Source organism: Chachezhania sediminis (assembly GCF_009765275.1).
Taxonomy (GTDB): domain Bacteria; phylum Pseudomonadota; class Alphaproteobacteria; order Rhodobacterales; family Rhodobacteraceae; genus Chachezhania; species Chachezhania sediminis.
This window is the reverse complement of the sequence record NZ_VOPH01000003.1, coordinates 164,107-220,326: the sequence shown is the minus strand read 5'-3', so window position 1 is coordinate 220,326 and position 56,220 is coordinate 164,107. Positions and strand designations below refer to the sequence as shown.

Below are 56,220 nucleotides of genomic sequence, written 5' to 3'. Positions count from 1 at the left end.
CAGGTTTCGGGTCGTGCGCTGGAACAGGCGCACGCCCAGATACGACTCAAGCTGCGATATCCGGGCCGACGTGACCGCTGGCGAAATGCGCAGATCACGACCGGCAGCGGACATGCTGCCCAATTCGTAGACACGAACGAAGGTGCGGATGTTGTCTAGGTAAGACATTCTTCTGTGTTTTTTGAGGGTGATTGCCCTGCCCAAGCAATAGCCAGTTATTCTGCACTTGCATAGGCTCGCGTCAGCAGCCGTTATCGGAGACCCCTAAATGATCGATTATGCCACTTTCTCGGTCATCGCCTGGGACTGGCTGGCCTTCGCCTTGCGCTGGCTGCATGTCATCACGGCGATCGCCTGGATCGGTTCCTCGTTCTACTTCATCGCTTTGGATCTGGGTCTGAAGTCGGCACCGGACATGCCCAAGGGCGCATATGGCGAGGAGTGGCAGGTCCACGGCGGCGGCTTCTATCACATCACAAAGTACCTGGTGGCCCCCGAACGGATGCCGGACCACTTGGTCTGGTTCAAATGGGAAAGCTACGCCACCTGGCTGTCGGGCTTCGCCCTTCTGACGGTCGTCTATTGGGCCAATGCCGACATCTTCCTGGTGGACACGTCGCGGGTCGATATCGCGCCCTGGCGCGGGATCATCGTATCGGCGGGGTCGCTGGTGCTGGGCTGGGTGATCTACGACACCCTGTGCAAGTCGAAGCTGGGGCATCACCCGACCGAACTGATGCTGATCCTGTTCGCCATGCTGGTGCTGCTGGGCTGGGCCTATACCCATATCTTCACCGGCCGGGCGACCTTCCTGCACCTGGGCGCCTTCACGGCCACGATCATGACCGCCAACGTGTTCTTCGTGATCATCCCGAACCAGACCATCGTGGTGAAGGACCTGAAGGCGGGCCGCATGCCCGACCCGGAATACGGGCGCATCGCCAAGCTGCGGTCGACGCACAACAACTATCTGACCCTGCCGGTCATCTTCATGATGCTGTCGAACCACTATCCCATGGCCTTCGCCACGCCCTTCAACTGGGTGATCGCGGGGCTGGTGTTCCTGATGGGCGTGTCGATCCGGCACTTCCACAACACCGTCAACGCCGGCAAGGGCTATCCCTGGTGGACCTGGGGCGTAACCGCGTTCCTGTTCGTCGTGATCGTCGTGCTGTCCCTGACCGGCATCGCCTGGATGCCAAAGGCCGCCCCCACCACGGCCGAGGCGCGCAACCCCGCCCATACCCGCCTGGCCGAGGCCGCGGGGTTCGAGGACGTGCACAACATGGTCAAGGAACGCTGCAGCATGTGCCATTCCCGCAATCCCACCTACAAGGGCATGGGGATGGCCCCCAAGGGCGTCTATCTGGAAACCGAGGACGACCTTCTGACCAATGCCCGCGAGGTGTTCCTGCAGGCCGGAGCCACGACGGCGATGCCGCCGGCCAACCTCACCTTCCTGGAGCCGTCGGACCGGCAGGCCATCGTTCACTGGTACGTCGCCGGCAAATCCTGACCACCCCCGGCGGCGCTTGAGTAATAAGGGGCGCCCTGTGACGTCCCGTCGCTTACCATTGCAATGATACATCATTTTGCACTGGGTCCCCGGCAGGGTTGTGTTTAATCTGGCGCGACCCGGACCCAGCCGATACCAAGATTTCATTACTGAGTGGAAAGACCAAGCTGCCATGACACGTCACGATCGAGGACGCGGTGCAAGAAGCGCCCTGACGATCATTGCCATGAATACGATGGCGGTCCTGGCCGCCACACCGGCCGTTCCGCAGACCGGAACGGCGGGCAACGCCGATGCCATGGCGACACAGACCCAGGCCGCGGCCCCGCCGCAGACCCGGGCGGAACGGCGGGCCGCACGTAAGGCCCAGAAGCAGCAGCAACAACAGAAACACGACACGCCGACCGTGACGGTCAACGTGCCCGGCGCACCGGAAGAGATCGTCCAGCGCATCCGCGCATCGTCGGCCGTCGTGACCTTCGACAAGACCGGCCGCACCAATGGCCAGGAACTGTCGGCGGCGGCGCTGTCGGATTACCGCACCTTCGTCCAGGTCATGTACGATGCCGGCTATTTCGGCCCGGTCATCCACATCCGGCTGGACGGGCGCGAGGCGGCCAACATCCCGCCGCTGGACCTGCCGGCCACGGTCAAGACGATCGATATCGAGATCATTACCGGAACCCGCTTCACGATGGGCAAGGCCGAGGTCAGCCCCCTGGCCGACGGCACCGAACTGCCCGAAGGCTTTGTCACCGGTCAGCCCGCCTCGACCGGGGTGGTGCGCGATGCGGCGGCGGCCGGCGTTTCGGGATGGCGCGATCTGGGCTACGCCAAGGCCAAGATCACGGACGAAAAGATCGTGGCCAACCACCGCGACGCGCGGCTGGACGCCGAGATCGACCTGGCGACGGGTCCGAAACTGCGCTTCGGCCGGCTGGCTGTCACCGGCCAGACCCAGGTGAACGAAAGCGCGATCCGCAAGATCGCAGGCTTCCCGTCCGGCCAGACCTTCAGCCCCGAGGCCGTGCGCACCGTCTCCGGCCGGCTGCGGCGCACGGGCACCTTCGACTCGGTGACGTTGACCGAGGCAAAGACCCCCAATCCGGACGGCACGCTGGATTTCACGCTGGACGTGGATGACCGCAAGAAGCGCCGCATCAGCTTCGGTGCCGAGATCGCCTCGCGCACGGGGCTGGACCTGACGGCGGGCTGGACCCACCGCAACCTCTTCGGCAATGCCGAGAGGCTGACCATCCAGGGCCGGATCAGCAATATCGGCGGCACCGAGGATATCGAGGGCACGCTGGCAACCCGCCTGGAAGAACCGGCGCGGCTGGGGCCCGACGACAGCGTGTTCTACACCGGCGTTCTGGATCGCCAGAACAAGACCTATTACAGCCTGTCCAAGGCGGCTGTGGGCGCCGGCGTGCAGCGCCGGTGGAGCAAGACGCTGACCACCGAGGTCGGCCTGGAATTCGGCGTGAACCGCGCCAGCGACGTCTTCGGCAAGCGCACCTTCCAACTGGTCTCGGCGCCGATGCGCGCCACATCCGACCGGCGCAACGACCCGATCAACCCGACCAACGGCATGTTCCTGGATGCCACGGTCCTGCCCTTCTATGACATGAAGGGCAGCGGGGCCGGGATCCGCAACTATGTCGACTTCCGCGGCTATACCGGGCCGTATTTCAACGACCGGATCGTCTTTGCGGCGCGGATGCAGATCGGTTCGATCATGGGCGCAAGCCTGGACAACATCACGCCCGACTACCTGTTCTTCTCGGGCGGGGCCGACACCGTGCGGGGCCAGCCCTACCAGTCGCTGGGCGTGCCGGTGAATGGCGGCGTCTCGGGCGGCAAGTCGTTCTATGGCGGTTCGCTGGAACTGCGGACGCGGGTCACGACCTCTCTCTGGCTGGTGGGCTTCTACGACGTGGGCGTCGTGGGGTCGGATTCCTTCATCAAGACAGACTCTCCGCTGCAATCGGGCGCCGGCATGGGCGTGCGCTATGACATCGGCGGCTTCGGGCCGCTCAGGCTCGATATCGCCGGGCCCGTCGATGGCGATACCGGCAACGGCATCCAGTTCTACATCGGTATCGGGCAGGCATTCTGATGCGGCAGGTTTCTCGTGTCATTCTCGTCTGCAGCGTCGTTTCGCTGACCTGGGTCGGCGCCGGTCCCATCGGCGCGCAATCGGACGGCACCGCCGGCTCTGACGACGATGCCGGCGGCTTCCTGGTGCGGATGCTGGAAAACCTGGCCTCGGGCGAGAACCGCAGCGTCCGGGTGATCGGGCTTTCCGGCGCGCTGAGTTCCCACGCCACGATCCAGCGGATCACGGTGGCCGACGACGACGGCGTCTGGCTGACGCTGGAAAACGTCGTGCTGGACTGGAACCGGCTGGCGCTGGTCCGGCGTCGCTTTTCCGTCAACGAACTGTCGGCCGAAAGCATCAACGTGGCCCGCCTGCCCGGGGAGGTGGAATCCGAGACCGAGATTCCAACCGCCGAGGCGCAGCCCTTCACCATCCCGGAACTGCCGGTCGCGGTGAACATCGCCAAGATCGCCACGCAGAAGCTGACCCTGGCCCAACCGGTCGCGGGCGTCGCCGCGACGCTGGACCTGGACGGCAGCTTTGCCCTGGCCGATGGCGGGCTAAGCTTGCAGATGAAGGCCGACCGGCTGGACCGGCAGGGCGACAAGGCCAAGCTGATCGCGGCCTATGTGCCGCAGGGCCAGCAGATCACGCTCGACATCTCCCTGGACGAAGCACCGGGCGGCCTGATCTCGACCGCGATGAGCATTCCCGGCGCACCCTCGGTCACGCTGACCGCCAAGGGCGAAGGCCCGGTCGAGGATTTCAAGGCCGACATCTCGCTGGCGACCGACGGCGAACAGCGGCTGGGCGGCACCGTGCTGCTTTCGCGGGAATCGGCCACCGAACAGACCGGCAGCACCCAGCGCGGCATCGGCTTCGTCGCGGATCTGGGCGGCGACCTGACCGCGCTGCTGGCTGAGCCCTACCAGCCCTTCTTCGGCACCGACACCGCGCTGCACGTCACCGGCGTGAACCAGCCCGGCGGCAACCTGAAGATCAGCGAAGCAGAGATCACATCGCAGTCGCTGAACCTGCAGGCGCAGCTGGCCACCACCGATGGCCGGCTCAGCCAGTTGCAGGCCAAGGGCCGGATCGCGCCGCAGGATGGCTCCAGCGTGGTGCTGCCCGCGGGCTCGCCGCCCCTGTCGATCGCCGGGGCCGACCTGACGGTGGCGCTGGGCGACGACGAGAAATGGACCGCCCAGATCACCGCCACGGGGATCGCGCGCGAAGATATCAAGCTGGCCCAGATCGAGGTCAGCGCCAACGGCACGCTGGGCGCCCCTGCCCCGGCCGCCGGCGTGGCGCCGGATCCCGATGCAGAGCCGCTGCGCGGATCGATCGAGGCATCGCTGACCGGGCTGGACCTGAACGACGAGGCGCTGGACATCGCCATAGGCGACACCGTCCAGCTGACCGGCGATTTCGAGGTCGGCGGCCAGAAGACGGTGCAGCTGCAGAACCTGAACCTGAAGATCGACGATTACGGCCTGACGGGCAATGTCGGGATCTCCAGCGAGAACGGCGGCATGGTGCTGGACGGGACGGCGGATGTCGACGTGCCGGACCTGTCGCGTTTTGCCAAGCTGGCCGGACAGCCGCTGGACGGCGCCGCGACCCTGACCGTGACCGGCAGCGCCGCCCCCATGGCCGCCTCGTACAGCGGGACCGTCAAGGCCACGACCACCGACCTGGACGTGGGCATTGCCGAGCTGAAGGAACTGATGAAGGGCCGCGCCGCGCTGGACGCCACCGTCGAACGCGACACGACCGGCACGCGGCTTCGCAACTTCAGCTTCGACGGCACGGGCTTTTCGACATCCGCCAGCGGCGTCATCCAGACCGGCGCGACCCAGCTGAAGATCGACGCGTCGCTGGATGACCTGGGCCGCGTCCTGCCGGCCGCCCCGGGCCCCGTCAGCCTGTCGGGCAATGTCCAGCAGGAGCGCGAGGCCTGGACCGGCGACCTGACCCTGACCGCACCGAACGACAGCACCCTGAAGGTGACCGCGCAGGTCCCGCCCACGGGCGCGGCCCAGATCGCGGCCGATGGCCGGATCGGCGCGCTGCCGGGCCTGCTGCCCGAGGACCTGACCCCGATCCTGATCGATGGCCAGGCCGCGCGCCCCGCGGCGAACGCAGCCGACTGGAACGGCGATCTGTCCATAACCGCCGGCGACGGCGTGACGGCGCGGCTGAACGGCACCGTCGATACCCTGGGCAATGCCGACCTGACGCTCGACAGCCGTGTCGACGCCTCGGCCGGGCTGCTGCCCGACGACTTCGCGCCCACCACGCTGGCCGGCACGATGAAGCGCGACCCGCAAGGTGTGTGGCAGACCGATCTGGCCGTGGCCGCCGCCAGGGCCGTGGTGGCCACGCTGACCGGCCAGGTGACCGAAACCGGCACCGCCGCGCTGAAGCTGAGCGGCGAACTGCCCTATCTGGACGACAAGCTGCCGGCCGCGCTGACGCCGGTGACCCTGTCGGGCACCGCGAACCGGGCCGAAGACGGCAGCATGGACGCCCAGGTCACCCTGGATGCCGATGCCGGCGGCGTCGCCGACCTGACCGCGACGATGGATGCCGACGGCCTGCTGCAGGCACAGTTGAACGGCCAGGTGGCCAGCGGCAGCGGCCTCGTCCCGCCCGAGCTGGAGCCGGTGACGCTGTCCGCCAATGCCCGCCGCCGCGACGGCGTGGCCACCGCGCAGGGCGAATTGCAGGGCGGCAAGGCCGGGCGCTTGTCGTTCGTGGCGAACCATTCCGCCGACAACGGCGCCAGCGTGTCGCTGACCGGGGCCGTGCAGCCGATCGACGGCATGATCCCCAGCGACTTTGCCCCCGTGGCGATCAAGGCCGATGCCGCGACCAAGCCGGACGGCGGCTGGGCGGCCGAAGCGCACCTGTCGGGCGCCGAACGGGCCGTGCTGCACGTGAACGGCAAGTCCGGCACCGACGGCCTGGTCCAGGCCGAGGTCAAGGGCAACGTGTCGCTGAAGGGCGAAATGCTGCCCCCGAGCATGAGCCCGATCAACCTGGACGGGACGCTGCAACAGACCCGCGCCGGCGGCTGGACCACCCGGCTTTCGGCGACCAGCCCCTTCGATTCCTATCTGCGCGTCGACGGGTCGCTGAACCAGGACATGTCTGCCGACATCAGCTATGATGCGCGGCTGAACCGCTTCGAACGGCTGATCCAGGACTTCACCGGCACCGTCGCCTCGAAGGGGACGGCCAGCATGAAGAACAATGTCTGGCAGATCAACGCCGACACGACCGGGCCGGGCGGCATCACCTCGGACCTGCGGGGCAGCTATGACGTCGGCCGGAACGTGGCCGACATCACCACGCAAGGTGAACTGCCGCTGGCCATCGCCAATATCTTCGTCAGCCCGAACTCGGTCGCCGGCCGTGCCAGCTATCGGCTTCGCCTGGCCGGCAAACCGGCGATCGAATCGCTGGCAGGCACCATCACCACCTCCGGCGCCAGCGCCGCCGCCCCCGAGGCAGGCCAGCTGGTCGAGGACATCAGCGCCACGATCACCATCGCCAACGGCTCTGCCGTTCTGGCCAGCTCGGCCTCGCTGGGCGCGGGCGGGTCGGTGTCGGTGCGCGGGCCGGTCTCGCTGACTGCGCCCTACAATGCGCAGATCGTGGTCTTGCTGAACGAACTGGGCCTGACCAATCAGCTGAACGTCGAAAGTTCTGCCAGCGGGCAGATCAGCGTGAACGGCCCGCTTCTGGGCGGGGCGCAGATCGTCGGCACCGTGAATTTCGGCGAGACGAATATCGACCTGGGCGCCACGACGGGCGGCCTGTCGCTGGCGCCGATCCCGGACATCATCCATGTCGGGCAAAGCGCCGCCGTCCAGCAGACCCTGGTCCGCGCCAATCTGGTGCGCGATCCCAATGCGCCGGAAGGGCCGCCTGTGGTCTACGGGCTGAACGTGACCCTGAATGCGCCGAACCGCGTCTTCGTGCGGGGCCGGGGCGTCGATGCCGAACTGGGCGGGTCCCTGCACGTGGGCGGGACCACAGCGAACATGGTGCCGTCGGGCCAGATCGGCCTGATCCGCGGCGTGGTCGACGTGCTGGGCCGGCCGCTGCGCCTGACGCGGGGCAATGTCTCGCTGCGGGGCAGCTTCGATCCCTATATCGAGTTCGCAGCGACCACGAACACCTCCGAAGGTTCGGCCACGCTGACCATCGAAGGCTCGCTCGACTCGCCCGAGATCACGGTGACCTCGGTCCCCGAACGTCCGCGGGACGAGGCGCTGGCGATGCTGGTCTTCGGCAGCGAATTCTCGGACATCTCGCCCCTGCGGCTGGCACAGATGGCGGCCTCGCTGGCGCGGGCCGGCGGGATCACCGGCGGCGGCGTGACGGAAAAGGTGCGCGAAGAAACCGGCGTCGACACGCTCCGGACCGGCAATTCCGGCGGGATCGGGTCGCTGACCACGGGCGGCTATATCGCCAACAACGTCTATACGGACGTGACCGTGAACGCCGAGGGCAATACCGAACTGGACCTGAACCTGGACCTGACCAACAGCGTCACGCTGCGCGGACGGGCGGACAATACCGGCAATACCGCGCTGGGGATTTTCTACGAACGGGACTACTAGGTCACGGTTCGGCCCGGATCGGGCCCCGGCACGGGCCTTCGGTCAATTCACAGGTGAAGGGTGCGGTCCGCGGCGTTACAAACGTCGGAACGCCAGCCCGACGCCCGTCCAGCCGACCGGAAATGCCCATGACCGCCAAAGTCCCGCCCCGTTTTGCCCCATGCGCGCTCGGCCGCGCCGGTGCCACGGGATGACCGGCCCGCGGCCGGTCCGGGCCGGCATCCTCTGCGCCCTGGGACTGGGACTGGGATTGGGGCTGGGAGCGGCCCCGTTTCCGGGCACCGCCGCCAGCGCCGAAGGCGGGCGCCCGCAGGCGCCGCCACCCCTGCCCATGCCCCCAGCCCCGGATCTTGAGATGGACCCGGCCGCCAAGGGTCCCGGTCCGATGGCGATCAACCTGATGGGCATCGCCGACTGGTCGACCGAGGCTCCGTTCCTGGATCTGATGAAGACCGCCCGCCCCTGGATCGGACATCGCCCGCGGGAATGGGGCGGGGCCGACTATGCCGACCTGGCCGTGAACGGCTATCTCGACGCCGAAGGCTGGCCCGTTTCGATCCCGCCCGGCCTGTCCTCGATCGGCACGGCGATCCTGACCGACATGCCCGCGACCGCGACCGGCCTGGCCGGCCGCTACCGGCTGACCTACGCGGGCGACGGCATCGTCGAGGTCGGGGGCCGGGCCACCGACATCCGCTATGGCCCCCAAAGCGTCACCTTCAGCTATGCTCCCGGCCCCGGTTTCGTCGACATTCGCATCCAGCGCACCGACCGGCGCGGCCGCGGCGATCCGGTCCGCAACATCCGCGTGGTGCGCGAGGACCGGGCACCGCTGCTGGACGAGGGCCGCATCTTCAACCCCGACTGGCTGGACCGGCTGGACCGCTTTTCCGTTCTGCGCTTCGCCGACTGGATGGCCACCGACGATTCCGTGCAGGCCACGTGGGACGACAGGCCCCGTCTCGGCGATTTCAGCTATGTCCTGCGGGGCGTCCCGGCCGAACTGCTGGTGGCCCTGGCGGACAAACTCGGCGCCGATGCCTGGTTCACCATGCCCCACGCAGCCGACGATACCTATATCCGCCGCTTCGCCGCGCTGGTCCATGACCTGAGCCCCACTGACATGACCGTCTGGGTCGAATTCTCGAACGAGGTCTGGAACCCCGCCTATGCCCAGTCCGCCTGGGCGGAGGCCGAGGGTCAGCGCCGCTGGGGCGAGGCCGGACTGGGTCTGCAGGCCTATGCCGTCCGCGCCGCCGAAATGGCCGAGATCTGGGCCGGGGTCTTCGACGGCCCCGACCGCGCCCGGCTGAAGACCGTCATCTCCACCCGGACCGACAGCCCGGGGATCGAGGTGCTGGTCATGGATCCGCCCTACTGGCGTGCCGATCACCCCGGCGAAACGCCGCTGGGCGCCCGCTTCGATGCCTATGCGATCAACGGCTTCTTCGGGCAGGCCCTTGGCCGGCCCGAGGCGGAACCTGGTCTGTCCCGCTGGCTGGACGACAGCCGCCGAAAGGCGACCGAGGCCGCATGGGACAAGGGCCTGATCGCAAAGGGCGAAGACGAATACGTGGCCAGACACCGTTTCGACCATGCCATTGGCGTGGCCGCACAGGACATCCTGGACGGATCCGTCCGCGGCGATGCTCAGGGCACGCTGGCGTTGCTTCTGGGCCAGACCCTGCCCTATCACGTTCAGGTGGCCCGCAGCTTCGACCTGGTGCCGGTGATGTACGCCGCCGGCACCGCCACGGTCGCCACCGGCGATCTGGCCCGGAACACAGAGATTACGGCCTTCCTGGAAGCCCTGAACTATTCCCCGCAGATGGGCGCGCTCTACCGGCAACTGATCGACGGCTGGATCAGCCTGGGCGGGACGCTCTTCAACCCCTATGGCGACGTGGCGCGGCCCGGGCCATGGGGCAGCTGGGGCCATCTGCGCACGCTGGACGACGACAACCCCCGCTGGCAGGCGCTGCAGGTGCGCTGACGCCCGCCCGTCCAGTCAGTGGTCGTGGTGCTTCCGCTTGCGAAACTGACCCGGCGTGTGGCCGGTCCAGCGCTTGAAGGCGTCATTGAAACTCGACATGCCGGAATAGCCCAGCAGGTACGCGATCTCGGCCAGGACCAGGTCGCTGTCCTTCAGGTAGTTGACCGCCAGCGTGTGGCGCAGCTCCTCCACCGTCTTGAAGAAGGTGGTGCCTTCCTCGGACAGGCGCCGGGCCAGGGTACGGGCGCTCATGCCCAATGCACGGCCGACCTCTTCCTGCGTGGCCTCGCCCGAGGCCAGCCTGTCGACGATGGCCTTTTCCACGTCGATGATGATCGGCGGGACATTGCGGCTTTTGCGGCCCAGCACGTCCTCGCAGTAATCTTTCAGGACCGCATGCAGGTCGTCATCTGCCGCCGGCAGCGACAGCTCCAGGTCCGCCATCCTGAACTTGACCTGGTTCTGCGGCTTTGCAAAGGCCACCGGGCAGCCGAAAAAATCCTGCATCACGTCGATATTGGTGTTCCGCGCATGGCTGAAGTGGACATATTCCGGCACGATGTGCCGGCCCGTCGCCAACCGCAGCACCGTCAGCATGCCCGAGGCGCTGAATTCCACGTATTGCCGCCGCTGGACCCGGGTTTCGACCCTGAACTGCCAGTTGACCAGACCCTTGGTCTGCAACTCGCTGGTGTCGAAATCCACCGCGTCGGAATAGACTCGCTGAAAGCGCGCGACGTTCTTCAGCGCGTCCATCAGGTTCGGGCTGGAGGTCCCGACATAGCAGATCAGCCCGGCGCGGCGCACCGTGCGTTCCGTCCCGCGTTCGAACCCCACCAGGTCGTTGCCCGTCAGTTCAGCCGCATGTTCGAAGAACGACGCGATCTGTTCGAAGGGCAGCGACGGCTTTTCCTCGACCATGATCCGGGGCGAGACGCCCGAGCCGTGAAAGACCTGTCGTTCCGTGTAGCCTTGCTCGATCAGGTCCTTGGTGAACCCCTGGATCAGCATGGCGCCGTGCTGTGGCGTGTTGCCGGGCATCCCGCCCCTCTCCCCAACTTTCAATATGGCGACAGACGCGTCGGGCGGCATCCCGTGCCTGCCTGGCGCGGTCGGGAAAGAATGCTCGTCCTCAAATCGTCGGGTCGGATCGCCGTTATTCCGATCATTGTGATGGATGCAAGGTTCGAACACAAACGAAAGCTTGGGTGACGCAGGAGAAGCGCATCGGGCGGTGTGGACGGGCCGCAACTTGCGGATGAAAGCGACCCGACGGAAATTCGCACCGCGCTAGATCGGTGACGGCCCCGATCCTAGACTGCCCGGCGGGAGGACCTTTTCATGAGCAAGATTTCAGGACGTACCGCGGTTGTCACCGGCGCCGGGTCGGGGATCGGCCGCGCCATCGCCAAAAGCCTGGCCGAACGCGGCGCGGCCGTGATGCTGGCCGATATCGACCCGGCCCGCCTGGCAGAGGTGCAGGCCGAGCTGCGGCAGGTCCACGACCGGATCGCGACCTGCCCCTGCGATGTCGCCGATCCGGCCGCGGTCAGGACACTGGCCGACACCACGCTGGACCGGTTCGGTTCCGCCCATATCGTCGTCAACAATGCCGGCGTGGCACTTGGCGGCCGGCCCGGCGCCATCGCGCTGGAAGACTGGCGCTGGATCGTCGGCATCAACCTGATGGGCGTGGTCCACGGCGTGGAAACCTTCCTGCCGATCCTGCGCAGCCAGGGTCAGGGCGGGCATTTCGTCAACACCGCCTCGATTGCCGGGCACATCGCCATGCCGGGGCTTGGCCCCTACAACGCCACCAAATACGCGGTCGTGGGATATTCCGAGACGCTGCAGAAGGAACTGGAGCCCGACGGCATCGGCGTGTCCGTCCTGTGCCCCGGCTGGGTCCGGACCGACATCCACAATACCGGCCTGAAGCGACCGTCTCTGGGGGGAGCGGTGCCGCCTGCCCAGGCCAACGCCATGAGCGATGCCGTGGAAACCGGGATCGACCCGGCCGATGTCGGCGACTGGACGGCCGAGGCTGTGGAAAGCGGACGGTTGTACCTCTTCACCCACCCGTCCATGGCCCCTTGGGTCGAAGCCCGCGCCGCCGCGGTGGCCCAGGACTATGCCGCCTGCGCCGCCGATCCGCGCTTCGCCAAGGCGTGATCCGATGGAAACGCTCCACACACTGGTCATCGGCGCGGGCTTTGCCGGTATCTGCGCCGCCGTGAAGCTGGATCAGGCCGGGATCGCCGATTTCGCCGTGATCGACAAGAACGGCGGCATCGGTGGCACCTGGTATGCCAACATCTATCCCGGAGCGACCTGCGACGTCGCCTCGCACTTCTATTCCTTCTCCTTCGCGCCGAACCCGGACTGGTCTCAGCTCTATTCCCCGCAGCCCGAGATCCGGGCCTACATGGAGGATGTCGTCGACCGCTTCGGGGTCCGCGACCGGTTCCGCCTTGGACAGGAGGTGGCCGGCGCGACGTGGGACACAGACCGCCGCGGCTGGGTCGTGGACATTTCGGGGCGGGACCCGGTCTTCGCCCGCTTCCTTGTGAACGCGATGGGGCTGCTGCACCGCCCTGCCTGGCCCGATATCCCCGGCCGCGACAGCTTTCGGGGCAAGGCCATGCACACCGCGCTCTGGGATGCGGCCTATGACCCGGCAGGCCGGCGCATCGCCGTGATCGGCAGTGCGGCCAGCGCCATCCAGGTGATCCCGCAGGTGGCGAAGACGGCCGCCCATGTCGACGTCTACCAGCGCACGGCCAACTATATCGCACCGCGCATGGACCAGTCCTATTCCGACGAGGCGAGAGCGTTGTTCGCCAAACACCCTGAAACGCGCGAAGCGCATCGGCAGGAGATCATGGAGCGGATGGATACCGAGGTCTATCCCACACTGATGGACCCCGCCCGCCGCCATCTCCGCGCGGCCGAGGTCAACGCCGCGATGCGGGAGGCGGTGACCGACCCGTCGCTCCACGCCAAGCTTACGCCCGACTATGAATTCGGCTGCAAGCGCGTCCTGATCTCGGACGATTTCTATGACGCGCTGAACCGGGACAACGTCGACCTGGTCACCGACCCCATTGCCCGGATCACGCCCGAAGGCGTGGAAATGGCTGACGGCACCCTGCGCGCCGCCGACACGCTGGTCTTTGCCACCGGCTTCGACATCCGGTCCCAATACACGGCGCTGGATCTGGCAGGTCCCGGCGGCCAGCGGCTGGGCGTACACTGGTCCGACCGGGTCGAGGCCTACAAGGGCGTCATGGTCGCGGGCTTCCCCAACTACTTCATGTCGACGGGACCCAATACCGGGGTCGGCACCACCTCGATCGTACACATGATCGAACAGGCGACCGGGTGGATCCTGATGGCCATGGAGGCCGCGGGCCCCACGGGAACCGTCGATGTCCTGCCCACGGCCCAGAGCGCCTATAACGACCGGATCCACCACGACCTGTCGGGCACCGTCTGGGCCACCGGCTGCCACAGCTGGTATCGCCGCCCCGACGGAAGGATCGAGACGCTCTATCCCGGGAATGCCGCTGATTTCACGCGGGAAATGGAGACGCTGGACCGGGCAGACCTGCATCTGGGCTGAGCCTTTCGGCAAATCCATCCACAGGCACGTCCCCGGCATCGGATGGCCCGCCCGCGCCTCCTGAAATGCCTTGCTGCACGATCCCGGGCGGTTGCCCGTCCCCGTGGGCATCCACGTTGCGCCCTCCTGCGATCCCCACCTTTCCCACCGATTTATCCACAGGCCTGTCCCACCCCGCGAGAGACGCGCAGTCGCCCTTCCGATAGACCGTCAATCGGGCTATCACGCAGGGCGAGAGGCCCGGACCGGGGCCCGCAGCACCGAGGAGAGAACGTCATGGCCAACCCGCTTTACGACCGGCTGATCGCCCCCCATGCGGGCACCGAAACGCCTTTCCTCCATCTGCCCGACAGCCGGACGATCAGCTATGCCGCCTTCGCCGGCCGCACGGCACAATTCGCCCACGCGCTGGCCGCCATGGGCCTGAACGCAGGCGACCGCGTCGCGATCCAGGCGGAAAAATCCCCCGACACGCTGGCCCTGATCTTCGCCTGTGCCCGCGCCGGCCTGATATTCCTGCCGCTGAACACCGGCTACACACCGGCCGAAATCGGGTATTTCGTGGAAAACAGTGGCGCCGCCGCCTTCGTCTGCGATGCCACTCGCGCGGACCAGATGCGCCCTGTGGTCGAAGGCTTTGGCGCACAGCTCGCCACGCTTGACCCGGACGGCAGCGGCAGCCTGCAGGCCGCCGCCGACGGCCACGGCACCGATTTCCCCCCGGTCGACCGCAATCCCGACGACGTCGCGGCCTTCCTTTATACCTCGGGCACCACGGGCCGGTCCAAGGGCGCGATGCTGACCCATGAAAACCTGCTGTCGAACGCCGAAACACTGGTAGACCACTGGGGCTTCACCGCCGACGACGTGCTGCTCCACGCCCTGCCGATCTTCCACACCCACGGCCTCTTCGTGGCCACGAACGTGATGCTTCTGGCCGGCGGGTCGATGATCTTTCTGCCGAAGTTCGACCTCGACACCGTGCTGCGCGACCTGCCGAAGGCCACGTCGATGATGGGCGTGCCCACCTTCTACACCCGCCTTCTCGACACACCCGCGTTCACGAAGGACCTTGCCGGCCACATGCGCCTCTTCATCTCGGGCAGCGCGCCGCTTCTGGCCGACACGCACAGGCAGTTCGAGGCCCGCACCGGTCACAGGATTCTCGAACGCTATGGCATGACCGAAACGAACATGAACACCTCGAACCCCTATGACGGCGACCGCCGCCCGGGGACCGTGGGCTTCCCCCTGCCGGGTGTCGACCTGAAGGTCTGCGATCCCGAAACCGGCGAGACCCTCCCCCGGGGGGAGATCGGCATGATCGAGGTCCGCGGCCCGAATGTCTTCAAGGGCTATTGGCAGATGCCGGAAAAGACGGCCGCCGAACTGCGCGCCGACGGCTTCTTCATCACAGGCGATCTGGGTCTTCAGGACGCCGACGGCTATGTCCACATCGTCGGCCGCGGCAAAGACCTGATCATTTCGGGCGGCTACAACATTTACCCGAAAGAACTGGAGCTGCTGCTCGACGACCAGCCGGGCGTGGCCGAAAGCGCCGTGATCGGCGTGCCCCACCCGGATTTCGGCGAAGGCGTGGTCGCAGTCCTTGTCCCCGAAGCCGGCGCCAGCCCGGACCTCGACGCCATCCGCGCGCACCTCGCAGAAAGCCTTGCCGCCTTCAAGCGCCCCAAGCGGATCGAGCTGATCGACGCCCTGCCCCGCAACACGATGGGCAAGGTCCAGAAGAACATCCTGCGCGACGCCTACGCCGACAGCTTCACGAAGTAGGCGCCCTGGCCCAAGGCGCCTCGACACGCGCTCCTGCCGCACCCTAAATCCGAACCGTGCGCGCGCCCCCGACGTCTTCAGTCACGTCTTCTGTCTCCGAACCTCTCGGGGGAAGCCGCCCGGTAAGGGCGGCTGGGGCCGCGCACCCACCTGCCGACGGTCCGGGGCATGGGGCTTCACAGCACCTGCGCCCCGCTTCTTCTCTTTCCAAATACCTCCGGGGGAGCCGCCCGTCCCGGGCGGCCGGGGGCAGAGCCCCCGCCCCCATTCGCCTCGCTAGCAACGGTCGGCAATTACCGGCCCGTGGGGGGCGTGATCCCCACGCACCGCTCCCCGTCCGAAACTGCCCGGCCGAAACTACCCGGCCAGGGCCGGCAGGTAGAGCACGATGGCCGGAAACGCGACCAGCAGCGCAATCGTCACCGCGTCCGCGATGAAGAACGGCGTCACGCCGCGGAACACGTCCTGCACCGACAGGTCCGGCCGGACGCCCGCCACGACGAAGCAGTTTAGCCCAATGGGCGGCGTGATCAGGCAGAACTCGGCCATCTTCACCACCAGGATCCCGAACCAGATCGCGCACATGGTGCCGTTCATGCCGAAGGTGCTCTCGGCCGCCGTCACGCTCTCTCCGCCGTTCAGCGCCATCACCGCCGGGTAGACCACCGGCAAAGTCAGGACCAGCATGCCGATCGCGTCCATGAACATGCCCAGCACCGCATAGGCCAGCAGGATGCAGATCAGGATCAGCATCGGCGACATGGTCAGCCCGGTGATCCAGTCCGCGAAGGCCCCCGGCAGGTCGGCAAAGCCCAGGAAGCGGACATAGATCAGGACGCCCCAGATGATGGTGAAGATCATCCCCGTCAGCTTTGCCGTCTCGATCAGGGCGGCCCTCATTTCGGACCAGCGCATGCCGCGGCTCACCGCCATCAGGAAGACGATGAAGGCGCCCAGCGCACCGCCCTCCGTCGGCGTGCCCCAGGGATCGCCGAAGGGGTTGTAGACGAAGAAGATGATGATCACGACCACCGCCACGATCGGCAGCGCCGGCGGCAGCGCCGCGAACCGGTCGCGCCAGGTGAAGCCCTTCACCGCCGGCCCCACGTTCTTGAACACCACCGCGATACCGATGATCAGCGCGGCATAGACGACCGCCGAAAACGCCCCCGGAATGAACCCCGCCAGCAACAGCTTGCCCACGTCCTGTTCCACGATGATCGCATAGATCACCAGGATCGCCGATGGCGGGATCAGGGATGCCAGAGTGCCCCCCGCCGCCACCACTCCGGCCGCGAAACGCTTGTTGTAGCCGATGGCCTGCATCTCCGGGATCGCGATCCGGGCAAAGACGGCGGCCGTCGCGACCGAGGCGCCCGACACCGCGGCAAAGCCCGCTGTGGCAAAGACGGTCGACACCGCCAGCCCGCCCGGCACCCAGGCGAACCAGCGCTTGGCGGCCTCGAACATGGCCTTGGTCAGACCGGCATAATAGGCCAGATATCCGATCAGGATGAAGGTCGGGATCAGGCTCAGCGCCTGGCTCGACACCTTGGAATGGGGCACCTGGCCTGCAGTCTTGACCGCGACCGTCAGGGCCCAGACGAACTGGTCGCCGGCGAAATGCTTCTTGCCCCAGAAGACCAGGATCAGGCCGACAAGCCCGGCCAGGCCCGCGGCAAAGGCCACCCGCATGCCCAGAAGCACCAGCAGCAGCATGCCCGCCGTGACCCAGAGGCCGATGGTAATCGTGTCCATGGCGCTACTCCTGCCCTTCCAGCTGCCGGGCCTCGGCCGCTGCCTGTTCCGCCACATCCTGGATCAGGGGCACAGCAACCGGCTGGTCCAGCCCCAGAACGAAGGCGCGGCCATAGCCCCACAACTGCAGCACCAGCCGCAGGCACAGGACCCCGAAGGACACCGGCGCCAACAGCTTCGATGGCCAGATCGGCAGGGCGATGTCGATGGAACTGTCCCGGCTCCACATCGGCGCGGCCCAGTCGAAACTGCGCTGGAAATGCGCCCAGGTGCCCCAGACCAGCAGCACCATCAGCACCAGGATCAGGAACACGCCCACGAATTCCACGGCCCACAGCGCCCGGCCCTTGAAGTGGCCGACCAGGATGTCCATCCGGATATGACCGCCTTCGCGCTGAACGTAGGAAATGCCCAGGAAGGCGATCAGCGGCATCGCCTGCTCGATCCAGTCGACATAGCCCGGCAGGGGCGCATTGAAGAGGTTCCGCCCCCCCACCGACACGGCCGCCATGGCGATCAGCGCGAAGACGGCGATCCCGGCCAGAAGCGCCATGAACTCTTCCAGCCGCAACAGCAGCCGGTCGATCTTGCTCAGGGTACTGCCATCTTCCAGGACAGAAGCTGCACTGGCCATCGTCACCTCGCCCGTTCAGGGAATGTCATGAAGAAACAGGGCCGCGCATCGGCGGCCCTGCCCGGCCTGTTCCCGGCCTTTTGCACATCGTCCGGCTCAGTTCCCGGCCCGGGCCTGTGCCAGCGCGCCTTCCAGCGTGTCGTAAAGCTCCTGCCCCGGCAGGCCCTTGGCGTTCATGTCCTCGACCCACTGCGCACGGATCGGATCCGCGGCCTTGGCCCGGAACGCCGCGAGCTGGTCGTCCGAGATCACGACCTTGGTCACGCCCTTTTCGGCCAGCACGCTTTCCCACTTGGTCATCAGCTTGCCATAGGTCTCGAGGTAATAGGCGATTGCCTCGTCGACGGAACTGTCGAGCGCCTCCTTCTCCTCGGGGCTCAGCGCGTCATAGGCGTCGATGTTCACCACCACGGGGCAGTTCACGGTGCCGGGGTTCAGGTTGGCAGTCCACCAGTCGGCACGATTGATCGTGCCGAAGCTCAGATGCGCGTGCGGGGCAAAGGCCACCGTGTCGACGACACCGGCCTCCATCGCGCTGTAGGCCTCGTTCGACGGGACCGAGGTCGGAACGCCCCCCACGGCCCGGAACGCCTCGCCCAGGCCGCCGGTCGCGCGGACCCGCATGCCGTCGAAATCTTCCAGCGTGTCCCGCGGCTCGCCGGTGCCGACCAGGTTGTACTGCGGCATGGGCGAGGACATGATCAGCTTGGCGTTCCAGCGCGCCATGTCGTCCTGGACCGCCGGGTGGGCATAGACGGCATTGCTGACCGCCACTTCCTCTTCCAGCGTGTTCACGCCCAGGAAGGGCAGTTCCAGCACCGTCAGGGTCGGGTTCTTGTCCTCGTGATAGCCGGCGCAGAACTGCGCCATCTCGAAGGCTCCGATCTCGATCCCGTCCAGGTTCTCCTTCGGCTGCGACAGCCCGCCATATGAGACATTGATGGTGAATTCGCCCCCGGTCTTCTCGGACACCAGCTCGGCCAGCTTCTCGATATGCTCGGTGAAGGCCCGACGCTTGCCCCAGACAGAGGCATTCCATTCGGTGGCCGAGGCCTCGGCGGCAAAGGCCACGCTCAGCGCCGCCACGGCAGCTCCGGTCAGAAACTTGGTCATGCGGTCTTATCTCCCTATCTGCGACATCTCCCGTGCCGCCTCTGCCACAAGGCTAACCTGCCCTGCCCACCGCTGCCAAGCCCGCGGGGCCTCCGGATGAACAGCGCGTGCCTGGGCCGTCTTTCCTTTTTGGTCCACTGCCCTGTCGCCGCCCGGGTTTCCCGGGGCACGCGCAGAACGGACAGGGACCGTCTCACGCGATTGTTGCGCAAATATTGCAAGCCCCGCCCGCAAGGCACGTCCCCCCACTTCTTTGGTCTTCAAGTATCCTCGGGGGAGTCCGGTCCGCAGGGCCGGGCGGGGGCAGAGCCCCCGTCGCGCTGCGCCCTCAGCGCGCGCCGGCCAGGCGTCCGGGCGCCGTCGCGGCCAGTCCCGTCCCCGCCCGGCGCCCCATGTCCCAGGCCAGGACAAGATTGCTGCCCAGAACCGGTAATCCCAGTTCCGCTTCCAGCGGGTCGATCAGGTCCAGCACCCGCAGGTTGGTGCAGGACATGAAAACCGCGTCGACCGGCGCTTCGGCTGCGACCGACCGGGCTGCCGCCGCAATGGACGCGGGCGCGATGCGGACGACATGGCTCTCCGACGGCTCGCCGAAACAGACCGCGGCCGGCACCTCCAACCCTGCGGCGCGGAAGGCCTCTGCCAGCGCCCCGGCGACATCGGGCGCATAAGGCGAAACGATGCCGACCCGCCGCACGCCCAGATGTGCAAAGGCCTCCAGCGCCGCGCTTAGCGGATTGGTCACCTGCCGCGCGCCGCTGTGGGCCGTCACCAGGTCTGCCACCCGGTCGGGCCCGATCACCGTCGCGCCCGAGGTACAGCCATACGCCACAACGTCCAACGGCAGGCCATCGGGGAACAGCGATGCCGCCTGCGGCAGGTCCAGTTCCATCTGGCGCAAGGTTTCCGGCGTCACGTCGGCACCCGACGGGATCCGGCTGACCATCAGGTTCACGTCGTCCGGCAACAGCCGCCGCAGGTCCCGTTCGATGCTTTCGTCGGATTTCAGGACGATCAGGCCCATCCGGGCTTCGTCCACCGCAACCAGTTCATAGGGGGCAAGGGTCACGGCGCGATCTCCACCATCTGCAGCGGCGCCCGGCGGGACAGAAGCTCTGGCCCGTCCGCGCGCAGCACGATGTTCTCTTCCTGGACCATGATCCTGCCCTCTGCGGACACGACGCCGGGCTCGATGGTCAGAACCATGCCGGCACGCAGTTCCGTCCGGTCCCGGTCGGTGAAGGACGGCCATTCCGTCAGCGTCACGCCCAGCCCGTGGCCCAGCCTGCCGCCGGCCGGAATTCCGCCCGCGGCCCGGATCGCCCCGACCATCACCCGGTGTGCATCGGCAGCCGTCATGCCCGGCCGGAACTGCGCCAGCGCGGCCTCGGTCGTGGCATGAAGCACGTCATAGGCCCGCCGCGCCGTGTCGCCTGGCGGGCCCACGGCGAAGTTCCGGTCGAAATCGCAGAAGTACCCGTCCTTCACCGCGCCGGTGTCCAGCATCAGGATATCGCCCGGCTGCAGGGGCGCAGGCCCCGCCGGTGCGATCACGTTGCCATAGCCGTCGGGCCCCGCCCCGCCCGCCAGGTAGCTGACCCAGTCCGCGCCCTCGTCCAGCAGGGCCGCCTGAAAGCGCCGGAAGACAACCGCCAGGGACCCCGCGCCTGCCACGATGTCCGGCACACGGCCGAAGGCCCGGTCGGCCACGGCACAGGCGGCGCGGATGGCGTCGATTTCCAGTTCCGACTTGATCTCTCGAACCCGCTGGACCGTCTCGGTCGCGTCGACCATCCGCCGAGGCGCAAGTGCGCGGCACAGGCGGTCGAAATCGGCGACGGGCATCCGAAGGCTCGTTTCCAGCCCCATGGGCAGACCGATGGCGCCGGTTTCGGGAACAAGGTCGGCCAGGGTTCCGGCCAGCAGCGTGACACCGTCATCCACGGGGTCCGGCGCTGGCCAGGACCGGATCTCTGCCACCCTGCAGGTCGACATCAGATCGACGCCGATGTCCGGGATCACCGCCACCGGTCCGCCTGTCCGCGGCAGGACGACGAACCACGGCCGCGCCGGGCTTTCCCAGAACCGCGTCAGGAACCCGGTGACATAGAAGACATCCGCAGGCGAGGTCAGCAGCAGCGCATCCTGTCCCCGGTCGGCCATGCCGGCCTGCAGCGCAGCCCGGCGGCGGGCAAACTCCTGGGGCGGAAAGACGGTCACGGGCGCGGTCCTGTCATGGGGCAAGCACATCGACCCCAGCAAAAGGTCAACGGCGGAACAATACAATCCCAAGTTGGGCTGCCGTGCAGGACAGGGTCGAAACGTCTCTGCCGGTGCTCAGCCGTTGCGCAGCGACGCGGCGCTTTGACCGAACAGGACCTTGTTCGTCTCGACCCGGTGCTGCCCGCGGTTCTGGTTGTCCTTGTACAGGTCGACCGCCCGCTGCACGGCAGGGCGCGCCTTGATCCGCGCGCGCCAGTCGGCGACCTTTGGGAAATCGTCCAGCGACGCGCCCAGCGGTTTCGCGATGAAGACCCAGGGAAAGGCCAGCATGTCGGCGATGGAATAGGCATCGCCCACCATCCAGTCGCGCCCCGCCAGCCGGTTTTCCAGCACGCCCAGGTTCCGGTCGTATTCGCCCAGGTAACGCTTGAAGCCATAGGCCTTGTCATCCTCCGGGGCATAGTTCCGGAAATGGCTAAGCTGCCCGCCCATGGGGCCCTGATTGCCGGTCTGCCAGAACAGCCACTCGTTCAGCTCCTTCCGCGCGCGCAGGTCGGCGGGATCGGGGGCGAAGCGGCCGGTCTTGTCGGCCAGGTACAGAAGGATCGCCGCGCTTTCGAAGACCGGAACCGGGTCCGCGCCCCAGCCAGCGGGCGGGGCATGATCGACGATGGCGGGCATCTTGGCATTGGGGCTGATCGCCAGGAATTCGGGGCGGAACTGCTCTCCCGCGCCCAGCCGCATCAGGTGCGTGGTATAGGGCAGCCCGCATTCCTCCAGCATGATGGCGATCTTCCAGCCATTGGGGGTCGGTGAATAGTAGAAGTCGATCATGGATGGTCCCTTGGCATGTCGGCGGGCGGCGTCCGCTCGGTCAATAGCGTGTCGACGGCCGCGCCCAGATGGTCCAGCGGGAAGGGTTTGGGCATCACCATGTCGGCCCCCACCCGCCGCGCGGCATTGATGAAATGTTCCTGGTGAGGATAGCGCACCGCCCCGGTCAGGGCGATGATCGGCACGTCGGCCGGCGTGCGGGCGCCGTTGCCGCTGCGCCGCGCGCTGCGCACGCGCGAGATCAGCAAAAGCCCCCCGTCCGGCGACAGCCCATCGGGCGAACGCACGAACATGTCCGCGATCAGCAGGTCGAAAGGGTCGATGTCCAGGGCCACCAGCGCCTCGCTGCCGTTTCGGCACAGCATCACGACATGCCCGCACCGGCGCAGCATCGCGCACAGCTGTCGTCCTTCAAGCGCATCGCCCTGCATGACGAGAATACGTGCCATCGCTCCTCCGGCACGCCGTCCCGGCGTCCTTTCTGTGCCCATCTCCTTGCGGAAGGCTATACGGGGCCGGCGCCCGGCGGAAGCCGTTTGAACGACCGGTGGTTGAGAAATGGCTCAAATGCCGCCGATATCGTGTCCCATGGCCGGAGCCCGGGCCATCGGATAGTATCCGCGCGACAGCGATTTTCAGGGGCAGACGGGACAGATGAGCGATCCCGCCACCGCCAAGCTGAACGCCGCGTTGCGAACCGCCGACTGGGCCACCGCCGAACGGTTGCTGCGCCGTGCTGCCGGGTCGCGCAAGGCCGACGCTTCCGTCCATTTCAACCTGGGCAAGGTGCTGCTGGAACAGGGCCGGGCCGGCGCCGCGGTGCTGTCCCTGCGCAAGGCGCTGGCGCAACGCCCGGGCCATTCCGACGGCTGGTACGAACTGGGCCGCGCGGCGCTGAAGGCGGACGACCTGGGGACGGCCCCCGGTGCCTTTGCCCGCGCGCAGGACCTCACCCCCCCCGATACCGATGGGCGCCGGTCGCTGGGCCGGGTGCAGCTGAAGCTGGGCCGGTACGAAGACGCCGCGCAGGTCTGGGCGCCGCTGAAGGGCGATGCCGAGGCGAACGAGACGCTCTATCGCTGCGCCGCCGAACTGCGCGCGCCAGAGGCAGAGGCCCTGCTGGCGCGACCGGGCGGTCGGGCGGCGACGCTGAAGGCCCTGACACGGGTATCGAATGGCCGGGTGCCGCTGCACCGGCCGGTCAGTTCCTGACATAGCCTTTCGCGGCCGCATCGGCCGCGCGGGAGACCATCAGCCGGCACGCTTCCCGGTGCGTTTCGCAGTCGAAACCGGTGCGGCTGGCCCGGGCGCATTTGAACAGGAAGGGCGACGGAAGGTCGTATTCGGCGGTGCAGAAAGCTTCGTCCAGGCCCGTCGGATAGGCGGTCAGCATCCAGCCCATGCAAGCCCTTCGCCGTGCCTCGTGGCCATCGGGCGTTTCCCCGGCCTGCACTGGCAGGGCAGACACAAGAACGAAAGGCAGGAACAGCAGATTGTGCAGGGTGGGCGACCTTTCCGGATCGGCGCGAAAATGTCACATCGCCGTTACGAACCTGTCACGTGCGGTGCCGGTACTACTTGCGATAGATGCCACGGTCGTCCTGCAGCGCCACCTGGACGTCGTGATTGCGGGCGACCTCAGCCGCCGACATCGGCTGGACGGACAGTCCCTGTGCCGCTCGCGGAACCGCCACCACCTGCACCACGGGCGTGCCGGCAGGAAGGACGCCTTCCCACGCCGGATCGGACCAGAGCGTGGGGAAATGCACGTAACCGTCCGCGAAGCTGTCGCAGTCGACCAGCCCGGACAGGGTCCGGAACGGCAGGTCGGGCCGGTTCAGCGGGTGGGTGAACAGCAGGCAAAACCCGTCCGGGACCGACAGTGTCCAGAAGTTCAGGAACTTCACGATCATGCCGTCGGTCACGCCGAAGGGTGCGCCGGTGGCCTGTTCAGGCACATGCAGGCCGATGGGCGCGCGGGCGAACAGCGTGTCGGGCAGGACCGGCGGATTCCAGTCCCACGACATCTCTCCGCCCGCGACCGTCAGGTCGCAGGCCAAGGGGATCAGCACCCCTACCCCCATTGCATCCAGGATCGGCGGGCAGTGTTTCAGCGTCCTGACCGCGGCCCCGTCCAGCATGTCCGACTTCACCTCGGACGGCATCGCCTTCAGCCAGCCGGGCCGACCCTTCCCGGCCGGGATCGGCGCCGGCAGGGCGGGATGGCAGCGGGCGGTGATCGACGCCCGGCCCTTTCACGGTTCAGAAGGAAAGTGTGGGCGATGGCCGCCAGCACCGTCAGCACGATGGTCGCGGTCCCCACGGCATTGATCACCGGCGGGTGACCGTTCGGATTGCGCGCCATGGCGCCGATTTCCGTGGCAAAGGTGCAGGCGCCGCCCTTGGCGAACATCGTTGTGTTGTAGTTTTCCATCGATGCCATCAGCGCGATCACGGCGGCCGAGACGAGGGCCGGCGCAACATAAGGCAGCGTCAGGCCGCGGAAGACCCGCTGAGGCGTCGCACCAAGGTCAAGGGCGCCTCTTCCAGCTCGACCGGCTGGCGTTGCAGACGGGCCATCAGGATCAGCATGGGAAAGCCCGCGATGAAGGTGACCTGCGCCATGACGATGGTGAACAGCCCGGCCGACACGCCCACCCGCCCCCAGAAGACCAGCGCGCCAAGGCCCAGCACGATGCCGGGCGCCAGCATCGGCGACAAGAGGATCCACCACAGGATCCCGTTCGCCCGGCTGCGCCAGCGGGTCAGCAGCACGGCACCGGCCAGCCCCAGGATCAGCGACAGCGGCACGACGAAGGCCGCGACGATCAGCGAATTGCCGAAGCAGGAGACAAAGCGCCCCCGGTCCAGCGCGCGCAGCACCGGATCGGCCGCCAGCGACTGGTCAGGCATCCAGAAGAACGCGTACCACTTGCCCGTCAGCCCGTGCCATTCGGTGACCGACGGCGGCGAGATGTCGTTGAACGACGCCGCGATCATCAGAAGCAGCGGCGTGAACATGAACAGCAGGAACGTCCCGGTATAGAGGTTCAGCAGGCGGTCGGATCTCATTGCACCCTCGCAAAGTCTTTCAGGCGGGTGCGCATCAGGGCCATGAAGGCCCCCACGATGACGAAGCAGACCAGCGTGTAGAAGAAGGAATTTCGTCAGACGCGGCCGGTCCGGATCGTGATGCCGGGAGAACGTGTCAGGGACGGAGTGGGGACGCTGTCCCCACACCCCTGAGATATTTGAAGACCGAAGAAGACAGAAACGCCGCGCCAGATTTCCGGGCGCGGCGCGAACACATTGGCCGGGCTTCTTCTTTTCCCAAATACTCCCGCCGGAGGCATCCGACGGTGACAACAGGATCAGGTGTTGAAGAGAAAGTGCATCACGTCGCCATCCTTGACGACATAGCCCTTCCCTTCGGCGCGCATCTTGCCGGCGTCCTTGGCCCCCTGCTCGCCGCCCAGGCCCACGAAATCGTCGTAGGCGATGGTTTCGGCGCGGATGAAGCCCTTCTCGAAATCGCCGTGGATGACACCCGCGGCCTGCGGGGCCATCGTGCCGGCCTTTATCGTCCAGGCGCGCGCCTCTTTCGGGCCCACGGTGAAATAGGTTTCAAGCTTCAGGAGTTCGTAGCCGGCACGGATCAGACGGTCCAGGCCGGCCTCTTCCAGGCCCATCTCGGCCAGGAATTCCGCCGCTTCGTCTTCGTCCAGCTGGCTGATCTCTTCCTCGATCCGGGCGCTGATGATGACGTGGGCATTGCCTTCGGCCGCGGCCATCTCTGCCACACGGGCCGAAAGGGCATTGCCGGTCGCGGCCTCGTCCTCGGCCACGTTGCAGACATAAAGGACGGGCTTGGTGGTCAGAAGCTGCAACATCTTCCAGGCCTTCAGGTCATCGTCGTCGACCGGGACCAGGCGGGCGGGCTTGCCGTCTTCCAGCATCGCCAGCGCCTGCTTCAGAAGGCGCTCCTGCTGGACCGCCTCCTTGTCGCCCCCGCGGACCTTGCGCACCAGGCCCTGCAGGCGCTTCTCGATCGATTCCATGTCGGCCAGCATCAGCTCGGTCTCGATGGTCTCGGCATCGGCCACGGGGTCGACGCGGCCTTCGACATGGGTCACGTCGCCGTCCTCGAAGCAGCGCAACACATGGGCGATGGCGTCGACCTCGCGGATGTTCGCCAGGAACTGGTTGCCCAGGCCCTCACCCTTGGACGCGCCCTTCACCAGGCCCGCGATGTCGACGAAGGTCATGCGGGTCGGGATAGTCTGCTTGGACTTCGCGATCTCGGCCAGCTTGTCGAGGCGGGCGTCAGGCACAGCGACCTCGCCCACATTGGGCTCGATCGTGCAGAAGGGGAAGTTCGCTGCCTGCGCCGCCGCCGTCCTGGTCAGCGCGTTGAACAACGTGGACTTGCCCACATTCGGCAGTCCGACAATTCCCATCTTGAAGCCCATGCCCGGTCTCCCTGGCTAATCCCTTGCGTTGCGCCGTCTCTAGGGAGAGCGGCGCCCGAGCGCAAGTGAGCGCAGGCCGCGCGCCGCGGGGAAAGACGGATCGCAGGCGTCGCGACAAACGCGGATCCCTGAAGGATCCGTGCGATGGGCGCGGCGGATCCGCAGGGTCCGCCCGGGCGGGCCGCCGCGCCCGCGATCAGGGGCGCGCACAGCGGGCCTCGGTCGCGGGCAGCGGATCAGGCGGCGCGGCCCTGCGCCAGCTTGGTCATGCCCGGGATCAGGGGGGCCACGTCGACATCGACGAAACCCGCCCGCGTCATCGCCTCGGCCAGCCAGTCGTCCGACAGCGACCGGGCTTCCGGCGTGAAGGCCGTGTGCTGCAGCTGCCAAAGCGCCGTGTTCTTGGGCCCGGCCCTGTCCGCATCGACGATGAAGTCATGGAGCAGCAGTCGGCCCCCCGGGGCAAGGTGGTCCCGGGCGCGTTTCAGCAGGTCGTCGTGCGTGTGATCCGGCACGCCGGAGAACAGGTAGGACATGACCACGATGTCGTGCCGGCCCGGCCATTCGGTCTCCAGTGCATTGCCTTCCACATAGGAGATGCGGTCGGACAACCCTGCCTCTTGCACGAATTTCTTGCCGATGGCAGCCACGTTGGGGAAATCAACGACCGTCGCGGTCAGATCGGGATGCGCCTTGCACAGCGTGATGTCGAAGGCCGCCGTGCCGCCGCCCACGTCCAGCATCGTCTTCGCATCCGACAGGTCCACCCGCCGCAGCAGGCTTCGCGCCGGGCCGAGCGACCCGGCATGCTGGCTTTCGGAATAAAGCCGCGCTTCGGCCGGGTCGGAAAACCACTGTGCATAGGAGGCCGTGTCCTCCTCGCTCAGCTCGCCCGCCAGCGCACCGTCGATCTGGTCCATCAGCGGATACATCTGCTTGCCCACTTGCAGGCGCAGGTAGTCGCCGAAGTCGTATTTCGCACCCTTGACCAGAAAGGCCTCGGCCGCCGGGGAATTGGCGATGCCGGCCTCGGTCCGCTGCAGGACACCCATGCCGGTCAACGCCGTCACCAATGTGCGGCAGCGTTCCTCGGGCAGGCCGCAGGCCTGCGCCAGGTCCGCCTCGTCCGCGGCCCCTTTGGACAAATGTGTGAACAGCCCGTATTCCAGCGCCGCGAACAGCGCCTTCGAGCCCATATAGGCAAAGGCAATATCCGATATTTCTTCCGCTTCCGTCAGGACGGGCATCGTTTCCTTTCCGCAGCCCCCTGCCCCCGGTTCCCCGGGTGTCGAAGGCCGTCATCCGTTTCAATATGCGCCGAAGCCTAGGGGCCCCGGCCCGGGGTCGCAACAGCGCGGGCGGAAAGCGACGCCGATATGTCGCAAAACGCCAATGTATCGGGCAGCAGGCGCCAAGGTTGCGGCAGGCATTGATCTTGGCCCCGGATTTCGGCAGGGATGACGCAACCGCAAGGACAGGACCCTCCCATGACCCGGATCGAAGCCAAGTTCACCGCGCTCAAAGCTGCCAACCGCAAGGCCTTCGTGGCCTACATGATGGCGGGCGACCCGGATCTGGCCACATCGGCCGAGCTGATGAAGGGTCTGCCGGACGCAGGCGTCGACGTGATCGAACTGGGCGTGCCCTTTACCGATCCCATGGCCGACGGCCCGACGATCCAGGCTGCAGGCCAGCGCTCGCTGGCCGCGGGCACGGTGCTGCAGGACGTGCTGGACATGGTTGCGACCTTCCGGAAGACGGACAACGAAACCCCGATCGTGCTGATGGGTTACTACAACCCGATCTACAGCCGCGGCGTGGACACGTTCCTGGCCGATGCCAAGGCCGCCGGTGTCGACGGGCTGATCGTCGTCGATCTGCCGCCCGAGGAAGATGAAGAACTGTGCATCCCCGCCCAGAAGGCCGGGCTGAACTTCATCCGGCTGGCAACGCCCACGACCGACGACAAGCGCCTGCCGCGGGTTCTGCAGAACACGTCTGGCTTCGTCTACTACGTGTCGATCACCGGCATCACCGGTGCGGCCGAGGCGCAGGCCGACGGCGTGGGCCCCGAAGTGGCGCGGATCAAGGCAAAGACGGATCTGCCCGTCGTCGTGGGTTTCGGCATCCGCACCCCCGAAGCGGCCCAGTCGCTGGCCGGCGTGTCGGACGGCGCCGTCGTGGGGTCGGCCATCGTGTCCAAGCTCGCGTCCGGCGCACCTATTCCGGACGTGCTGGACTTCGTCGCGACGCTGGCCGCAGGCACCCACCGCGGCTAAGGGTCGGCCTTCGAAAGCCGGGAGCTGGAAGGAAATTTAAATTTCCTTCCCTCCAACGCCGCACCGTTGGACAGGCCTTTCAGCCTTCTTCCGCCTCCAGTTTCAGCTCGGACGGAGCCGTCTGGCGCAGGTCGTCGATCTGCAGGCCGTATTGCGGCTTCGACAGGCGATTGCGCACCACCCAGATCAGTCGTTCCTGCGCGCGGGTGATGGCGACATAGGCCAGCCGTTTCCACAGCGGCTGCCCCGCCTCCACCCGCCCCATCCGCGCCGCCACGAACAGATCCGGCGCGAAGACCTGTACCGTGTCCCATTGCGAGCCCTGCGCCTTATGGATCGTCACCGCAGCCCCGTGAAGGAAGGTGGCACCCATGTTGGCGGCGAAAGGGATGAAGGGTTCTTCCTCGTCCGGCTTCTCGATCTTCACGATGGATGCGGCGCTGACCTGCGGCTCCTCTGCCCCCATCACGTGCAGCTTGGAAAAACCAGGGCGCCGGCCCGGGCCAAGGTAGATCACCTGCGCGCCCTTGATCAGGCCCCGTGCCTCCAGATCCAGCCGTTTCTTGCGGTGCTTGGCGGGCAGTTCGATCCCGTCGCAGATCAGGGGTTCGCCCACCAGCAACTCGTCCTCGGGCGCGCCGTGGACGGTGCGGAAGGCCTGGATCAGACGGACGCGGGTCGCGTTCCGCCAGACCAGCACGGGGCTGCGGGCCATCAGGTCGACCTCGACCCGCTGGCCCCAGACGACGCGCTCGTCCTTTGCCGCCGCCTCCTCGACCATGCGTTCGAAATGGTGGAACTCCAGCTTCGGGTCGGCCAGCGCATGGGCCAGGTCCAGGATCGGATTGTCGGCATCCTGACGGTGGACGCGGCTCAGTTCCAGCTTCCGGGGTTCCGGCAGGGTTTCGAACACCATCTGGCCGGACTGACCCACCGGCGCCAGCTGCGCCGGATCACCGAACAGGACGAGATTCGGAAAGATCTCCTGCAGGTCGGTGAACTGGCGGTCGTCCAGCATCGACGCCTCGTCGATGAAACCGATGTCCAGCGGATCCTCGCGCCGTTTCCAGCCGGTGATGAAATCCGACCCGCGCAGGCCGGCCGCCATCAGCGCCCCGGGGATCGACGCATTGCGGGCATAGAAGGCCGCCGCCCGGTCCAGCGCGGCCTCGGTCAGGCCCTCGATCACCGGCCGGTCGCCGTCGCCCGCCAGCCATTCGGCCACGCGTTCGTAATCCGGGTCGTAGACGGGGGTATAAAGGATCCGGTGGATCGTCGTCGCCGGCACGCCGCGGAAGCGCAGAACCGACGCTGCCTTGTTCGTCGGCGCCAGGATCGCCAGGGTCCGGCGGTCCTTCCGGTGCTTGCCTTCCCAATCACCCGACACGATGTCGACGCCCGCGGCCTTCAGCGCCTTGAACAGCTCGGCCAGAAGCAGCGTCTTGCCGGACCCCGCCTTGCCGATCACGGCCATCACGCCCGCCCCCTTGCCCTGCGGCGGCACCAGCAGGCCGTCGTCAAGGTTCACCCCGGCGCTGCGCAACACCTCGGTCAACTGGTCATAGGCCTCGGCCTGGTCGGTCGAGAAGGTCACGGACAGATCTGAATTCATGAGGCGACCCTACCGCCGCCCCCGGGCAAGAACCAGCGGAACCGGTCAGGCGGACAACGCCAGGTCCGGCTTTGCAGCCAGACCGAAACACTGTTCGAACCAGCGGCGCGACACCTCGGGCGCGATCCGTGCCCGGGCCGCCACCCTGGCCTGCGCCGCGTCCGAAAAATCCCACAACCCGACCGAGATCCTGTCGCGCCCCTGTCCTTCCGAGCCCAGCACCTCGGGCGACGATCCGATGAAGCGGTAGATCCGTTCCATACGCGCATCGAAGACGCCGACGAAGTGGCGGATGCCGAAGCCTGTCATGATCTCGCCCCCGCCCAGCATCAGGGCCGCGGCCACGTGCGGTCCGGCCTTGCGGGACAGGCAGAAGCGGGTGCATTCCCAGATCAGCGGGCTGGTGATCGGCGCGCCGCCCGTCAGGTGGCCAAAGACGTCGTTGACCATGACCGGGCCAGTGGTCGGCAGGAAACGCATCGACCCGCCATGGCTGCCATCGGGATCTTCCCAGATGACGTAAAGCGGGTCCTTCGCGTCGTATCCGTCGCGTTCTTGCCCGTCCCGGTCCACGGTCACGTCCCAGCCCAGGCGGGTGCAGAACTGGTCGGCGCGGTCCCGGAACATCGCGCGGGCCAGATGCGGGTGGCGGTCCAGGTCGTGGCCGTAGATGTAACGCAGCATGGCTGTCTCCCCGATTGCGTGTTGGAACCGGGATAGCCCTGCACGTGTTAAGAGCGCGGAAGCCGCGCGCTCTGCCTGTTAACCACGTCTTGCCGCTCTCCGCCGTCGTTGGTGGCGACGATGATCAGACCGCGGCTGAGGGCGCGGGCCACCGCATGGGTGGTATTGAGCGCGCCCAGCTTGAACCGGGCGCTTTCGATATAGACGCGGGCCGTATGTTCGGAGATGTGGAGCGCCTTGGCCACTTGGGCCCGGCTGTGGCCTACCGCCAGCAGGGTCATCACGTCGATCTCGCGCGGGGACAGCGCGCGGGACGACTCGCCCTGTCTGCCCGGTTCGAATTCCAGCGCCTTCCGGTTGAAGAAATGCGCAATCAGGATGAGGTCGCTGTTATGTGCCGCGGTAAAGGACGACCAGGTGTCGTCATCGCAGCTGTGGTTCACCGTGAAGACTGCAAACTGTCCGTTCGGACCCCGTATCGGGATCGAGAACCCCTGATTTCCCAACCCGTGCCGCAAGGCGTCGGCCAGAAAGGCCCTTGCCTGTTTCGAGGACCAGTCCAGTTGTTTCCAGTCGACGGGATGGAAGCGCTGGAAGCACCCGGCAACGACCGGATCGACCCTCAGATAGCCTTTTTCGAGGTAGTGGTAGACCCAGGTCCTGTCATATGTGCCGCAGCCATATTGTTCGCCCGTGCTGTCGACCCAGTGATAGACCATGTGGTCGACGCCATAGGCACCGCGCAGATCCTCTATGACGACCTGGAGCCCTTCAAGCTCTCTGGTGTCGTCCAAGTCCGACAGGATGCGATCCAGATCCCCGCGCCTCAAGACATACCCGCGCGCGCGCCTCCTCCCGTTGGGACGCAAGGGCCGCCGCCGCGACGAAGGCAGTCTCGTCGAGGCTGGTGGCCAGCGTCCCCAATTCATTCGCTTTCGCGAAATCACGCAGATCCGCCAGAACGTCCAAAATCCATTCGTTTCGCATGATCAGAGTCGCTCCGCAAAAGTTAATGACCGGTTAATAACTACCCTAGCACGAATAAGATTCCGGCGAAATTCGCTGATTTTCCCTCCCCAGAAATGGCGAGGGACGGATTTGCAACCGCCGGAAACCACAAGGCCCGCCGGAAACGGCACCGCCCGCGACGTCGGCAGACGATTCGCGGGCGGGTCCAATGTGCAGGTGTTTTGCAAACGCAGGCTTAACGCTTGGCGTCCAGAACCTCTTCCAAGGTGCGCAGGCCGGTGACCGGCGACTGGATCAGCACCGACATGTTGCCGGGCTTATGCTGGTTCTTCAGCATCTTCATGTGCGCCTGCGGCAGATCTTCCCAGGTGAAGACCTCGGACATGCAGGGATCGAGGCGCCGCTCCAGCATCAGCTTGTTGGCGGCCGCGGCCTGCTTCAGGTGCGCGAAGTGCGACCCCTGGACACGCTTCTGGTGCATCCACAGATAGCGCACGTCGAAGGTGCAGTTGAAACCCGACGTCCCGGCACAGATCACGACCATGCCGCCCTTTTTCACGACGAAGGTCGAAACCGGGAATGTCGCCTCGCCCGGGTGTTCGAAGACGATGTCGACATTATTGCCCTTGCCGGTAATGTCCCAGATCGCCTTGCCGAACTTGCGGGTCTCGTTGAACCATTCCTTATATTCCGGAGTGTTCACCGTGGGCAGCTGGCCCCAGCACTTGAAGTCCTTGCGGTTGATGACGCCCTTGGCGCCCAGGCCCATCACGAATTCGCGCTTGTCTTCGTCCGAGATCACGCCGATGGCGTTGGCACCGGCGGTGTTGATCAACTGGATCGCATAGGACCCCAGACCGCCCGAGGCGCCCCAGACCAGGACATTCATGCCGGGACGCAGTTCATGCGGCGGGTGGCCGAACAGCATCCGGTAGGCAGTGGCCAGCGTCAGCGTATAGCAGGCGCTTTCTTCCCAGGTCAGGTGCTTCGGCCGCGGCATGAGCTGCTGCGCCTGCACGCGGGTGAACTGTGCGAAGGACCCGTCGGGGGTCTCATAGCCCCAGATCCGCTGCGAGGGCGAATACATCGGGTCGCCGCCGTTGCACTCCTCGTCGTCGCCGTCGTCCTGGTTGCAGTGGATGACCACCTCGTCCCCGACCTTCCAGGACTTCACCTTGTCGCCCACGGCCCAGACGATGCCCGCGGCATCGGAACCGGCAATGTGATAGGGGGCCTTGTGCCCATCGAAGGGGCTGATCGGCTGACCGAGAGCCGCCCAGACGCCATTGTAGTTGACGCCCGCCGCCATCACGAGGACCAGCACGTCGTGGCTGTCCAGCGCGGGGGTATCGACGACCTCTTTCATCATCGCCGTGTCCGGCTCGCCGTGGCGTTCCTTGCGGATCGCCCAAGCGTACATCTGCTTCGGCACAAAGCCCATCGGGGGCATTTCGCCGATCTCGTAAAGGTCCTTTTCGGGGGCTTCGTAGGGGGCGATGCCCGTATCGGTATCCAGAGCCATGGAAGTCTCCTGCAGTCGCATTGCCGCGTCGCAGAATCGCGCGGTTTCGGCCTTTCGAATATCGGCGGCCGCGCAACAATGCAATGCTGGTTGTGACGATTTTGAAACTTTATGACCCGGCCGATTTCGGATCGCACCCCGAACACAGGCGCGTCGAGGTACTTCACCCTGCCTTCAGCGCGCGCGTCCGTCGAGAGTTCTCTTGCTTCGAACGCCGGCGGACAAGCGGTTTCGCGCCGGGTTCGGGCGAAATGGCCCCGGTTGCCACGCTTTGCGGCGCTTCGGGAAACCCGCCACCCGTGCAACCGCAGCAGAAGGACCGATGAAATTCTGCATCACGTACAGGAAAGCGGTGTAGACTGGTGGAAATGTCCGTCCGATGCGGCGGTGCAGCGAATTGACTTCGCCATGAAATGTCGATTTACACACTGGACACGCAATAAAGTTGCGCACTCGATTCAGGAGGTGCTCCGATGACCGAACAGCAGAAAGACAAGCCGTGGCTGATCCGGACCTATGCCGGCCATTCGACCGCCAAGGCATCGAACGCGCTTTATCGCGGCAACCTGGCAAAGGGGCAGACCGGTCTTTCGGTCGCTTTCGACCTACCCACCCAGACCGGCTATGACAGCGACCATGAATTGTCGCGCGGCGAGGTCGGAAAGGTTGGCGTGCCGGTTTCGCATATCGGCGACATGCGGGTCCTGTTCGACGATATCCCGCTGGAGCAGATGAACACCTCGATGACCATCAACGCGACAGCGCCCTGGCTTCTGTCGCTCTACATCGCCGTGGCCGAGGAACAGGGCGCCGACATCACCAAGCTTCAGGGCACCGTCCAGAACGACCTGATCAAGGAATATCTGTCGCGCGGCACCTATATCTTCCCGCCCGCGCCTTCGATGCGGTTCATCGCGGATGTTGCGGAATACTGCTATACCAGTGTCCCGAAATGGAACCCGATGAACGTGTGTTCCTATCACCTGCAAGAGGCCGGGGCGACGCCGGAACAGGAACTGGCATTCGCCCTGGCCACCGCTCAGGCGGTCCTGGACGCCCTGCAGCCCAGGGTTGCAGAAGAAGACTTCCCTGCACTGGTCGGTCGTATCTCTTTCTTCGTGAACGCAGGCATCCGTTTCGTGACCGAGATGTGCAAGATGCGCGCCTTCGTCGATCTTTGGGATGAAATCTGCGAAAAGCGCTATGGAGTGACCGATGCAAAGTATCGGCGGTTCCGCTATGGCGTTCAGGTGAACTCGCTGGGCCTGACAGAGCAGCAGCCGGAAAACAACGTCTACCGCATCCTGCTGGAGATGTTGGCGGTCACCCTGTCCAAGAAGGCCCGCGCCCGCGCCGTGCAGCTGCCTGCCTGGAACGAGGCGCTGGGCCTGCCGCGCCCCTGGGACCAGCAGTGGTCGATGCGGATGCAACAGATCCTGGCCTATGAAACCGACCTTCTGGAATACGGCGACCTCTTCGACGGCAACCCGGTCGTCGATGCCAAGGTCGAGGCACTGAAGGACGGCGCCCGGGCCGAGCTTGCGAATATCGACAGCATGGGCGGTGCGATTTCCGCCATCGAATACATGAAGGCACGACTGGTCGACTCCAACGCCGACCGCCTGGGCCGGATCGAGGCCGGCGAGACCGTTGTCGTCGGCGTAAACAAGTTCACAAATTCAGAGCCTTCGCCGCTTATGGGCGCGGATGGCGGGATCATGACGGTGAACCCCGCGGTCGAGGCAGACCAGATCGCACGCCTGCAAGAATGGCGCGCCCAGCGGGACGAGTCGGCCGTCGCGGACGCCCTCGCGGCGCTGCGGAAGGCCGCACAGGACGGCACGAACATCATGCCGCCGTCTATCCAGGCTGCAAAAGTCGGCGTCACAACCGGCGAATGGGCTGAAGAAATGCGCAAGCTTTATGGCACGTACCGCGCGCCCACGGGCGTTTCCGCCGCCGTTTCGAACAAGACCGAAGGCCTGGACGACCTGCGTGCCGAGGTGGACGCCGTCAGCGACAAGCTGGGCCGGCGGCTGAAATTCCTGGTCGGCAAGCCCGGTCTGGACGGCCATTCCAACGGTGCGGAACAAATCGCATTCCGCGCCCGCGATTGCGGAATGGACATTACTTACGCCGGAATTCGCCTGACTCCTGAAGAAATCGTGGCAGCTGCGCAGGAAGACGGCGCCCATGTCGTTGGACTTAGCATTTTGTCAGGAAGCCACATTCCATTGGTGGAAGATGTAATTTCCAGAATGAAAGCCGCGGGGCTTGGACATGTGCCGGTTGTCGTCGGAGGCATTATTCCCGCCGAGGACGAGCCGAAACTTCAGGAAATGGGCGTGGCAAAGATCTATACGCCGAAAGATTTCTCCTTGAATGTGATTATGCGAGATGTCATTTCCCTTGCAGATCCGGGAGCAGTTGCCGCCGAATAAGCGATTTTCCTTGTTTTAACGGAAATGATGCTGAAACGCGTCGGGGTTCTCGGTATGGTACGAGTTGATGTGAAATCGCATCAACTGCACTTGATAGGAGAACGAAATGGAAATCGACTTGCAGGCCCTGTCGCGCAAGGAGTTGTCCAAGCTGAAATCGGACGTCGAGAAGGCTCTGGTTGCAGCTGAGGACAGAGAGCGTCGGGAGGCCCTGAAAGCTGCGCAGCAAGCGGCGGCAGAGTACGGTTTCTCGCTTGATGACTTGTCCGAGGCCAAGAAGGAAGCAGGCAGCAAGCGCGGAAAGGCGCTGCCCAAGTATCGCAATCCGGCGAACCCTGAACAAACTTGGTCCGGTCTCGGGCGTAAGCCTCATTGGGTACATGAGGCTCTGGCGAGCGGGGCGGATATTACCGACCTCGAAATCTGAGTTCGGGACAGGATCGTCCGGAATGTCGATACATATCAGCGCGGAACCCGGCGCAATTGCCGAAACCGTCTTGCTGCCGGGCGATCCTTACCGTGCCAGGTGGGCAGCCGAGCGTTTTCTTGACGACGCAAGGCTGGTGAACGAAACCCGCGGAATGCTGGGCTATACCGGCACCTGGAACGGGCACCCCGTCACAATCCATGGCAGCGGAATGGGTATGCCGTCGCTGTCGATCTACGTGAACGAACTTATCCGGGACTATGGTGCACAGACCCTGATCCGCATCGGCTCCTGCGGCGCGATGCAGGAACATGTGGGCGTCAGGGACATCATCCTTGCAATGACTGCCAGCACGATCGGATCCCCGTCGCAAAGCATCTTCCGCGAAACGACTTTCGCACCCAGCGCAAACTGGGATCTGTTGCTGGCAGCGGCGAAAGCCGCGGAAGGCTGCGGATGCCCCGTGCATGTCGGCGGCGTCTACTCATCCGACACCTTCTATGACGAACGGCCAGACCTGAACGACCAGATGACCCGGCACGGTGTTCTTGCCGTAGAAATGGAAACGGCCGAGCTTTACACGCTGGCCGCGCGCCATGGCCGTCGGGCAATGTCGGTACTGACCGTTTCCGATCACCTGCTGACGCACGAGGCCCTGCCGGCCGAGGACCGCGAACGCAGCTTTTCGCAAATGGTCGAGATCGCGCTGAAAGCCGCCTTCCCGTCCTAGGGTCCTGACCCTAGCCCCCTGCCCCGTGGCTTCGGTCATAGGTATTCGGTTCGGCCGGCGTCCAGCCGTCCAGCGCCGATGCGGGCGTCGCGAAGATGTCCACTTGCAGCGGATAGCAGGCCGCCGTATCGGACGAATGTTCCTGGCTGCAGTCGCCGCCGGGACAGGCGCTGAGTGCACCCAGCAGCGGGATCTCGGCAAAGAATTCCAGGTAGTCGCCGGGGCGCACCGGGCTGGCCTTCATGAAATAAAGCCCCTCGTCCCGGGTAAATCCCGTGCACATGAAGACGTTCAGCACGTCATGCACATGGGGTTCGGCCTGTCCCACCGGCGCATCCAGATGTTCCGCCAGTGCACGCGTCAGGTTCGAATGGCAGCAGTGGTGATAGGATGTGCCGGACAAGAGCTGCCCCGTGTAGGGATCGCAGCGCGTGCCGATCACGTCGTGGACGCGGCCGCCGTCGGCATCCGTGCCGTACCAGTCCAGCGTATCCTCGAACACCGTCGCCATCGGCCGAAGATAAGGGAAAGCCGACCACATCCGGTCGCCCACGTTCAGATGCGTGCCGTGCAACGCGCGGGTCTTGCCGGAATAGAACCTTTCCGACAGATCCTCGGCATGCCAAAGGTTCAGGTCGCCCACCTGCGGTCCCCCGACCGAAGTAATGCGGAAAAAACCGCCCTGCGGCACATGGAAGGTCACCGCATCGCGCGCAGGGACGATCACCGTATCTGTCAGCACCGCCGCCTGCCGCGCCCGGCCGATCAACGCCAGGTCCGGCTGCGGCAGGCTATGGGTCGGATAGGCCACGACAGCAGGCCGTGCCCGCCGTTCCGCCGCGTCTGAAGGAATGTTTCGCATGTCTCACCCGGTGGGATCCCGGCCGGGTGGTCCGGCGCAGGTCACAGGAATTCGATGATTGGGGCGAAAAGAAACTTGTCAGAGACATTCACGACCGTCAATCGAAGTCCCCGAAAGCAGGCACCCCATCGCCCTCCGTGCCGGGCGCGTGGCCCTTGGGCAAGGATATCGGTGGCCGCTCTCGCCCCCCCCTACGCGTCGCGCCTGCGGGCATTCAGACGGGCCGCGACAGGCGGTCGCCCGCCCGGGCTGGCCGTGCCTCAGGCGCCCGTGACGGGGCCCAGCGGCATCGTCACGGCGGCCCGGGCCTGACCCAGAGGGGCACACAGGCCCGGACCCCGCCGGACGCGAGACATCCGCGCCCCTTCGAAGGACGGCCGCCAAGGGGGGAAGGCCGCGCAAATCGGTAACAGCAATGCCCGGCAGACCCGGAATTCCCAAGCGACCATGATCGCGGGCTTGCGCAGAAGCGACAAGGGTCACCCTGCGCAAGCCATGCCCGGATGGATGTCAGTGCCTTACATGGCCATCTTCTGATCGTAGCACTGGTGCAGGGCCGAGATCTGACCGGGTTCCAGCTGCGCGTCAGGGCCGAAGTCGAAGGCGTCAAAGGGCACCGGTTCGGCGTCGGATTTGAGCGTGAGGGTAATCGGATCGTAGATGCCAAGCTGGTCGATGCAGATCTCCATCGCTTTCTGCGGAGTCAGCGTTTCGCTGCTGGCCAATGCGGGAAGAGCCGACGCAAGCGCCATTCCGGCGGCAAATGCGATGGGAAGAACCTTGAACGTCATGAGAGTTACCTCGCCTCCTGGATGCGACTAACAGCCCCCCGGCCCGTGTCGACATTCGACGTCCGAAGGGACAGGGGATCCATACCACCCTTCACGCGCGAAAGATCGCGTCAAGTGGTGACAAGAGGGCGAAACCCGGAGCCCGCAAAAAAGCAGACCCCCGCCCGGTATCCGGGACGGGGGCCAGATCTTGTCACGATCTGACAGATCAGACGGTGCGTTCCAGCATCATCTTCTTGATCTCGGCAATCGCCTTCGCCGGGTTCAGACCCTTGGGGCAGGTCTTGGCGCAGTTCATGATCGTGTGGCAGCGATACAGCTTGAACGGATCTTCCAGATCGTCCAGGCGTTCGCCCGTCGCCTCGTCACGGCTGTCGATGATCCAGCGATAGGCGTGCAGCAGCGCGGCCGGGCCCAGATACCGATCGCCGTTCCACCAATAGCTGGGGCACGAGGTCGAGCACGAGGCGCACATGACGCATTCGTACAGGCCGTCCAGCTTCCTGCGATCCTCGATGGACTGCTTCCATTCCTTCGCCGGCCGGTTGGTCTTGGTTTCCAGCCACGGCATGATGGAGGCATGCTGCGCATAGAAGTGGGTCAGGTCCGGGATCAGGTCCTTGACCACCGGCATGTGCGGCAGCGGATAGATCGCGATGTCGCCCTTCACCTCGTCGATGCCGTAGATGCAGGCCAGGGTGTTGTGACCCTTGCTTTTCGTGCCGCCGATGTTCATCGCGCACGATCCGCAGATGCCTTCCCGGCATGACCGGCGGAAGGTCAGCGTGGGGTCGATCTCGTTCTTGATCTTGATCAGCGCGTCCAGGATCATCGGACCGCAGGTATCCAGATCGACGAAATAGGTGTCGACCCGCGGATTCTGACCGGAATCCGGATCATAGCGGTAGATATGGAACGTCTTCAGGTTCGTCGCGCCGTCTGGCTTCGGCCACGTCTTCCCGGTGGTGATCCGGGAATTCTTGGGCAGAGTGAGCTGGACCATGTCAGTACCTCAAATCGCCATCTTCTGGTCGTAGCACTGACGCAGAGCAGTGATCTGCGCCGTCGTCAGGTACTCCGACTGGTTCGTGAACACGAAGTCGTCGAAGGTGATCGGCGCAGCGGCGCCCGGTGCCACGATCGGCGCCGGCGTGTCCAGGGCCAGTTGGTCCAGGCAGGTCGACATCGCCGTGGCCGGGTCGACCGGGCCGGTGGCCGCGGGCGTGGTATCGCATGCCGCCAGACCCAGGGTCAGGGCTGCCGTTGCCAGTGCTGCGGAAATTCCGGTGTGAAGCTTGATAGCCATCAGTAAACCCTCGCTTTCGGTGCAATCTTGGCGACGTCAATGCCACCCTGTTCCTGCGTAGTCAGCGGGTCGATGTGGACCGGCCGATAGTCGAGTGTAACCTTGTTGCCGTCGATCCGTGCAAGCGAATGCTTGCGCCAATTCACATCGTCGCGATCCGGATAGTCCTCGTGCGCGTGGGCGCCGCGGCTTTCCTTGCGCGCCTCGGCACCGACGATGGTCGCCAGGGCGTTGGGCATCAGGTTGGTCAGTTCCAGCGTTTCCATCAGGTCCGAGTTCCAGATCAGTGACCGGTCGGTGACCTTGATGTCGCTCATCTTGGCGGCAACGGCTTCCATCTTCTCGACGCCTTCCGCCAGGGTCTTGTCGGTCCGGAACACGGCCGCGTCGCCCTGCATGGTGCGCTGCATCTCCAGCCGCAGTTCGGCAGTGGGGATCGCGCCCGAGGCATTGCGCAGCGCATCGAAGCGGTCGAAAGCCGCGTCGATGGACGCCTTGTTCAGCGTCGGGTTGGCAGCCTTGGGATCGACGATCTCGCCCGCGCGGATAGCGGCGGCGCGACCGAAGACCACGAGGTCGATCAGCGAGTTCGAGCCAAGGCGGTTCGCGCCATGGACCGACGCACAGCCAGCTTCGCCCACGGCCATCAGACCGGGCTGAATGCGGTCGGGCTCGCCCTCGACAGGGTTCAGCACCTCGCCCCAATAGTTCGTGGGAATACCGCCCATGTTGTAGTGCACGGTCGGCAGCACCGGGATCGGTTCCTTGGTCAGGTCGACACCGGCGAAGATGCGCGCGCTTTCCGAGATACCCGGCAGGCGTTCGGCCAGCGTTTCCGGCGGCAGGTGATCCAGGTGCAGGAAGATGTGGTCCTTGTCCGGGCCGACACCGCGGCCTTCGCGGATTTCCATCGTCATGCAGCGGCTGACCACGTCCCGCGACGCCAGGTCCTTGTAGTGGGGCGCATAGCGCTCCATGAACCGTTCGCCTTCCGAGTTGGTGAGGTAGCCGCCCTCACCCCGTGCGCCTTCGGTGATCAGGCAGCCCGAACCGTAGATGCCGGTCGGGTGGAACTGCACGAATTCCATGTCCTGCAGCGCCAGGCCGGCACGTGCCGCCATGCCGCCGCCGTCGCCGGTGCAGGTGTGCGCCGACGTGGCCGAGAAATACGCCCGGCCGTAACCGCCGGTCGCCAGCACCGTCATCTTGGCCGAAAAGACGTGCATCGTGCCGTCATCCAGCTTCCAGCACAGGACGCCCTGGCAGGTGCCGTCTTCGCCCATGATCAGGTCAATGGCAAAATATTCGATGTAGAACTCGGCATTGTTCTTCAGCGACTGGCCATACAGCGTGTGCAGGATGGCGTGGCCGGTCCGGTCGGCCGCGGCACAGGTCCGCTGCACGGGGGGGCCTTCGCCAAATTCGGTGGTGTGGCCGCCGAAGGGACGCTGATAAATCTTGCCCTGTTCGGTCCGGCTGAAGGGCACGCCATAGTGCTCCAGCTCGTACACTGCCTTGGGCGCTTCGCGCGCCAGGTATTCCATGGCGTCCGTATCGCCCAGCCAGTCAGAGCCCTTCACCGTGTCGTAAAGGTGCCACTGCCAGTGGTCGGGGCCCATGTTGGACAGCGACGCGGCAATGCCGCCCTGTGCGGCAACGGTGTGGGACCGGGTCGGGAAAACCTTGGTCACGCAGGCGGTACGCAGGCCCTGTTCGGCCATGCCCAGCGTCGCGCGCAGGCCCGAGCCACCGGCACCGACCACCACAACATCGTATTCGTGGGTTTCGTAGTCGTAAGCAGCCATCTTGTCTTTCTCCTCGGGCTCAGATCGCCAGGCGCACGACGGCAATGATGCCGAAGGCGGCGGCGGCGTAGCAGAGGCAGGTCATTGCGATGATCAGCCATTGCTCGGCGGGGCCGTGGACGTAGTCCTCGATCAGGACGCGGACCCCATCCTTGAAATGCATGAAGCCGACGCCGATGGTCAGCGCGGCGATGACGGCCGGGAAAGGCCGGCTGAAATGATCGATCACCACCTCGTAGGGTTGCCCCGTGTAGGGGGCGACGGTGATCAGGAACAGCGGGATCAGGATCAGCAGCGCAACGGACGACACCTTCATCGACCAGGCATGGTCGGTGCCGGTCTTCGAGGAGCCCCAGCCGGTGGCGCGCTTGCGATCAGTCAGGTAGCGCATGGCTGCCTCCTTCAGACGATGATGAGGGTGAGAAGCGTCAGCACGACCGCGCCGATGATCACCGCCCAGCTCAGCTTGGTCGCGGTTTCCAGGTCGAAGCCATGGCCGCTGTCCCAGATCAGGTGCCGCACGCCGGCCAGCAGGTGATACCACAGGCCCAGAAGCGAGAAGAACATGATCAGGTCGCCGATGAAGCTGGTCATGAACCAGTCGGCGGTGGCGTAAGCCTCGGGCGAGGTCGACGCCGCCAGGAACCACCACACGAACATCAGTGCCGCAACCAGCATCGCATTGCCCGTGATCCGCGTCAGGATCGACGTGACCGCGGTGATTGGCAGGCGATAGACGGAGAGATGCGGGGACAACGGGCGATCGCCCCGGTTAACATCAGCCATGACGGCTCCTTTCCCTAATACCGGTAAGGTTTTGCAACCGTTCTAACCGATTCCGCCGGCCTGTCATCGGCGCCCGACCGGGTCGGGCGCGGTTTTTTGGCGCGGTTTGCCGAATTACCGCGCATTTGTGATCACGGCCGTTACGTGTGTGATCACAAATTCGGAACTGCCCGGTGTCGACGCGGCCGGCAGGCCTCGGCGCCGGGCATCCGGTCAGTCGTTCACGAAGCCTAGGCGACCCAGCGCCTGGATGGCCTTCCTTCGGACGTCCGTCTGGTCGCTTTTCGCGTCGGCATTCAGCCGACGGATGATCGAACTCAGCTGGCGCCGTTTGGTCCGTTCAGAGATGTAATCGGAGATTCCCTCCGGCCCCTGCAGGGCCAGGATCTGGTCAGCCGGAGAGCTATGAAGAGCGACGGTCATGAGAGACACGACATGGGCAACGATCTTTCCGCGATTCTGCCGAACGACGGACTCTATACGAAATATATAGGATTCGTGACAGACCCCATTCCGCACTGCAGCAATCATTGGTCGGCCGCGGTGACCCGCGCCACTTCCTTCAGAAGCTTGCGGCGGATCTGCGCGGGGTAATCCTCGAACGTCGCCGCCGTGACCACAAAGGCGCCGGGCCCCGTGATCACGTTCTCGAAGAAATAGGCTGTCAGGTCGGGGTTCCCTTCCTCGATGGCGATGGCATTGACGGTGATGCCCCGAGCGCGCAGGTCGGCCTGGATTTCCCTGGGTTCGATCCCCTCGTTCGAGACGCCGTCGCCGGACACGTCGATCACCATCCGGTCGCAACGTTCGACCCTGTCGAAGCTGGCCATGGTGAATTCCAGCGCCTCGCCGATGGCGGTCGAGAAGTTGCGCCACCCCCTGGGCGCCGTCTCGATCAGCGCGGCGAAGGCATCCAGCGCCTCGAAACTGTCGATGCGGGTCCAGGCAAGCGTGACCTCCTGGCGCGAGGTGCCGGTCCACTGGACCAGGCTGACCTGCGCCTGCCCGCGGACCAGTGCCTCGGACACGACGCCGTCGCGCAGGGCCAGAGCCAGTCCGTCCATCTGCAGACGGAACTCGCCTGCATCGACAGAGCCCGAGACATCGACAGCCAATGCCAGCGCCAGGTCGCAGGACGCGGCCGGAGAGGCGGCAAGGCAGAGAAGGCCAAGGATGCGCGGATCGACCATGCCGGCCAGTCTAGCGCCCTATGCCCGATGCCGGAACAGCCTGAAAAAGGATCGCCTGCGGGCGGAACACGCCCGAAGGCGATCCGGTTCCACCCGCCGGGTCGGACGTCAGACCGGCACCAGCGCCCAGTAATCGAGATCCAGAAGGATGTCGGGCATGTACTTGCCGGCCTCGTCCTTCAGCTTGAAGTCGACCGCGCCCTTCGTCGCCACCAGCCGCAGCCGCAGCGCGCCGACACCGGGCGCCGAGGTTTCGGCCTTGTCCAGCACTTCAGTCCAGGCCCGAACCGTATCGCCCGAAAAGCACGGGTTCGCGTGGGCGCCCCCGTTCAGGCCCACGATCATCTGCGCATTGGCCAGCCCGTTGAAGGACAGCGCGCGGGCCATGCAAATCACATGGCCGCCATAGATCAGCCGCTGGCCGTCGGGTCGGAAGGTCGCGTCGAAATGGACCTTGGCCGTGTTCTGCCACAGCCGGGTGGCCAGCATGTGCTCGGCCTCCTCGATGGTCACGCCATCGACATGGTCGATGGTTTCGCCCACCTCGTAATCGCCCCAGCGATAGGGTTCGCCCGCCAGCGTGAAGTCGTAGCCGGTGAAATCCAGCCCCGCCGGGATCGCCAGATCGCCCGGCGCCACGACCTTCGCCAGGTCCGGCACCACCGTTTCCGGCGCCGGCGCGTCGACGTCGTTCTTCCGCACCATCACCCAGCGGACATATTCCATCACGGTCTCGCCGCGCTGGTTGATGCCGCGGGTCCGGACATAGACCACCCCGGTCTTGCCGTTCGAATTCTGCTTCAGTCCGATCACCTCGGACACCGACCGCAGCGTATCGCCCGCATAGACCGGCAGCAGCCAGCGCCCCTCGGCATAGCCCAGGTTCGCGACCGCATTCAGCGACACGTCCGGCACCGACTTGCCGAAGACCACATGAAACGCCACCAGGTCGTCCATCGGGCTTTCCGGCAGACCACTGGCCCGCGCGAACTCGTCCGAGGAATAAAGCGCATGCCGCGCGGGATAAAGCGCGTGGTACAGCGCCCGCTCTCCGCCCGACACGGTCCGCGGCACGGCGTGGTCGATGACCTGGCCGATGGCGTAATCCTCGAAGAAACGTCCCGGGTTGGTCTTCGCCATCACTGCTCTCCCAGTTTCATGTCGGGCGTGTAGTCCGCGTCGATTTCCTTGGTCACGGCCTGCCCGCAGCGCATCACGCCCTTTGCCGCATCGAAAGCATAGGTCGGGCTGCCATGCAGAACCCAGCCCTTGGAAAGCGCCAGGCTGACCTTGTGGCAGAAGGCCGAGGTATCGTCCTCGGTCAGCAAACGATAGATCGTGGGCATGGGTCCCCCTAGCCGCCGAACGGATACAGCCCGAACAGCGTATGGATATAGCCGATCACGCCAACCAGCAGGATCGACACGACGAAGAACATCGCGTCCAGCCCGATCTTGCCCGGGGCGGCGGGCGTCCAGACAGGTTCCGCCCGGTTGATCGAAAGGATGGTCACCGGCACCCACAGAAGCAGGCCGCCGAACAGCAGGATCGACGCCAGGTCGCCGTTCACCAGCAGGTGCGCAATCGCCCACAGTGCGAAGCCCGTCAGCATCGGGTGCCGCGCCCAGTTCAGCAGGCGGCCTTTCTTGGGCGCCGGCGTCACCAGGTACAGGGCGAAAACCATCATCAGATTGTTGATATGGGTGAAGGCCGGCGCCGGCGACCAGACGTGGACATAGGGGGTGGCCCGGTAACCCACCACCATCAGGACGATGGCCACCAGCAGCGCAAGCGCCACCAGCCCCTTGCCCTTGTCGCCCATCGCCGCGCGTCGCGCCGGCGCCACCCGCTTGAACAGATGCGCCGCCCACCAGAGCGCGACACCCGCAATCAACAAAATCCACGACATGGCTGGCCTACCCCGCTTGCAGCGCTGCTATCGCCTCTGCTTTTGCCAGAAGCTCGCGCGCCGTGGCAACGTGCAGGTTCTCGACGATCTTGCCGTCGACCACCGCAACCCCTTGGCCAGAGGCTTCCGTCTCCTCGAACGCGGCGATCTGACGCTTGGCCAGGTCGATCTCGGCCTCGGACGGCGCATAGGCCGTGTTCGCGGTATCGACCTGTGCCGGATGGATCAGCGTCTTGCCGTCGAATCCCATGTCGCGGCCCTGCACGCATTCGGCCATCAGGCCTTCCTCGTCCAGGTACTTGTTGTAGACGCCGTCGACGATCACCAGGCCTTCGGCCCGCGCGGCCAGAAGGCAGAGGCCCAGCCCCGCCATCAGCGGCAGGCGGTCGGCGCGGAACCGGGTATCCAGTTCCTTGGCCAGGTCGTTGGTGCCCATGACCATACCCTGAAGCTTGGGATGCGCCGCGATCTGGGGCGCGTTGATCATGCCGCGCGGCGTTTCCATCATGGCCCACAGCGGCACGTCGCCCGTGATCGCCGCCAGCGCGTCCAGATCCGCGGCGCTGCCCACTTTCGGCAGCAGGATCGCGTCGACGTCCATTGCCGCGGCCGCCTTCGCGTCGTCGGCACCCCAGGGCGTATCCAGCCCGTTGATCCGCACGATCTTGGCCCGCGCGCCATATCCGCCCTCGGCGATCGCTGTGGCCAGCGTGCCGCGGGCGTTCTCCTTCTCCTCGGCGGTGACGGCATCTTCCAGATCGAAGATGATCGCGTCCACGGCAAGCGAACGCGCCTTGTCCAGCGCGCGCGGCTTGGAACCGGGGATGTAAAGGACGGAACGGTAAGGGCGGGCCCGGGGGTCGGTGGGGCGGTCCATGCGTGGCTCCTTTGGAATAATCTTTCGCCTGACTGGCCCGCTTTGACAGGAAAGTTCAAGCCCCCTTGCACAGGAAGGCCCGTCCCACACGCATGGGATTTGCCCGGTCCGCTGCATTCGTCTTGCATTTTCTGCACCTGCGCAATCGGACCGTGCGACGCGTTAACCAGACTTTCGCTTCTGGCGGGCAAGCTTTCCCCGTCGGACCGGTGTCGGAGGGCCGTCTCGGCAAACCGCCGAATCACGCTGACATCGCACGGGCAGCAATCAGGTCCGACGTTCTTGCATCTGGGTCAGTCAGCCCGGTGTGCCGCATCCCGGCACGCCCGTCCGGACTGTTGCCCCAGCGGAAAAGGGTAGAACCCATGATGAAGGAATTCTTTGCGCACTCCACCGTCCTGGCCGCGGCACTTGGCCTGTTCGCAATCGCCCCGACCGTTGCCACCGCACAATCGCAGCGCAATTGCGGCCCGCGAGAGGTCGTGGTCGATCGCCTGGCCGACGGCTTTGGCGAAACCCGGCAAAGCATCGGGCTGGGCGCCAACAACGCCGTGGTCGAGGTCTTTGCCAGCGACGAGACCGGCACCTGGACCATCACCGTGACGATGCCCAACGGCATCACCTGCCTGGTGGCCTCGGGCCAGTCGTTCGAGCGTCTGGCCGAACTTCTGCCCGACACCGACAGCGACGCCTGACACGCGCCTGCCGCGCATCCTGCCGCTGGCCCTGCCCCGCGGGACCGGCTGCCCTGCACGACCTGGCTGCGCCCGGGGACCGAAAGGTCCGGGCCCCTGTCAGGGTGACGGGCCACTATCGCACCACCCGCAAGATGGGCGGCCGTTGCCACGTGCAGGACCACCCCACCGCATGGATGGCGCCCGGTCGGGGCGCATTCAGGGGTTGGTCAGATCACGCCCGGCTCCGGCCTCGCCAGATCTGGTCAGGTCTCGTCTGGCCGGCTCGGGCCCCGCTCAGGTCAGGGCATCCCAGATCAGCTTGGCCCCGGTCAGGGCCAGGAAGATATAGGCCAGGGCAAAAAAGGCCTTTTGCGACACCGCGCGATGCGCGCGCACGCCCAGCCAGACGCCGAACAGCGCAAAGGGCGCCAGCAGCAGGTCGGCCTTCAGCAGGGGCGCCGTGAACAGCCCCAGTGCCGCGAAGGGCACTAGCTTGCTGATGTTGATCGCCCAGAAGACCAGAACCGTGGTCGCCTGGAACCGCGTCTTGTCGAAATTCTGTGCCAGCAGGTACATCGCCACAGGCGGCCCGCCCGCATGGCTGACGAAACTGGTGAAACCCGCAATCGACCCCGCAACGGCCCCCCCGGCGATACGAGCCGGTGTGAAGCCGTCGGTCTGGCCTGCCCTATCGCCCGACCCGGCATCCCCGGACGGGTCGCCCGACGGCCCTGCGCCGGATTGCCGCGGGTCTGCCGCGGACGAGGTCCGGGACGGCACCAGCCGCCACAGCACGAAGACCACCGCCACGATCCCGATCAGCAGGCGGAACACGTCCGGGTCGACGATGGTGTAAAGCCAGGCGCCCAGGGCCACCCCGGGCAGCGCAGACAGGATCAGCAAGCCTGCGTCGCGCCCGCTCCACCGGCCCCAGTAGGGGCCAAGCGTTGCGATATCCATCAGCATCAGAAGCGGCAGCATCAGCGCCAGCGCAGTGCCCGGCGGCAACACCAGCGCCAGGAAGGCCGACGAGGCGAAGGCCGCGCCGGAGCCGAAGCCGGCCTTGGCCACCGCGGCGAAGACCACGGCCGGTGCGGCAACCGCCAGCAGATAGGGATCGACCCCGAACATGAGCTGCCTCCTTGGTTTGCATTCTACGGGTTTTGGGCACCCGCCGGCCCGCCCCTTCCTTGCGCGAGGCTTGCGCGGCGCGCCTCAAGGGTCTACCCAACCTGCAATTTACACCAGCCGGAGTACTTGCAATGGCCAGACCCAAGATCGCACTGATCGGCGCCGGGCAGATCGGGGGCACCCTTGCCCATCTCGCCGCAATGAAGGAACTGGGCGATGTCGTCCTGTTCGATATCGCCGAGGGCATTCCCGAAGGCAAGGCGCTCGATATCGCTGAATCCGGTCCCTCGGAAGGGTTCGACGCCGCGCTTTCCGGCACTCAGTCCTATGCCGATATCGCCGGCGCCGACGTCTGCATCGTGACCGCCGGCGTGCCGCGCAAGCCGGGCATGAGCCGCGACGACCTGTTGGGCATCAACCTGAAGGTCATGAAGTCGGTCGGCGAAGGCATCAAGGAACATGCGCCCGACGCCTTCGTGATCTGCATCACCAACCCGCTCGACGCGATGGTCTGGGCCCTGCAGCAGTTCTCGGGCCTGCCCGCGAACAAGGTCTGCGGCATGGCCGGCGTTCTGGACAGCGCGCGTTTCCGCCACTTCCTGAGCCTGGAATTCGGCGTGTCGATGAAGGATGTCACCGCCTTCGTTCTGGGCGGCCACGGCGACACGATGGTGCCGCTGGCACGTTACTCGACCGTTGCCGGCATCCCGCTGCCGGACCTGGTTTCCATGGGCTGGACCTCGCAGGAGAAACTGGACAGCATCATCCAGCGGACCCGTGACGGCGGCGCCGAAATCGTGGGCCTGCTGAAGACCGGTTCGGCCTTCTACGCGCCCGCAACCTCGGCCATCGAGATGGCGGAAGCCTACCTGAAAGACCAAAAGCGCGTCCTGCCCTGCGCGGCCTATGTCGACGGCGCCCTGGGCCTGAACGGCATGTATGTGGGCGTTCCGACCGTGATCGGCGCCGGCGGCGTGGAAAAGGTCATCGACATCAAGATGTCGAAGGACGAACAGGCGATGTTCGACAACTCGGTCAACGCCGTGAAGGGCCTGGTCGAAGCCTGCAAGGGCATCGACCCGAGCCTGGCCTGATCGGTCCTGTGGACCCACGTTGAGATTGCGAAACGGCCCGGCCCCTGCGCCGGGCCGTTTTGCGTTCGGGGCCGGTCGTTCCGGCCCCCGCAGCCAGGTGATTCGCAGTGCCGCTGAAGTTTTGTGATCACACTTTTTCAATGTGTGATCACAAGCATATCGAAACCCGCGGAAAATCGCCTGCTTCGCGCGAAAGGGCTTAGTCTTGCCGCAAGGCTGTGCCTATAGAGGATCAAATGCCGCTAGAAGGACTGTTTGGATGAACATTCACGAATACCAGGCGAAGGCGCTTCTGCGCTCGTACGGGGCCCCGGTCAGCGACGGCCGTGCCGTGCTGAAGTCCGACGCCGCCAAGGCCGCCGCGGGCGAACTCGACGGCCCGCTCTGGGTGGTCAAGGCCCAGATCCACGCGGGCGGCCGCGGCAAGGGTCACTTCAAGGAAGCAGAAGCCGGCGAAAAGGGCGGCGTCCGCCTGGCCAAGTCGGTGGAAGAGGCCGAGGCCGAAGCCAAGAAGATGCTGGGCAAGACCCTGGTGACGCACCAGACCGGCCCGGCGGGCAAGCAGGTCAACCGCATCTACATTGAAGACGGTTCCGACATCGAGCGTGAGCTGTACCTGGCGCTTCTGGTCGACCGCGGTTCCAGCCGTGTCAGCTTTGTCTGCTCGACCGAAGGCGGCATGGACATCGAGGAAGTCGCGGCGTCGACCCCTGAAAAGATCCTGAGCTTCTCGGTCGATCCGGCCACCGGCTATCAGCCCTACCATGGCCGTCGCGTGGCCTTCGCCCTGGGCCTGGAAGGCCCGGCGATGAAGCAGTGCGTCCAGCTGATGGGCATCCTCTACAAGGCCTTCCTCGAGAAGGACATGGAGATGCTGGAAATCAACCCGCTGATCCTGATGCCGAACGGCCAGCTGAAGGTGCTGGACGCCAAGCTGGGCTTCGACGGCAACGCCATGTACCGTCAGCCCGACGTGGCCGAACTGCGCGACACCACCGAAGAGGATCCGAAGGAGCTTGAAGCTTCCAAGTACGATCTGAACTACATCGCGCTGGACGGCGAGATCGGTTGCATGGTGAACGGCGCGGGCCTGGCGATGGCCACGATGGACATCATCAAGCTCTACGGTGCCGAACCGGCCAACTTCCTCGACGTGGGCGGCGGCGCCACCAAGGAGAAGGTGACCGAGGCGTTCAAGATCATCACGTCGGATCCGAACGTGAAGGGCATCCTGGTGAACATCTTCGGCGGCATCATGCGCTGCGACGTCATCGCCGAGGGCGTGATCGCCGCGGTGAAAGAGGTCGGCCTGCAGGTTCCGCTGGTCGTGCGCCTGGAAGGCACCAATGTCGAGAAGGGCAAGGAAATCATCGCGAATTCCGGCCTGAACGTCATTGCCGCCGACGACCTGAGCGACGGCGCCGAGAAGATCGTGAAGGCCGTCAAGGGCTGAGCCCTGACCGGGCGGGCCCCGTGCCCGCCCCCACCTGAACGGCCCCCAGCCTAACGGCCCCAAGCAAACCGGCCACCGAAGAAGAGCAGCATGACCAGCACCCCCGATCCCCAAGGCCAGGGCACGACCCGCGTTTACGCGGCCGTGGTCAGTCTTGTGCGTGCGGCGGAACGGCGTGCGCTGATGGCCCGGGAACTGGCCGCCGCGGGTGTGGCGGCCGACTTCTTCGATGCCTGCGACGGGCGCGCGCAAGAAAACGCCGCCGCCCTTGCCGCCATGCCCGACCACGGCCCCTGGGGCGCGGTGGCCATGCACGCCAAGGCCTGCACCCGCAGCCACCTGCTGTTGATGGAACAGTTCCTGGCGCGCGACGAGGATTACTGCCTGGTGCTGGAAGACGACGCCTTCCTGTCGCCGGACCTGCAGCTGTGGCTGGCCGACATGTCGTGGTGGCCCGCGGGCGCCGACATCGTGAAGATCGAGCGCTGGCGCGACGACAAGCTGTTCGTGGCCCTGGGCCGCGACGGGCGGACCCATCTGGGCCGGACCGTGGCGCCCCTGCTGTCGCGCCATTCCGGCACCGCCGGCTATATCGTGTCCCGTGCGGGCGCGGCCAAGATCGTCGCCGCCCGACGGATCGACATGCCGATCGATCACCTGCTGTTCAACGTGAACATCTCTGCCCTCGCGCGGGGTCTGGACCGCTGGCAAGTCTCTCCTGCGCTGGTCGTTCAGGGGAACGAGCCGCCGGCCGCAGCCGCACCGGCCGCCCCGCAACAGCCGCTGGAGAACAAGACGCTGCGCGAACTGCGCCGGTCCTGGCATGAAGTAAAGCTGCTGCCGAAGTTCCTGGGCCTGCTGGCCACCGGCCGCGCATCGTTCCAGAAGATCGCCTATGCGCCCGACGCGACCACGACCAACGGGGGGGCTGCCTGATGGCCCGTGCCATAGTTCACGTGGGTCTGCCGAAGACCGGTTCGACCTCGCTCCAGGTGTTCCTGATGACCCATCGCGACGCGCTGGCGGCGCAGGGCTTCGTCTACATGCCGCCAAGGATGAGCCTGCACAGCCAGATCGAATACGCGTTTATCGCCTGTAACGAGGTGGGCGAGATCGTGCCCGACCATATCGAGGCCGGGATCCGCAATATCCAAAGCGTCGACGACCAGCGCGCCCTGACCGCCAGGTTCGAGTCCGAGCTGTCCGCCAAGCTGGCCGAGGCGCCGGACGCGACCTTCCTGATTTCCTGCGAACAACTGGGCGCCTATCTGCGCCGGCCGCGGCAGCGGGCCGCGCTGGACAAGTGGCTGCGGGCGCGGTTCACCAGCGTCGTCTACCTGGTTTTCGTGCGGGACATGGCCGACTTCATGCTGTCGGTCTATTCCGAGGCGGTGAAGCGCGGCTTTACCGGCAACCTGGACCATTTCGTCGCCCACGCGTCCGAGATTCCGATGGCGAAGACGGCCGAGGACTGGGCAACCGAATTCCCCGGCCGGGTCATTGTCAGGATGAAGCCCCGGAGCGGAGCGAGTATCTACAACGTCTATGCCGATCTGGTGGGAATGGACATTTCGGGCCTGTCCCTGCCCAAGCCCCACAATCGCGGCTTCAACGCATGGGAGGCCCGCGCCATGCGTCTGGTCAACCTGATGTTCGGACCGGCTGAAAAGCGATCGAAGACCGCGCGCTACTGGGTGCTTCAGGCGCGGCGCGTGGTGCGGTTGTTTTTCGGAATGGGCCCAAAGCTGAAGCTGAGCGAGAGCCAGGCGGCGCTGATCCAGACCCGCTATCCGCGCGACGTGCGCCAGATCGTCGACCGGTTGCAGTTCGAAGGTCCCATGGATTTCCGAGATCCGGATCGCGGGACCGCGACGGTCGCCAACCTGGCCGATGCGCCGCAATCGGACAGCCGCGGCAAGTCCGGTCGCAAAAGCAAGGCGACTTCGCTGTGACCCTCAGCCGCCATATACCGTTTCCGCGCAACGCCCTCAGCGCCGCGCGCATCGCCGCAGGTTACCCAGTGCGCCGGGTCTTCCGGCAGATCGTGACGAGAGGAGAGGCAGCCATGCCCAGCACGTTCAAGACCCAGACCGGTTCCCAACCGTCGACTTCGGCAGGACGACGGCTTGCCACGGTGCTGCTCGTGGCCGCGGGCCTCGTCGGCCTGACCGCGTGCGACCGGTCCCGCCAGGTCGAATTCATGTTCCCGGACGGCAAGCCCAACGGCACGCCGCCGCTCTATGTCGACGAAAGCGCCAAGGCCGGCCGCCTGCCGCCCGAGGTCTACGACGCCGATGCGACGAAAGCCTCGATCGCCTCGGCCAGCTTCTCGGTCGGTGGGACGGCTTCGGCGGACCAGCCGGTCGAGGCACTGGCCCGGGCGCTGACCGCCCGGGGCGTCGCGGCGGCCGACTGAGGTCCACGCGAAAAGAACGGGCCCGCCCCCGTGGCGCGGCAAGAAAGAAGGAAAGACGGAACAGGATGGCACGGCAGATCGTACACCCGGCGATGGCGATGACCGCAGGTACGACAGGCACAGATGTGCGGTCGGCCGCGGAAGCCCGCGCCGCGTTCTGCCGGACGCCGCGCCGGTCCGGTCATCGCCGCGACGGTGCCCAAGACGGGGCGCCGGCGGTCGGGGCCATCCTGTACCCGATCAAGGTTCACTGAAATTCCTGGCGGCCCAAGGCCGCCGGACCACTGACGCAACAAAGGGAAGACTTCACGATGGCAGTTCTCGTCGATGAAAACACAAAGGTGATCTGTCAGGGCATCACCGGCTCTCAGGGCACCTTCCACACCGAGCAGGCCATTGCCTACGGCACCAAGATGGTCGGCGGTGTGACCCCCGGCAAAGGCGGCTCCGAGCACCTGGGCCTGCCCGTCTTCAACTCGGTCCACGAGGCAAAGGCAAAGACCGAGGCGAATGCCACGGTGATCTACGTGCCGCCCCCCTTCGCGGCCGACTCGATCCTGGAAGCCATCGACGCCGAGATGGAACTGATCGTGTGCATCACCGAAGGCATCCCGGTGCTGGACATGATGAAGGTCAAGCGCGCCCTGATCGACAGCAAGAGCCGCCTGATCGGCCCGAACTGCCCTGGCGTCATCACGCCGGATGCGTGCAAGATCGGCATCATGCCGGGCCACATCCACAAGCGCGGGTCGGTCGGCGTCGTGTCGCGTTCGGGCACCCTGACCTATGAAGCCGTGAAACAGACCTCGGACATCGGCCTGGGCCAGTCGTCCGCCGTCGGCATCGGCGGTGACCCGATCAAGGGGACCGAGCACATCGACGTGCTGGAAATGTTCCTGGCCGATCCCGAAACCCAGTCGATCATCATGATCGGCGAGATCGGCGGTTCCGCCGAGGAAGAGGCCGCACAATTCCTGGCGGACGAGAAGAAGAAGGGCCGCTGGAAGCCGACCGCGGGCTTCATCGCCGGCCGCACTGCCCCTCCGGGCCGCCGCATGGGCCACGCAGGCGCCATCGTCGCCGGCGGCAAGGGCGGCGCCGAGGACAAGATCGAGGCCATGAAGGCCGCCGGGATCATCGTCGCCGACAGCCCCGCCAAGCTGGGCGAAGCCGTTCTAAAGGCGATCGGCTGATCTTTCGATCCGCGGAAGGGCCGTCTTAACGGCCCTTCCGCTAGACCACGCGAATTGACCTGCAACCGCAGGTTCAGAACAGGACACCGGACCGATGCACGGGATGACACGACCTGTCAGACTGAACGCGGCGATTCTTTCGCACTCCGCGGCCCGTCCCACCGGGCCTGCCCTGCCTGCTTTCCATACCCGCGAGTGCCGCGGGGCGGAAAACCTGACTTACGATGCGTCCGCCGTACCCCGCATGTTGTTGATCGAATTGGTTAACGACAGTACTGGCAGCGGACACCGAATGACCCTAAGTGCTGCCCAGCCCACACCGCGCCCCTTTCGGGCGCATAGCCGCAACAGTCACCCTTCGATCGGGAGGCGACAATGACCGAACAAAGCCCCAACGCCCAATTCCAGGCCTCGTCCTTCATGCAGGGCGCGAACGCGGCCTACCTGGAGCAGCTCTACGCCCAGTACGCGGGCGATCCGGGCGCGGTTGACGCCGCCTGGGCCGAATTCTTCCGCCAGCTTGGCGACGACGAACTGGACGTCAAGAAAGAGGCGTCCGGCCCGTCCTGGGCGCGCACGGACTGGCCGCCGACGCCGTCGGACGACCTGACCGCGGCCCTGACCGGCATGTGGCCGGACGCAGCGCCCGAGGTGAAGGCCGCCGGCAAGAAGATCGCAGACAAGGCCCAGTCGACCGGCGTGTCGCTGACCGACGACCAGATGAAGCGTGCCGTGCTGGATTCGATCCGCGCGATCATGCTGATCCGCGCCTACCGGATCCGCGGTCACCTGATCGCCGATATCGACCCGCTGGGCGCGCGCGACACGACGTATCATTCGGAACTGGATCCGAAATCCTACGGCTTCACCGATGCCGACATGGATCGACCGATCTTCATCGACAACGTTCTCGGCCTGCAGGTGGCATCCGTCCGCCAGATCCTGGAACTGGTGAAGCGCACCTATTGCGGCACCTTCGCGCTGCAGTACATGCACATCTCGGACCCGGAAGAGGCCAGCTGGCTGAAGGAACGGATCGAGGGGCTGGGCAAGGAAATCCAGTTCACCCGCGAGGGCCGGAAGGCGATCCTGAACAAGATGGTCGAGGCCGAAGGATTCGAGAAATTCCTTCAGGTCAAGTACATGGGGACCAAGCGTTTCGGTCTCGATGGCGGCGAAAGCCTGATCCCGGCGATGGAGCAGATCATCAAGCGCGGCGGCGCGCTGGGTGTGAAGGAAGTCGTGATCGGCATGCCGCACCGCGGCCGCCTGAACGTGCTGGCCAACGTGATGGCCAAGCCCTATCGCGCGATCTTCAACGAATTCCAGGGCGGGTCGTTCAAGCCCGACGACGTCGACGGTTCCGGCGACGTGAAGTACC

General features: G+C 65.7%; 53 protein-coding genes (2 of these 53 cut by a window edge). 20 read left to right on the top strand and 33 right to left on the bottom strand.

Annotated features, from left to right (window positions below; all coding sequences use genetic code 11):
• Positions 1-168, bottom strand: the 5' end (the start) of a protein-coding gene (locus FQK05_RS10485; RefSeq protein ID WP_158966486.1) for a LysR family transcriptional regulator. 765 nt of this gene lie to the left of the window's left edge; the window shows 168 of its 933 coding nt (coding positions 1-168); its start codon is at positions 166-168; the stop codon falls past the left edge of the window.
• 100 nt (positions 169-268) lie between these two features.
• Between FQK05_RS10485 and FQK05_RS10480 the strand changes: the two genes are divergently transcribed.
• The 4 genes from FQK05_RS10480 to FQK05_RS10465 all read left to right on the top strand — a co-directional run bounded on the left by FQK05_RS10480 (position 269) and on the right by FQK05_RS10465 (position 10,241).
• Entirely contained in the window at positions 269-1,516 is a 1,248-nt protein-coding gene (locus FQK05_RS10480) for a urate hydroxylase PuuD (RefSeq protein ID WP_158966485.1), read from the top strand.
• A gap of 226 nt (positions 1,517-1,742) precedes the next feature.
• Positions 1,743-3,635, top strand: a complete 1,893-nt coding sequence (locus FQK05_RS10475) for an autotransporter assembly complex protein TamA (protein WP_158966484.1) — start codon at positions 1,743-1,745, stop codon at positions 3,633-3,635.
• Positions 3,635-8,248 (top strand): translocation/assembly module TamB domain-containing protein, encoded by a 4,614-nt coding sequence (locus tag FQK05_RS10470; protein WP_158966483.1) that lies wholly within the window; start codon positions 3,635-3,637, stop codon positions 8,246-8,248. Before FQK05_RS10475 ends, FQK05_RS10470 begins: the two co-directional genes overlap by 1 nt.
• 190 nt (positions 8,249-8,438) lie before the next feature.
• On the top strand, positions 8,439-10,241 hold the full coding sequence (locus FQK05_RS10465; protein ID WP_158966481.1) for a hypothetical protein: 1,803 nt from the start codon (positions 8,439-8,441) through the stop codon (positions 10,239-10,241).
• Between the two features lie 15 nt (positions 10,242-10,256).
• On the opposite strand, the gene FQK05_RS10460 is transcribed toward FQK05_RS10465, so the two are convergent.
• Positions 10,257-11,282, bottom strand: a complete 1,026-nt coding sequence (locus tag FQK05_RS10460; RefSeq protein WP_158966479.1) for an AraC family transcriptional regulator — start codon at positions 11,280-11,282, stop codon at positions 10,257-10,259.
• 300 nt (positions 11,283-11,582) lie between these two features.
• On the opposite strand from FQK05_RS10460, the gene FQK05_RS10455 reads away from it, so the two are divergent.
• From FQK05_RS10455 to FQK05_RS10445, 3 genes are all read left to right on the top strand, one after another.
• Positions 11,583-12,413: an SDR family oxidoreductase gene (locus tag FQK05_RS10455; RefSeq protein ID WP_158966477.1), complete on the top strand. Its 831-nt coding sequence runs from the start codon at positions 11,583-11,585 to the stop codon at positions 12,411-12,413.
• Positions 12,414-12,417: 4 nt separating this feature from the next.
• Positions 12,418-13,863 (top strand): flavin-containing monooxygenase, encoded by a 1,446-nt coding sequence (locus FQK05_RS10450; protein ID WP_158966475.1) that lies wholly within the window; start codon positions 12,418-12,420, stop codon positions 13,861-13,863.
• Between the two features lie 276 nt (positions 13,864-14,139).
• On the top strand, positions 14,140-15,654 hold the full coding sequence (locus FQK05_RS10445) for a malonate--CoA ligase (RefSeq protein WP_158966473.1): 1,515 nt from the start codon (positions 14,140-14,142) through the stop codon (positions 15,652-15,654).
• 357 nt (positions 15,655-16,011) lie between these two features.
• Here FQK05_RS10445 and FQK05_RS10440 read toward each other — a convergent pair whose 3' ends face one another.
• From FQK05_RS10440 to FQK05_RS10410, 7 genes are all read right to left on the bottom strand, one after another.
• The gene (locus tag FQK05_RS10440) at positions 16,012-17,412 is read right to left on the bottom strand and encodes a TRAP transporter large permease (protein WP_158966471.1); all 1,401 of its coding nucleotides are present in this window, start codon (positions 17,410-17,412) and stop codon (positions 16,012-16,014) included.
• A 4-nt stretch (positions 17,413-17,416) separates the two neighbouring features.
• Positions 17,417-18,046, bottom strand: coding sequence for a TRAP transporter small permease subunit (locus FQK05_RS10435; protein ID WP_158966469.1), 630 nt, complete (start codon positions 18,044-18,046; stop codon positions 17,417-17,419).
• A gap of 96 nt (positions 18,047-18,142) precedes the next feature.
• Positions 18,143-19,159, bottom strand: a complete 1,017-nt coding sequence (locus FQK05_RS10430) for a C4-dicarboxylate TRAP transporter substrate-binding protein (RefSeq protein WP_158966467.1) — start codon at positions 19,157-19,159, stop codon at positions 18,143-18,145.
• 328 nt (positions 19,160-19,487) lie between these two features.
• On the bottom strand, positions 19,488-20,228 hold the full coding sequence (locus tag FQK05_RS10425; RefSeq protein ID WP_233270458.1) for a maleate cis-trans isomerase family protein: 741 nt from the start codon (positions 20,226-20,228) through the stop codon (positions 19,488-19,490).
• Entirely contained in the window at positions 20,225-21,409 is a 1,185-nt protein-coding gene (locus FQK05_RS10420; RefSeq protein WP_158966465.1) for a M24 family metallopeptidase, read from the bottom strand. The genes FQK05_RS10425 and FQK05_RS10420 overlap by 4 nt, the downstream gene beginning before the upstream one ends.
• A gap of 87 nt (positions 21,410-21,496) precedes the next feature.
• Complete coding sequence (locus FQK05_RS10415) at positions 21,497-22,216, bottom strand: glutathione S-transferase family protein (protein ID WP_158966463.1); 720 nt, start codon at positions 22,214-22,216, stop codon at positions 21,497-21,499.
• Positions 22,213-22,665, bottom strand: coding sequence for a response regulator transcription factor (locus FQK05_RS10410; RefSeq protein WP_158966461.1), 453 nt, complete (start codon positions 22,663-22,665; stop codon positions 22,213-22,215). The genes FQK05_RS10415 and FQK05_RS10410 overlap by 4 nt, the downstream gene beginning before the upstream one ends.
• Positions 22,666-22,870: 205 nt before the next feature.
• Here FQK05_RS10410 and FQK05_RS10405 point away from each other — a divergent pair, with 205 nt between their 5' ends.
• Positions 22,871-23,428 (top strand): tetratricopeptide repeat protein, encoded by a 558-nt coding sequence (locus tag FQK05_RS10405; protein ID WP_158966459.1) that lies wholly within the window; start codon positions 22,871-22,873, stop codon positions 23,426-23,428.
• Here the strand turns inward: FQK05_RS10405 and FQK05_RS10400 are convergent.
• From FQK05_RS10400 to FQK05_RS10380, 6 genes are all read right to left on the bottom strand, one after another.
• Positions 23,418-23,618, bottom strand: coding sequence for a hypothetical protein (locus FQK05_RS10400; RefSeq protein WP_158966457.1), 201 nt, complete (start codon positions 23,616-23,618; stop codon positions 23,418-23,420). The two genes, FQK05_RS10405 and FQK05_RS10400, sit on opposite strands and share 11 nt — an antisense overlap.
• Before the next feature lie 172 nt (positions 23,619-23,790).
• On the bottom strand, positions 23,791-24,381 hold the full coding sequence (locus FQK05_RS10395) for a hypothetical protein (RefSeq protein WP_199252631.1): 591 nt from the start codon (positions 24,379-24,381) through the stop codon (positions 23,791-23,793).
• Between the two features lie 5 nt (positions 24,382-24,386).
• The gene (locus FQK05_RS26040) at positions 24,387-24,659 is read right to left on the bottom strand and encodes an ABC transporter permease subunit (RefSeq protein ID WP_233270457.1); all 273 of its coding nucleotides are present in this window, start codon (positions 24,657-24,659) and stop codon (positions 24,387-24,389) included.
• A 50-nt stretch (positions 24,660-24,709) separates the two neighbouring features.
• Positions 24,710-25,288 carry an ABC transporter permease gene (locus FQK05_RS10390; RefSeq protein ID WP_233270456.1) on the bottom strand — a complete coding sequence of 193 codons (579 nt, stop codon included), beginning with the start codon at positions 25,286-25,288 and terminating at the stop codon, positions 24,710-24,712.
• Between the two features lie 299 nt (positions 25,289-25,587).
• Positions 25,588-26,685: a redox-regulated ATPase YchF gene (ychF, locus tag FQK05_RS10385; protein WP_158966455.1), complete on the bottom strand. Its 1,098-nt coding sequence runs from the start codon at positions 26,683-26,685 to the stop codon at positions 25,588-25,590.
• Between the two features lie 236 nt (positions 26,686-26,921).
• Positions 26,922-27,932: a methyltransferase gene (locus tag FQK05_RS10380; RefSeq protein ID WP_158966453.1), complete on the bottom strand. Its 1,011-nt coding sequence runs from the start codon at positions 27,930-27,932 to the stop codon at positions 26,922-26,924.
• Positions 27,933-28,172: 240 nt separating this feature from the next.
• Between FQK05_RS10380 and trpA the strand changes: the two genes are divergently transcribed.
• Entirely contained in the window at positions 28,173-28,964 is a 792-nt protein-coding gene (gene trpA, locus FQK05_RS10375) for a tryptophan synthase subunit alpha (protein WP_158966451.1), read from the top strand.
• Positions 28,965-29,043: 79 nt separating this feature from the next.
• On the opposite strand, the gene FQK05_RS10370 is transcribed toward trpA, so the two are convergent.
• From FQK05_RS10370 to ccrA, 4 genes are all read right to left on the bottom strand, one after another.
• On the bottom strand, positions 29,044-30,576 hold the full coding sequence (locus FQK05_RS10370) for an ATP-dependent DNA helicase (RefSeq protein ID WP_158966449.1): 1,533 nt from the start codon (positions 30,574-30,576) through the stop codon (positions 29,044-29,046).
• Between the two features lie 45 nt (positions 30,577-30,621).
• Positions 30,622-31,260, bottom strand: a complete 639-nt coding sequence (locus tag FQK05_RS10365) for an acyl-homoserine-lactone synthase (protein ID WP_158966446.1) — start codon at positions 31,258-31,260, stop codon at positions 30,622-30,624.
• A 47-nt stretch (positions 31,261-31,307) separates the two neighbouring features.
• The gene (locus tag FQK05_RS10360; RefSeq protein WP_233270455.1) at positions 31,308-32,054 is read right to left on the bottom strand and encodes a helix-turn-helix transcriptional regulator; all 747 of its coding nucleotides are present in this window, start codon (positions 32,052-32,054) and stop codon (positions 31,308-31,310) included.
• A 410-nt stretch (positions 32,055-32,464) separates the two neighbouring features.
• The gene (gene ccrA, locus FQK05_RS10355; RefSeq protein ID WP_158966442.1) at positions 32,465-33,751 is read right to left on the bottom strand and encodes a crotonyl-CoA carboxylase/reductase; all 1,287 of its coding nucleotides are present in this window, start codon (positions 33,749-33,751) and stop codon (positions 32,465-32,467) included.
• Between the two features lie 473 nt (positions 33,752-34,224).
• Here ccrA and FQK05_RS10350 point away from each other — a divergent pair, with 473 nt between their 5' ends.
• The 3 genes from FQK05_RS10350 (at position 34,225) to deoD (ending at position 37,349) form a co-directional block, all read left to right on the top strand.
• Positions 34,225-36,192, top strand: a complete 1,968-nt coding sequence (locus FQK05_RS10350) for a protein meaA (RefSeq protein ID WP_158966440.1) — start codon at positions 34,225-34,227, stop codon at positions 36,190-36,192.
• A 106-nt stretch (positions 36,193-36,298) separates the two neighbouring features.
• Positions 36,299-36,619, top strand: a complete 321-nt coding sequence (locus FQK05_RS10345; RefSeq protein WP_158966438.1) for an H-NS histone family protein — start codon at positions 36,299-36,301, stop codon at positions 36,617-36,619.
• Between the two features lie 22 nt (positions 36,620-36,641).
• The gene (gene deoD, locus FQK05_RS10340; RefSeq protein WP_158966436.1) at positions 36,642-37,349 is read left to right on the top strand and encodes a purine-nucleoside phosphorylase; all 708 of its coding nucleotides are present in this window, start codon (positions 36,642-36,644) and stop codon (positions 37,347-37,349) included.
• A 10-nt stretch (positions 37,350-37,359) separates the two neighbouring features.
• Here deoD and FQK05_RS10335 read toward each other — a convergent pair whose 3' ends face one another.
• From FQK05_RS10335 to FQK05_RS10275, 13 genes are all read right to left on the bottom strand, one after another.
• On the bottom strand, positions 37,360-38,211 hold the full coding sequence (locus FQK05_RS10335) for an urea carboxylase-associated family protein (protein ID WP_158966434.1): 852 nt from the start codon (positions 38,209-38,211) through the stop codon (positions 37,360-37,362).
• A 518-nt stretch (positions 38,212-38,729) separates the two neighbouring features.
• The gene (locus tag FQK05_RS10330; protein ID WP_158966432.1) at positions 38,730-39,002 is read right to left on the bottom strand and encodes a hypothetical protein; all 273 of its coding nucleotides are present in this window, start codon (positions 39,000-39,002) and stop codon (positions 38,730-38,732) included.
• Between the two features lie 208 nt (positions 39,003-39,210).
• On the bottom strand, positions 39,211-40,005 hold the full coding sequence (locus FQK05_RS10325) for a succinate dehydrogenase iron-sulfur subunit (RefSeq protein ID WP_158966430.1): 795 nt from the start codon (positions 40,003-40,005) through the stop codon (positions 39,211-39,213).
• A 9-nt stretch (positions 40,006-40,014) separates the two neighbouring features.
• The gene (locus tag FQK05_RS10320) at positions 40,015-40,308 is read right to left on the bottom strand and encodes a hypothetical protein (protein ID WP_158966428.1); all 294 of its coding nucleotides are present in this window, start codon (positions 40,306-40,308) and stop codon (positions 40,015-40,017) included.
• Positions 40,308-42,113: a succinate dehydrogenase flavoprotein subunit gene (gene sdhA / locus FQK05_RS10315; protein WP_158966426.1), complete on the bottom strand. Its 1,806-nt coding sequence runs from the start codon at positions 42,111-42,113 to the stop codon at positions 40,308-40,310. Before sdhA ends, FQK05_RS10320 begins: the two co-directional genes overlap by 1 nt.
• 19 nt (positions 42,114-42,132) lie before the next feature.
• On the bottom strand, positions 42,133-42,504 hold the full coding sequence (sdhD, locus tag FQK05_RS10310) for a succinate dehydrogenase, hydrophobic membrane anchor protein (protein WP_158966424.1): 372 nt from the start codon (positions 42,502-42,504) through the stop codon (positions 42,133-42,135).
• An 11-nt stretch (positions 42,505-42,515) separates the two neighbouring features.
• On the bottom strand, positions 42,516-42,899 hold the full coding sequence (gene sdhC / locus FQK05_RS10305) for a succinate dehydrogenase, cytochrome b556 subunit (RefSeq protein WP_158966422.1): 384 nt from the start codon (positions 42,897-42,899) through the stop codon (positions 42,516-42,518).
• Between the two features lie 213 nt (positions 42,900-43,112).
• Positions 43,113-43,322: a hypothetical protein gene (locus FQK05_RS10300; RefSeq protein ID WP_158966420.1), complete on the bottom strand. Its 210-nt coding sequence runs from the start codon at positions 43,320-43,322 to the stop codon at positions 43,113-43,115.
• A 104-nt stretch (positions 43,323-43,426) separates the two neighbouring features.
• Positions 43,427-44,089: a DUF1194 domain-containing protein gene (locus FQK05_RS10295; RefSeq protein ID WP_158966418.1), complete on the bottom strand. Its 663-nt coding sequence runs from the start codon at positions 44,087-44,089 to the stop codon at positions 43,427-43,429.
• A 108-nt stretch (positions 44,090-44,197) separates the two neighbouring features.
• Positions 44,198-45,229, bottom strand: a complete 1,032-nt coding sequence (locus tag FQK05_RS10290) for a MaoC family dehydratase (RefSeq protein WP_158966416.1) — start codon at positions 45,227-45,229, stop codon at positions 44,198-44,200.
• Entirely contained in the window at positions 45,229-45,435 is a 207-nt protein-coding gene (locus FQK05_RS10285; protein WP_158966414.1) for a DUF1737 domain-containing protein, read from the bottom strand. Before FQK05_RS10285 ends, FQK05_RS10290 begins: the two co-directional genes overlap by 1 nt.
• Positions 45,436-45,443: 8 nt before the next feature.
• A complete protein-coding gene (locus tag FQK05_RS10280; RefSeq protein ID WP_158966412.1) occupies positions 45,444-45,998 on the bottom strand; it encodes an NnrU family protein in 555 nt (184 codons plus the stop codon).
• Positions 45,999-46,005: 7 nt separating this feature from the next.
• Complete coding sequence (locus FQK05_RS10275) at positions 46,006-46,875, bottom strand: HpcH/HpaI aldolase/citrate lyase family protein (RefSeq protein WP_158966410.1); 870 nt, start codon at positions 46,873-46,875, stop codon at positions 46,006-46,008.
• A gap of 368 nt (positions 46,876-47,243) precedes the next feature.
• On the opposite strand from FQK05_RS10275, the gene FQK05_RS10270 reads away from it, so the two are divergent.
• Positions 47,244-47,570: a hypothetical protein gene (locus tag FQK05_RS10270; RefSeq protein ID WP_158967590.1), complete on the top strand. Its 327-nt coding sequence runs from the start codon at positions 47,244-47,246 to the stop codon at positions 47,568-47,570.
• 276 nt (positions 47,571-47,846) lie between these two features.
• Here the strand turns inward: FQK05_RS10270 and FQK05_RS10265 are convergent, their stop codons facing one another.
• Positions 47,847-48,683, bottom strand: a complete 837-nt coding sequence (locus FQK05_RS10265; protein WP_158966408.1) for a sulfite exporter TauE/SafE family protein — start codon at positions 48,681-48,683, stop codon at positions 47,847-47,849.
• A 131-nt stretch (positions 48,684-48,814) separates the two neighbouring features.
• On the opposite strand from FQK05_RS10265, the gene mdh reads away from it, so the two are divergent.
• The 7 genes from mdh to FQK05_RS10225 form a co-directional block, all read left to right on the top strand.
• Positions 48,815-49,777 carry a malate dehydrogenase gene (mdh, locus tag FQK05_RS10260; protein WP_158966406.1) on the top strand — a complete coding sequence of 321 codons (963 nt, stop codon included), beginning with the start codon at positions 48,815-48,817 and terminating at the stop codon, positions 49,775-49,777.
• Positions 49,778-50,036: 259 nt separating this feature from the next.
• Positions 50,037-51,230, top strand: coding sequence for an ADP-forming succinate--CoA ligase subunit beta (sucC, locus tag FQK05_RS10255; RefSeq protein WP_158966404.1), 1,194 nt, complete (start codon positions 50,037-50,039; stop codon positions 51,228-51,230).
• A 90-nt stretch (positions 51,231-51,320) separates the two neighbouring features.
• Positions 51,321-52,166 (top strand): glycosyltransferase family 25 protein, encoded by an 846-nt coding sequence (locus FQK05_RS10250; RefSeq protein ID WP_158966402.1) that lies wholly within the window; start codon positions 51,321-51,323, stop codon positions 52,164-52,166.
• Positions 52,166-53,182, top strand: a complete 1,017-nt coding sequence (locus FQK05_RS10245) for a hypothetical protein (protein ID WP_158966400.1) — start codon at positions 52,166-52,168, stop codon at positions 53,180-53,182. Before FQK05_RS10250 ends, FQK05_RS10245 begins: the two co-directional genes overlap by 1 nt.
• A 113-nt stretch (positions 53,183-53,295) precedes the next feature.
• Entirely contained in the window at positions 53,296-53,646 is a 351-nt protein-coding gene (locus FQK05_RS10240; protein ID WP_158966398.1) for a hypothetical protein, read from the top strand.
• 311 nt (positions 53,647-53,957) lie between these two features.
• Positions 53,958-54,839, top strand: coding sequence for a succinate--CoA ligase subunit alpha (gene sucD / locus FQK05_RS10230; RefSeq protein WP_158966394.1), 882 nt, complete (start codon positions 53,958-53,960; stop codon positions 54,837-54,839).
• Positions 54,840-55,214: 375 nt separating this feature from the next.
• Positions 55,215-56,220: the start of a 2-oxoglutarate dehydrogenase E1 component gene (locus FQK05_RS10225; RefSeq protein ID WP_158966392.1), read on the top strand. The gene runs 1,961 nt beyond the window's last position; only the first 1,006 of its 2,967 coding nucleotides appear in the window; it begins with the start codon at positions 55,215-55,217; its stop codon lies off the right edge, out of view.

What these genes read in the sequence shown, in the direction of transcription:
- FQK05_RS10410 (WP_158966461.1), bottom strand. Translation starts at nt 22,665, where the DNA reads ATGGCACGTATTCTCGTCATGCAGGGCGATGCGCTTGAAGGACGACAG.
- FQK05_RS10240 (WP_158966398.1), top strand. Translation starts at nt 53,296, where the DNA reads ATGCCCAGCACGTTCAAGACCCAGACCGGTTCCCAACCGTCGACTTCG.
- FQK05_RS10400 (WP_158966457.1), bottom strand. Translation starts at nt 23,618, where the DNA reads ATGGGCTGGATGCTGACCGCCTATCCGACGGGCCTGGACGAAGCTTTC.
- FQK05_RS10440 (WP_158966471.1), bottom strand. Translation starts at nt 17,412, where the DNA reads ATGGACACGATTACCATCGGCCTCTGGGTCACGGCGGGCATGCTGCTG.
- FQK05_RS10395 (WP_199252631.1), bottom strand. Translation starts at nt 24,381, where the DNA reads ATGCCGTCCGAGGTGAAGTCGGACATGCTGGACGGGGCCGCGGTCAGG.
- mdh (WP_158966406.1), top strand. Translation starts at nt 48,815, where the DNA reads ATGGCCAGACCCAAGATCGCACTGATCGGCGCCGGGCAGATCGGGGGC.
- FQK05_RS10365 (WP_158966446.1), bottom strand. Translation starts at nt 31,260, where the DNA reads ATGCTGCGTTACATCTACGGCCACGACCTGGACCGCCACCCGCATCTG.
- FQK05_RS10265 (WP_158966408.1), bottom strand. Translation starts at nt 48,683, where the DNA reads ATGTTCGGGGTCGATCCCTATCTGCTGGCGGTTGCCGCACCGGCCGTG.
- FQK05_RS10335 (WP_158966434.1), bottom strand. Translation starts at nt 38,211, where the DNA reads ATGCGAAACATTCCTTCAGACGCGGCGGAACGGCGGGCACGGCCTGCT.
- FQK05_RS10450 (WP_158966475.1), top strand. Translation starts at nt 12,418, where the DNA reads ATGGAAACGCTCCACACACTGGTCATCGGCGCGGGCTTTGCCGGTATC.
- FQK05_RS10285 (WP_158966414.1), bottom strand. Translation starts at nt 45,435, where the DNA reads ATGCCCACGATCTATCGTTTGCTGACCGAGGACGATACCTCGGCCTTC.
- FQK05_RS10445 (WP_158966473.1), top strand. Translation starts at nt 14,140, where the DNA reads ATGGCCAACCCGCTTTACGACCGGCTGATCGCCCCCCATGCGGGCACC.
- FQK05_RS10465 (WP_158966481.1), top strand. Translation starts at nt 8,439, where the DNA reads ATGACCGGCCCGCGGCCGGTCCGGGCCGGCATCCTCTGCGCCCTGGGA.
- FQK05_RS10390 (WP_233270456.1), bottom strand. Translation starts at nt 25,288, where the DNA reads ATGAGATCCGACCGCCTGCTGAACCTCTATACCGGGACGTTCCTGCTG.
- FQK05_RS10275 (WP_158966410.1), bottom strand. Translation starts at nt 46,875, where the DNA reads ATGGACCGCCCCACCGACCCCCGGGCCCGCCCTTACCGTTCCGTCCTT.
- FQK05_RS10455 (WP_158966477.1), top strand. Translation starts at nt 11,583, where the DNA reads ATGAGCAAGATTTCAGGACGTACCGCGGTTGTCACCGGCGCCGGGTCG.
- FQK05_RS10420 (WP_158966465.1), bottom strand. Translation starts at nt 21,409, where the DNA reads ATGTGCTTGCCCCATGACAGGACCGCGCCCGTGACCGTCTTTCCGCCC.
- FQK05_RS10435 (WP_158966469.1), bottom strand. Translation starts at nt 18,046, where the DNA reads ATGGCCAGTGCAGCTTCTGTCCTGGAAGATGGCAGTACCCTGAGCAAG.
- FQK05_RS10470 (WP_158966483.1), top strand. Translation starts at nt 3,635, where the DNA reads ATGCGGCAGGTTTCTCGTGTCATTCTCGTCTGCAGCGTCGTTTCGCTG.
- trpA (WP_158966451.1), top strand. Translation starts at nt 28,173, where the DNA reads ATGACCCGGATCGAAGCCAAGTTCACCGCGCTCAAAGCTGCCAACCGC.
- FQK05_RS10380 (WP_158966453.1), bottom strand. Translation starts at nt 27,932, where the DNA reads ATGCCCGTCCTGACGGAAGCGGAAGAAATATCGGATATTGCCTTTGCC.
- FQK05_RS10350 (WP_158966440.1), top strand. Translation starts at nt 34,225, where the DNA reads ATGACCGAACAGCAGAAAGACAAGCCGTGGCTGATCCGGACCTATGCC.
- FQK05_RS10280 (WP_158966412.1), bottom strand. Translation starts at nt 45,998, where the DNA reads ATGTCGTGGATTTTGTTGATTGCGGGTGTCGCGCTCTGGTGGGCGGCG.
- FQK05_RS10245 (WP_158966400.1), top strand. Translation starts at nt 52,166, where the DNA reads ATGGCCCGTGCCATAGTTCACGTGGGTCTGCCGAAGACCGGTTCGACC.
- sucC (WP_158966404.1), top strand. Translation starts at nt 50,037, where the DNA reads ATGAACATTCACGAATACCAGGCGAAGGCGCTTCTGCGCTCGTACGGG.
- FQK05_RS10250 (WP_158966402.1), top strand. Translation starts at nt 51,321, where the DNA reads ATGACCAGCACCCCCGATCCCCAAGGCCAGGGCACGACCCGCGTTTAC.
- FQK05_RS10320 (WP_158966428.1), bottom strand. Translation starts at nt 40,308, where the DNA reads ATGGCTATCAAGCTTCACACCGGAATTTCCGCAGCACTGGCAACGGCA.
- FQK05_RS10475 (WP_158966484.1), top strand. Translation starts at nt 1,743, where the DNA reads ATGAATACGATGGCGGTCCTGGCCGCCACACCGGCCGTTCCGCAGACC.
- FQK05_RS10405 (WP_158966459.1), top strand. Translation starts at nt 22,871, where the DNA reads ATGAGCGATCCCGCCACCGCCAAGCTGAACGCCGCGTTGCGAACCGCC.
- FQK05_RS10345 (WP_158966438.1), top strand. Translation starts at nt 36,299, where the DNA reads ATGGAAATCGACTTGCAGGCCCTGTCGCGCAAGGAGTTGTCCAAGCTG.
- FQK05_RS10415 (WP_158966463.1), bottom strand. Translation starts at nt 22,216, where the DNA reads ATGATCGACTTCTACTATTCACCGACCCCCAATGGCTGGAAGATCGCC.
- FQK05_RS10325 (WP_158966430.1), bottom strand. Translation starts at nt 40,005, where the DNA reads ATGGTCCAGCTCACTCTGCCCAAGAATTCCCGGATCACCACCGGGAAG.
- FQK05_RS10460 (WP_158966479.1), bottom strand. Translation starts at nt 11,282, where the DNA reads ATGCCCGGCAACACGCCACAGCACGGCGCCATGCTGATCCAGGGGTTC.
- sucD (WP_158966394.1), top strand. Translation starts at nt 53,958, where the DNA reads ATGGCAGTTCTCGTCGATGAAAACACAAAGGTGATCTGTCAGGGCATC.
- sdhC (WP_158966422.1), bottom strand. Translation starts at nt 42,899, where the DNA reads ATGGCTGATGTTAACCGGGGCGATCGCCCGTTGTCCCCGCATCTCTCC.
- FQK05_RS10330 (WP_158966432.1), bottom strand. Translation starts at nt 39,002, where the DNA reads ATGACGTTCAAGGTTCTTCCCATCGCATTTGCCGCCGGAATGGCGCTT.
- FQK05_RS10300 (WP_158966420.1), bottom strand. Translation starts at nt 43,322, where the DNA reads ATGACCGTCGCTCTTCATAGCTCTCCGGCTGACCAGATCCTGGCCCTG.
- sdhA (WP_158966426.1), bottom strand. Translation starts at nt 42,113, where the DNA reads ATGGCTGCTTACGACTACGAAACCCACGAATACGATGTTGTGGTGGTC.
- FQK05_RS10290 (WP_158966416.1), bottom strand. Translation starts at nt 45,229, where the DNA reads ATGGCGAAGACCAACCCGGGACGTTTCTTCGAGGATTACGCCATCGGC.
- FQK05_RS10370 (WP_158966449.1), bottom strand. Translation starts at nt 30,576, where the DNA reads ATGAATTCAGATCTGTCCGTGACCTTCTCGACCGACCAGGCCGAGGCC.
- FQK05_RS10480 (WP_158966485.1), top strand. Translation starts at nt 269, where the DNA reads ATGATCGATTATGCCACTTTCTCGGTCATCGCCTGGGACTGGCTGGCC.
- ccrA (WP_158966442.1), bottom strand. Translation starts at nt 33,751, where the DNA reads ATGGCTCTGGATACCGATACGGGCATCGCCCCCTACGAAGCCCCCGAA.
- FQK05_RS10430 (WP_158966467.1), bottom strand. Translation starts at nt 19,159, where the DNA reads ATGACCAAGTTTCTGACCGGAGCTGCCGTGGCGGCGCTGAGCGTGGCC.
- deoD (WP_158966436.1), top strand. Translation starts at nt 36,642, where the DNA reads ATGTCGATACATATCAGCGCGGAACCCGGCGCAATTGCCGAAACCGTC.
- FQK05_RS10270 (WP_158967590.1), top strand. Translation starts at nt 47,244, where the DNA reads ATGAAGGAATTCTTTGCGCACTCCACCGTCCTGGCCGCGGCACTTGGC.
- FQK05_RS26040 (WP_233270457.1), bottom strand. Translation starts at nt 24,659, where the DNA reads ATGGCATCGATGGAAAACTACAACACAACGATGTTCGCCAAGGGCGGC.
- FQK05_RS10295 (WP_158966418.1), bottom strand. Translation starts at nt 44,089, where the DNA reads ATGGTCGATCCGCGCATCCTTGGCCTTCTCTGCCTTGCCGCCTCTCCG.
- ychF (WP_158966455.1), bottom strand. Translation starts at nt 26,685, where the DNA reads ATGGGCTTCAAGATGGGAATTGTCGGACTGCCGAATGTGGGCAAGTCC.
- sdhD (WP_158966424.1), bottom strand. Translation starts at nt 42,504, where the DNA reads ATGCGCTACCTGACTGATCGCAAGCGCGCCACCGGCTGGGGCTCCTCG.